We start from the raw sequence: 55609 nt of genomic DNA, 5'->3' as shown, positions 1-55609 counted from the left end.
ACGCATCGTCGAGATCGGAGCGACCACTGACGTCTTCAATACGCCGCGCCATCCCTATACGCGTTCGCTGCTCGCAGCCGCGCCCCGCATAGGCGGACCCCGCGTCACCGAGAACTTCACGCTCCAGGGCGAGCCGCCCGATCCCTCCAACGTTCCATCCGGCTGCCGCTTCCGCACCCGCTGCCCGCTCGCGATCCAGGCCTGCGCCGAGATCGAGCCGCAGGTCGAGCTCGAGGGCGGGCATGGCGTCGCCTGCCTGCGCTGGCGCGAGCAGGCCGCCTGACGCCGATGCCAGCCAGCAAGCCGGCGGACCACGAGTCTTCCTGGCTGACCGCACTCGTGACGATGGTGGCGGTGCAGATGGCGACCGCGTTCCTGTCGCGCATCCCGCCGACACTGGCGCCGGCGCTCGCCGCCGAACGCGGCTGGTCGGACGCGGTGGTCGGCTATCTCGCCAGCATGAACACGCTGGGGTCGATCCTGTTTCTTGCGCTCGGTGCGCCGTTCCTGCGCCGGCTCGGCTCCGTGCGCGCATTGCAGGCTGGTCTCCTGCTCGGCGTCTTCGGCGTGACATTGCTGCTGCCGCCCTTCTCGGCAACGGCCGCAATGGCATCTCTCCTGATCGGGCTCGGCTATGGCCCATCCTCGCCGGCCGGCAACGACGTTCTTCACAGAACGGCCCCGCCGCAGCGACGGGCCATGATCTTCTCGATCAAGCAGGCAGGCGTGCCCATGGGCGGCATCATCGCCGGGCTGGTCCTGCCCCCCATCGCCGCGGCCTTTGGCTGGCGGATCTCGCTGCTCGTGCCGGGACTGTTCGTTCTGGCGATCATCCTGGCCGTGCAGCCGATGCGTGCGGGTCTCGATGCCGGCCGCAAGCGGGACGAGGCCCTGACGTTGCGCGCGCTCTTTTCGCCCGCCAATATCGTCTCGTCACTGTCGGCCGTCATGGCATCGGCCTCGCTCATCCGGCTCGCAGCGGCGGGCGCATGCCTCGCGGTCGGACAGGGCATCTGGTTTGCCTATCTGATGACCTTCGCGGTTTCCGTCCTTAGTTACGATCTCAAAGCCGCCGGCGTCGCCTTCGCGATCATGCAGGCCACGAGTGTCATAGGCCGGATATTCCTCGGCTGGCTCGCCGACCGGTACGGCTCACCCCGACGGCTGCTCGGCCTGATCGGCCTTGCATCCGGGCTGACGTCGCTCGTCATGGCCTTCGTCGGACCAAGCTGGGCCTTTCCTGCTTTCTGCGCATTGACCGCGGTCGCCGGCATCAGCGTATCCAGCTGGAATGGCGTTCATCTCTCGGAGATTGCCCGCGCTTGCCCATCCCACCTCGTGCGGGAGGCATCTGCCGGGGCAACCCTGATCATCTTTCTCGGTTATGTCGTCGCGCCGGCAATGTTTGCCCTGCTGCTGACGCTGACGGGGCGCTTCGACATCGGATTTCTGGTCTGCGCCTGCTCCGGGGCCTTGTGTTTCGCGATCATGCAAGCTCCGAAGCACCAATCAGGCTAACGGCAGACCAGGTCGCGGCGCTTCGGCGCCGAAGCGCCGCGATTTTAACAGGATTTGGTGTGGATCAGCCCTGCGGCCTCCAATCAGCGGCCGGAATGACATTGATCATCCATGGAACACCGAACCTGTCGACGAGCGAGCCGAAGCCGGGCGACCAGAAGGTTTCCGCGAACGGCATGACCGCCTTGCCCCCTTCAGCCAGTTGATCGAACCAGCGCTGGCCCTGGGCCTGGTCCTTGGTGTGCAAGGTGACGTCGAAGCCGTTCTTGGGCTTGTCGATATTGGGGGCCCAGCCAACATCCATGTCGGCGCCCATCAGCGCCTGGTCGCCGGCTTCGAGCCAGCAATGCATCAGCCAGGTCTTGTACTTCTCGTCTGTGATCGGCATGCCGGGAGGCGCGTCGCCATAGGGTATCGCCGCGGTGATCTTTCCGCCCAGGACCCTGGCATAGAACTCGAACGCCTCGCGGCACTGGCCCCGGAAGCCCAAACTGGTCACAATCTTCATGGTCGTCTCCCTTCTGATCGAAGCTTCGATGCCCACCAGGCGAGATTGAGCTGCCAGGATACGCCGAAGCGGCTGGTAACCCAACCGAAGCGCTTTCGATGCCCTCAAAGGCAGGGTGGGAAGCCGACGCTGCAGTCTGTCCCGAAACCGGACATTACCGTCTCTATCGCGGAGCTTTTCGGCTCTTGCGCCCCCCACACTCTCAACATCGTCTTCGCCAGGTCGGCCAACGAGAATGGCTGTGCAGCGCGGCGGGCGCCGCGCATCGCGGCACCGGCGGCCGGTTTCTGCCATCGACCTTGCGTCCGGACGGCACGGGCCTTGCTCTGTTCAGGTGCGTCTGCGGCCGATAAGCCGGCGCGTTTCACTCCGCGACAACTCGAAGCGCAAATGGACCGGTTTTGATGGTTGTCGTGATCCAATATCTCCGCGGTCTGGCTGCACTGCTCGTCGTCTATGCCCATCTCGATACGCAAACCTCGAGGATATCCCCCGACCAGCACCTGCCTTATGCCTCCATTGGAATCTGGGGCGTCGACATATTCTTCGTCATCAGCGGCTTCATCATGTACGTCGCCGCCATCGAGATCGACGCCAAGCCGGGACATTTTCTGCTGAGGCGGGCGATCAGGATCGTTCCGCTCTACTGGTCGCTGACGGCGCTGATCGTCGCCGGGGCCTATGTCGCGCCCACCATGTTCGTCAGCACACGCCTGGACGCGAGCCACATCCTGGCGTCGTTCCTTTTCCTGCCGTGGTCCAATCCAGCCTATGAGGGCTTCTGGCCGGTGCTAATCCCTGGCTGGACGCTGAATTACGAGATGTATTTCTATGCCGCGGTGGCGATCGGTCTTTTCGCGCCTCGGCGGCTCCGGATCATCCTGACCTCGGCGATCGTCATCGGCGTCCTGGTCGCGGTCCAGACCTCGAAATCGACGGGGCCCGTCTCCTTCTATGGCAACGACATCGTCATCGAGTTCCTGTTCGGTCTGCTGGCGGGCTATATGTTCACGAGGGTGAGGCCGCTCGGCACGCCGCTGGGCCTGCTTCTGATCGGCCTGTCCTTCTGCCTGGTCATCTGGATGGCCGATATGGAATCGGTTCCGCGGTCGATCGCATATGGCATCCCCGCTATGATGGTCGTGCTCGGTAGCCTTCAGCTGGAAGGACTGGCCAGACATGCCCCTTTCCGGCCCGCCCTGCATCTCGGCGACATATCCTACTCCCTCTACCTGACGCATGTCGTCACGTTGCCGATGGCGACCGCCATCTTCGTTCGCCTCGGCGCGCAATACGGTTTTGGTGCTTGGCCATATCCGTTCGTCGCCACCCTGTGGGCTCTGCTTCTGGCGTCGCTCGTCTATCTTGCGATCGAAAAACCGTTGACGCGGACGCTTCGGGGGGCCACCGGAGAACGACGCGCGCCCCCGATGCCAGCGTTTGATCCACCAGCCCAGCGAGGATCGACGATCGTACCGGACGAGCCCTACCCTCGCCCTGCCGCCGAGGATGTGGCTGGCAGCACCCGAATCTGATCGTTAGCGATATTCATGACCTCTGCTGGAAAGGTCCGGGCCCCTGTGCGATCAAGCTCCGCGAACGGATCGCGAGACCGTATCGGAGCTATTGGAGGCGTCGCATGCCTGTAGTTGGGGAGGAGCCGACGACCACGATCGGTGGCTTACCCATCACGGCGTCGGATAGGCAAGCGTCCGCGCGCTTGCTGGTGGACACCGCTCTGCGGGCGCGAGGCCAAAAGCAGCGGCCGTTCTATTCAACCTCGGCGAACGGTCAGGTCATCGCGCTCGCGCGAAGCGATGCAGCGTTTCGCGACCTTCTCCTGGAAGCGGACCAGATCCATCCCGACGGGATGCCCATGGTCCTCCTGTCGTCCCTCGTGTCGCGAGTACCACTGCGGGAACGCGTCGCGACCACCGATCTCATACATGACGTCGCGGCCTTGGCGGAGGACGCTGGCGTCAGCTTTTATTTCTTCGGCGGGACGCCTGAGGTCAATCGCGCGGCTGTCCTGCAAATGACGAAGGCATATCCGAAGCTGACGATCATAGGCGCGCGGTCAGGATATTTCGAACCGGAGCAAGAGGCCGATATCGTCGAGGAAATCTCTTCCCTGCGGCCGGATATACTTTGGATCGGCCTGGGTGTGCCGCTCGAGCAGCGTTTCGTTTCCCGCAATATCGACCGGCTTCACGGGGTCGGCGTGATCAAAACGTCCGGCGGTCTGTTCGACTTTCTGTCGGGGCGGAATTCCCGTGCGCCGCGCTGGATGCAAGCCGCCGGGCTGGAATGGGTCTATCGCACCATATTGGAGCCACGTCGGCTCCTCGGTCGCTATCTCAGGACGAACGCTATCGCGGTGTGGCAGATCGTGATGCACTCGAAATGACAAGATTGTCCTAGCGAGGCGGTCCCGATGAGCGGTCGCCGTCAGGGGCAAATCGTCTTCCCAACCGTCCGCCAGACCTCATCGATTGCCGAGGCGAATTCCACGCGTTCAGGAGGAACGGCGGTCAAATTTTCGATGGCGTCCGCGACGGTGTCGGCATCGGCATCGGTCGGGACCAGACGGATGGCGCCAGCATCGATCAGCTTCCGATACAGAGCGTGGTGCTGCAGCGCATCTTTGCGGACGGGCGCGTTGACGACGACGGGCTTACCGAAAAGCGCTGCGGCGAGCACGCTGGCCCGGCGGGAGGTAAGGCCCTCCGAAAAAACGTAGCAGAAGACGTCGACCGGTTCGAAGATCGCGAAGAGCTCGCGGTCATCGTCGATATAGCCGGTCACGAGCACATGTTCCGCGAGCCCCAGCGTCTGCACGAGCCGAAAGAATTCCCGCTCGACGTCATCCGTTCCCTTGATGAACGAGCCGACGAAGACGACGAACACGTCTTGCCCGCGAGCGATCAGCCTCTCGGCGACCTGCAGCACCGCCGTCGATTGCTTTTTCGGATAGATCGACCCGAACTGCCCCAGGATCAGGCGACCCTGGCGACGCTGCTCGCGAAGGGCCTCGCTCACCGAAGATGCTCGCAGCTCCGGAGGCGCCAGCAGGTTGGGTGGAATCGGGATCAGCCTGCGATCGGCCGCCGCCGCCATCGACAGCTTGCTCCTGTCGAATTCCTCCGCGATCTCGGGCGCCGAGAATATGATCCTGGTGGCCAGCGCGATCACCGGCGCCAGCACGACCCTCCGTTTCCAGTCGAGCGCTTTCCACTCGTGCAGGACGACGACGACCTCTTTGCGTTTCAAGCGGGTCGCCGCAGCGACCAGCAGCGGCGAAACGAGTTTTTTCTTCCAGGCGACGATCGGGAAATTCAGCACGATCCCGTCGAAGTCACGGAGCCGCTCGGAGAACCGGGCTGCGCCGTCCCCCAAAACGCAAGTCCCGCTTCGACCGGGCAGCCGGAGCGCGAGCTGCCGTGCGAATTCCTCGACCCCGCAGGTCTGGGAGGCATCCGACAGGAGGATGAGATAGCGCTTCGACATTCTCGGAGAATTCTGGCGTCTTTCGATGGTGCAACGCCAAGTTAGGATTGTGACGTTAACGGATCACCCTGCGAACTGGATCGATGCGTTCCGCGCGGCTGCGGTTCGCCCTAGATCGCCGCGCGTCCACGTGGACGCGATAACGGCGATCTATGTATTTGTTATCGCATCGGATTCTTCCGGAAAGTGGATTCCACTTTTCGGTCCGATGCTATAGGGGACGGCGAATGATCGGTGATCTTTGCTTGGTGACGCCGAGCTACCACGGCGATTTCGAGCGCTGCAGGTTGCTATGCGAGTCGATGGACCGCTTTTGCAGCGGACATTCCCGGCATTGCATCGTCGTCGACGACGAGGACTACGTCTTGTTCTCGCAACTTGCCGGGCCGGGCCGCGACGTGATCGCCACCTCCGAGCTTCTTCCACCTTTCTGGACGGTCGGGTGGTGGCAGGGGCGTCGGTATCGATGGCGCCCCGGCATCGGCCTTCCCGTCTATGGGTGGCATCTCCAGCAATTGCGAAAGATCGCGATCACGCTCGCGCAACAGAGCGATCGCATCGTCTGCATCGATTCCGACACCTGCTTTTGCCGGCCAGCGGATCTCTCCGAGCTCGGCGCTTCGGCTCGCGTGCCCCTCTTCGTCCGCAGGGCAGCGATCACGCAGGGCCAGGTCAATCATGTGAGATGGCGGGAGAACGCCTATAAGGCCTTGGGCACCGCCCTGCCCCCCTTGCCGGGAGACGATTTCATCGGGTCGATGATCACATGGGAGCGCGCTACGGTCCGTGTCATGACCGAGCGTATCGAGGCGGTGAACGGTCGGCCTTGGTGGGAGGTTCTCGCCCGCCAGCGCGATTTTTCCGAGTATCTGGTTTATGGCGCGGCCGTCTCGAGCGATCCGGCCTTGTCGCAGCGACATGAGCTGGTCGAGACATCGCCTTGCCTGACCTATTGGTCCGGCCCCCCGCTCGACGAACATGGCGTCACGCAGCTCATCGATCAGCTGCGACCGGATCAATACGGATTGATGATCCAGTCGCATACGCAGACCCCCGTGAGCACCATCCGGTCGGCGATCATGCGCGGGTGATCCCGGCAGGGCTTGAGCACGCGCCGATCGGATTGCGCAGCAACCCGATCGGATCACGCGTTCTCTATCTAAGGCGGATTCACCGATCAGGTTGTTCCGACCTGATCGGATCCGGCTCTAGGATGACGATTTGTACGGCTTCGGCAGCAAGCCGAGGCTCGCGGCGATACGGCCGACCGACATCAGCAGCGGATGGCTCGCGAGCAGGGGTGAGCGGGTTCGCAACAGAACCCGCAGTCCGCGTAGGACGCCGAGAACGAGACTCGGCCCGTTTTTCAGAAGCGCGATCGCCAGCGGCTTATGCAGTCGATCGATCATATAGTTGATGCTGCCGGTTCTCACGGAGCGCTTCGCCAGGAACGACGCGGTGGTGCGATCGGGCGACACGAACTCATGCGCCACGGCTTGCGCACACCACCATGTCTTGAAGCCGGCCAGGCGGCAGCGCGCGAAGAATTCCATGTCACCCCCGCCGAGGAAGTTGAAGCGGGTATCAAAAGGGGGTGTCGGCAAAGTTTCGAAGACCCTTCGGCGGATCAGGCAATTCCCCGAGCCGTGCAGCTGATCTATCGGGCGGGTCTCGCCGTCGATCGAGGAAAAGAGTGGGTGCTGCATCACGGCGGCGTCCGGCTGGATCTCGAACTGGCGCAGCACGGGCCCTCCGACGAGATCGGCACTCACGTCGGAAGACAGGTCGACCATCGATTGCAGCCACCCCGGCAAGGCGATTTCGTCGTCGTCGATCATCAGGACGTATTGGGCGGCGGGATAAGTCTCGAGCGCCACTTCGAAGGCGCGATTGATGGCGTGACAATTGCCCTGGCTATGCTCGACGACCACACTGTGCGGCAATGTTGTCGCCGACAGGATCTCGTTCGCCAGGGCTGCGCCGATCGGATTTTGGGCGTCATTGTCGACGACGACGATCGCGAAACCGAAATCGCTGTGTTGCCCCGTCACTGAATGCAGCGTGCGACGCAGCCATTCCGGGCGCCGGAATGTGGGAATGCATATGACAGCCTCGACAGGCATGAGGCGCTGCTGCTGATCGGTCATGCGAGGCGGTTCAATTCGTCCATCCATTTTCGGATCAGGATGCGAGCTGGGTTCGTGTCAGGGCCTCTGGATAACCCGTCGCTTTCAAATTTCCGTATGCGAGCATGCGCAGACCGAACACGGCGATCAGCATGGTGAACCAAACGGGACCGTGATTGTCGAAAAACGGACTTTCGAGGCATGCCAGAAACAGCATGAAAAGCCAGCAGCGGACGAACAAGCGGGTCAGCTCGGGATGCTCGGCACGCCGGAACGCCAGGCCCGCGTGGCGGCAGGGCAGCCAAACCAGCCAGATCATGATGAGAAGAAGCAGCGGAAACCCACCGTTGATCGCCTGGTCGAGATATCCGTTATGCGCGTTGGCCGCCGTAACGGCCCAAGTCGAGTCTGCCTCTTCGCTATAGACGAGCGCATCCATTTGCCAGAACGTCTGAAAGCCATGCCCGACCCAGGGCCGCTCTGCGATGGCTCCCAGCGCCAGCTTCCAGACCGATGCCCTATCCGTGAAAGTCGGATCGATGCCGAACGAAATGAGCAGATCTTGAGCTTCGCGCGATATCGCGGCCGATAGCAGAACGTAGTTCATCAACGCCAGGCAGGAGACCAGAAACACGATCCTGAAGGGCCCGATCCGTTCGAAAAACCAGCTCGCGACGAGGATAGCCGGCAACATCGCCGCCGATGTCTTTCCTCCCGCATTCAACAGGAACACCGTGGAACAGCATACGATCAGGGCGCCCCACCAAAACGATCTGGTCTTCATGAAAAAAATGCCGAAGAACACGGCGAACACCATCGCGGCCGCCGCAACATTCTTGTGGCCGAAGTGACCCCGCCACGCACCTGCGAGTTGCTGCTCCAACGCGTCGGACCCTTGATGGATGGCGAGTTGGGGGAAGACGAGTACCCCCAGGAGAGACAGCAATACGGCCGTCAGCACGCATGTTCCGATCAATTTACCGAACTGGTCGCTGTCGCGAGGCAAGAGCAGAGCGCTGCTGGCACACAGGCAAACGAGCATCGCATAAACGATGCGGCGAAGAGCTGTCGCCGGAGCATCGGAAAATGCGGCCGTGAAGAGCAGCCAGCAGAATATGACTGCGAGCAGCCCATACGAGCGCAAGACGAGCCAGCGCGCCGGATGGTTGGCGAGCACCAACAAAACAAGCGCCGCCAGGGCGATGACGATGAGCTGGTTCATCAGGTTCGACGACATGCCGTACGCCGTCAGCAGTTCCGATGCATTCGGATCAGGAAATGGCGCGATGCCGATCCAGAAAAAACAGAAGACGACAACAAGCAGCAGCGGCGAGAACCAGCCGCCTTCGGCGTCGCGGACAGAACTCATATCTGACACGATCAGCCTCTCGTCATTCACGTCATATGCAGGCTTCCGGCGAGGTCGATCGCCGGAACGGTACGGTAAAGTAAGGGGAGAGCACCCAGTTGATCGCGATGATACCGCGTGCTCGATGACAACCTATATCGGTCCAACCAACCCATGATGGCGCTCTCGGCTTCCGCTATTGCCTAAGGTCAGATGGCAAAAGCCCTGTCCGGACCATCAGAGGACCATCGCGTTAAGTATGCCATAACAAGCGGCAGCCGCTCGCCAGCTCTACGTCGACCAGTGTGCTATTTCATGGATCGCGTCGTGCGGATCGAAATGGTTCGTCGAAAAGGAGATTGTCGTTGCACCGAAGGCAATTCGTCCTGGGAGCTTTGGGCGCGGGGCTGACCGCGGGATCGGCGCCGGCTTTCGCCCAAGCGGGTCCGAAGGAATGTACGCGCGCTGCGATACCATTCGGCGCCGCCATCAGGGTCGACCTGCTTCGGGACGATCAGGAGTACCGTCGGGCGGTCCTCGGCCACTGTCAGCTGGTGGTTGGCGAGGGAGGCCTGAAATGGTTCGACCTGCGGCCCGAAGCCGACAAATTCGTTTTCGACCAGCCCGACCGACTTCTCGCATTCGCAGATGCCAACGGCATGCGGATGCGCGGCCATACGCTTGCATGGTACGCCGCCATGCCGAAATGGACCGAGGCGATATCGACGAAAAAGGAAGCGGAGCGCGTGCTGTACGAGCACATCGACACGGTCGTCGGCCGCTATAAGGGGCGGATCCCGAGCTGGGATGTGGTGAACGAGGCGGTCAGCGAGGATCCGACCGCCGAGACTCCGATGCGGAAGTCGATCTGGCAGGATCTCATCGGCACGCAGCATGTCGAGCTGGCATTCCGCCGGACGGCGGCCGTCGATCCGAAAGCGCAATTGGTGCTCAACGACTTCGGCTTCGAAAACCCGACGGATCGCTGCCGAGCCAAGCGAGCGGCATTTCTTCGCTTGGTGCGGAACCTGAAGGATCGCGGCGTCCCGCTTCACGCCATAGGGTTGCAAGGCCACCTTCCGGGCGAGCAGGAGATCGACAAGGACGGCATATCGCGTCTGGTCGCCGAACTGCATGGCATGGGCCTGTCGATCCTGGTGACGGAACTCGACGTCATCGACGACAAGCTGCCGAGGGATCGCGCCATCCGCGACGAGATCGTGGCATCGCGAGCCCGAGCCTTCCTGCAGGCGATCGGCGACGTCTGCCGCCCGGAAGCGGTCGTGACATGGGGAATCACCGATCAGTTCACCTGGGTTCCGATCTGGTTCCGCCGAAAGGATGGCGACCCCAACAGGCCGCTTCCGCTCGACGCCAATTACCGGCCGAAACCGCTGATGCGGGCGATCCAGGAGTTCACGCGCGCCAAGGCCTGATCTCGAACGGCGCCCGCTACCTGACCTTGAGATACATATCCCAGCAGGCCGAGAGCGCGACGTGGCGTCGATCGGCGAGCGCGGCCGCGTAATGCCGGGCAAGAGCAACTCGGGCGGGTGTCTGGGGACATTTCGGCGACAGGATCGCATCGGTATCCGCAAGCGAGGCGAGCGTCCTCTCGGTCAACGTCGGAAGATTCCGGCCGGGCACGATTCCGATCGGGACATTGCGGGGTGGATCGCGATCGAGAAGCGCGTTGAATGGATCGACGAAGTCGAGGGTGAAGACGCCGTTCAGCCTGCGTTGCTCCCGCGCCTCCCAGCTGCGCAAGGCCAGCAGCCCTTGCCTGACCTCGAGCAGCCACGTCGCCTGATAGTCGATCTCGGCATACAGGATCGCGGACGGTTCCAACTCCTTGTCGGCCAATGCCCGGAACGTCTCGGCGTGCTTGGGATAGAGATCGAGCATAAAGGCGGCGCGCTCCGCCAATCCGCGTTTGACGGTGACGCGCGCCAGCGGCCCCAGCTCCGGCGCTGGCAAGGCGACGACATCGCCGGCCGCGCCGGCCAGTGCGCGCCCGCCGCGTTCGATGCAAAGCATGAGGCTGGGCAAAGCAACCGCCAGCGTCAAAGCCAACACGGCCGGCTTGATCCGATCGCTCCGCAGGCGCCATTGCGTCAACACCAGCAACAGCACCGGCCATAGCCCGATGAATTCGAGCGATCCGGTGTTTTGCGTTTCGAACAGGGCCAGGGCGAAGAGCGTCACCGCCAGCCAACCGGCCGGCCCGGCCAGCATGCGTCGCATCCTCTCCAGCAACGACCCCTTCCCTTCCCGCAGGTCGATCCAGAGCAGCAAGGCGACGAGAGCCGAAGCAGGAAGGACGACGCCGAATTTTGCGGACGCCACGGTCAGCAACCGCGGCAGCAGGGTTTCGGTGTTGAGGCCCAACAGGGTCAGGATGTCGCCGAGATAAGCCCGGACCAGGCCTGTCGGCCAGTCGAGCAGCACGAGCGCAAGGATGCACGCCACTGCCGCGGTCGAGGCTTCGATCAGCCGCAGACGACCGGACAGGCACGCATAGCCAACGATGATTGCGCCGGCGACAGCGCCCGTGATCTTGGTCAAGAACAGCGCCAGCATGAAAGCGGCGATAAGTATCGTTCGCGTCTTCGACGGCTGAACGAACAAGAGCGTCACGATCATCCAGTACAGCAGCAGCGAAGCGTGGCGATTGTAATTTCCGAATCCGTCGAACCCGGGCGCAGGATAGAATATAGAGAGATTGATCGGCAGGGCAGCGAAGATCAGAAACGGCAGAAGAAGCGCAAGAGAATACGGTCTTACTTCATGCTGCACCAATATTACGACCGCGAGCGGCAGGACTATTGGCAAAATCGCCCAGTTCACGACCAGCATGGGCTGCGCGTTCGGAAAAACATGATGCAGCAGCGCGCCTGAGTAGTAGCTCAAGGGCCCGACAGGGGCGAAAAAGTCGATGGCCGGTGCCTGGCCCATGCCTATCCGTTGAAAGGCATCCAGATAGACCGCGACGTCCCAATAAAATGCGCCCAGAGGAAGCCGAACCGGAAGCCACAACGCGACAAGCGCTCCTGCCGCAAACACAGCGACAATCAACAAGGATAAGAGCTGCGCTGTCGAACGGGAGGCGAATGGTGCCCTGAGATGATCAGCGCCCTGATTGATCGTCATCGCTTTTGCCGTCCCGTCGAGTCGGTCAATTCAAAGGCGCCTGAGCCACCGAAAACAGCGGTCGCCTCATCATCTCCCCTGTCTACGTCCTCATCGTTGCGAATACGTTGACTTTAGTGGAGCCCGCTCGCGCTAAATCTCAGTCGGCGCGTCCGCGAGCCTCGACCGGCCAGAGCGCCACGAGATCGGCGTTGCGCACGACGTGGAGCACATCGTGCAGGTTGATCGTCGGGTCGCAATGCGGGACCGTGCATTCGACGATTGTGCCGATCGGCAGCGCGCCCTGCCCTTCCGCAGGGAGGATGCGGCCGAACTCGTCGCCGCACCATTCGATCCGCCCCACCAACTCGCCGTCCAGGAAGACACGCGGCGGCGGGCCATCGAGCGCGAAGCTCTTGCTGCCGCCGTCGGTGATCGCAAAGCCGAGCGAGCTGTGGCCGATCACGGTGACGGCGATACGCAGCGCCGGGCGAAACTCCGGGCCGCCACGGCCGTGCATGTCGACGCTGTTATAGGCTTCGTCCATGAAGACGTAGGAGCCGGCCTGGATCTCGGTCAGCAGGCGATCCTCGCCGTCGAGCAGGTGGCTGCCGGTGCCGCCGCCCGAGACGATCTGCGGCGCCAGCCCGGCCTCGCGCAAGGCATCGAGCATCGACGCCAACAGCCGGCCCATCTCCTGGTTGGCGGCGCGGCGCGTGGCGAAATCATCGATATGCTGGACGCGGCCCTGATAGGCCTGGACACCGCGATAGCGCAGGCCTGCCAATCCCGAGACGAGTTTGGCCAGCGCGACCGCCTCGGCCGGGGTCGCGACGCCGCTGCGCTTCAGCCCGACATCGAGATCGACCAGCACGTCGAAGGCCGTGCCGTGCCGCTGCGCCGCCTCGGCATAGGCGGCCGCGAGACCGGCCCGGTCGACGACGACGCCGATGCGCCCACCAGCCGCCGCAGCGCGCGCCAGGGCGTCGATCTTTACAGGGCTCGCGATCGGCGCGCTGAGCAAGAGGTCGCGGACGCCGCCCTCGAACAGTGCCAGCAACTCGCCCGGCTTGGCGCAGCAGTTGCCGAGCGCCCCGGCTGCGATCTGCCGGCGTGCGATCTCGGCGCATTTGTGCGATTTCGCATGCGGCCGGACATGCAGCCCAGCCTTCCGGCAAGTCTCCGCCAAGAGCGCTATGTTGTGCTCGAACATGTCGAGATCGAGTACCGCGGCCGGTGTCTCCAGTCGCGCCCGACTACCCGGCTCGCCGACGAGCCTTTGATTGAGCGCAGCCGCTCCGAACAGGGCGTTGCTCATGCCCTTGCTCCCACAAGCTCGGCGCGCCGGCGGGTCGTCGCAGCCTGATCGACGGTCACGCCATCGGCAGAGAAGACCACGCCGTAATCGCGCGCTGCGCCCGCCACCGTGACCTTGCCTTCGCGCAGATCGTCCTCGACACGGAACGGATCGCGCTTCAGCGCATCCCCATACCCGCCGCCGCCTGCCCCGACGAGACGGAAGACGTCGCCGGTGCGAGCCGCGAAACTCTCCATCGGCATGGTCGGCAAGTCCCGCTCCGACCCGTCGGCGCGGATGAGGATGTGAGCGGAGGGCGCGCCAGGGCTGCCGCCTTCAAAACCGAAAGGCGGATGATCGCGCCGGTCGCCACGCAGCACGAAGCGGGTCGGCGCCAGGAAGCGGAACTCGCGGATGAAGGAAAGTCCTCCGCGGAACTCGCCTGGCCCGCCGCTATCGGGCACGAGGCCGTAACGCAGTACCTCGACCGGCATGTCGGCCTCGATCATCTCGACCGGCTGGTTGGAGAGGTTGGCGGCGGGGTTGGAGATGCCTTCGATGCCATCCTTGCCGGCGCGGGCGCCCCAGGTGCCGACCACCATCTCGTTGAGCACGAAGGGCCGCCCCTCATGCGTGCCGCCCGCGGCGAGCAAATAGGGCCCGCCCTCCGAGCCGCCGATGGCACGCTCCGGCACGATCTGCGCCAGTGCCTGCATGATCGCGTCGAAAACGCGATAGCCGACGACGCCGCGCGCGCCGCAGGCCGCCGGATAGCGCGGATTGACCAGGCAGCCCTCAGGCGCCCTGACCGTGATCGGCCGCAGATAGCCTTCGCAATTGGGAATGTCCTGCTGCGACAGGCAGCGGATCGCGCAGAAGGAGGCCGATTCCGGCAGCGAGATCGGGCAGTTGATCGAGGCCGCGACCTGGTCGGCGGTGCCGGTGAAATCGATGTCGATCGTGTCGTCGGCGACGGTGACGGTCGCGACGATCGGCAGCGGCTCCGGGTTCTCGCCGACGCCGTCGATATAGTCGGTGGCGCGATAGACGCCGTTCGGCAAGGCGCGGATCACGTCGCGCATCATCGCCTCGGCATGGTCGTGCAGCGCGTCGATATAGGCGTCGAGCTCGTTCGCCCCATAGCGGCCGATCAGCGTCTTCAGCCCCTCCTCGGCGACATTGCAGGCGGCGATCTGGGCGCGGATGTCGCCGAGGACCTCGACCGGGGAACGGGTGTTCGCCTCGAGGATGCGGAAGACGGCTTCGACCGGCTCGCCGGCGTCGTAGAGCTTGAGAAGCGGGATGCGCAGGCCTTCCTGCTGGATCTCGGTGGCGTAGATCGCGACCGAGCCGGGGACGATGCCGCCGAGATCGGTGTGATGCGCGACCGTCGCGGCAAAGCCCGAGAGGCGGTCCGCGACGAAGATCGGCTTGAGGATATAGATGTCGGGCAGATGCTGGCCGCCCGAGCCATAAGGGTCGTTCGCGATCAGGACGTCGCCGGCTTTGAGCCCGTCGCCATAGCGCTCGCGGACGAAGCCCATGATGCGCGGGAAGGAGCAAAGCTGGATCGGCAGGGTCAGCCCCTGCGCGATCACCCGGCCTTTCGCGTCGCAGAGTGCAGTCGAGTAATCCATGATGTCGCGCACCACCGGCGAATAGGCCGAGCGCATCACGATCAGCGCCATCTCGTCGGCCGTCGAGGCCAACGCGTTGCGGATCACCTCCAGCGTGATCGGGTCGATCTCGCGCATGCTCATGCGGCCTCCAGGGCGATGTCGATATTGCCGGCCTCGTCGAGTCTTGCGCTCTGGCCGGGGCCGATGACGCAGGTGCAGTCATATTCCTCGATGACGAAGGGGCCGCGCCGGGCGGCACCATCGAGATCGGCCCGGCCGATCACCGCGATCGAGGCCGAAGAACCACTGGCAGAGAACGAGACCGGTCGGTCGGCCCGGCGCATCGGCGCTTCGCCTGCGAATTGCTGGCGCGGCGCGACAAGCGGCAGGCGCACCGTCAGGCGGGCGTTGACGAGATGGACCGCGTCCTTCTGCGAGCGATGGCCATAGGTGCGCTCGTGCTCGCGATGGAACAGCTCGGCGAGCTCGGCGATGTCGAAGCGCTTGGCCGGCACGGTCAGTTCATAGGCCTGGCCGACATAGCGAAGATCGGCGGCATAGCGGAACTCGGCCTGCCGGAGATCATAGCCTTCGAGTGCGAGAATGCGGCGAGCGTCGCCATCGAGCTCGGCGAAGAGCTGCTCCAGGGCGGCATCGTCGAGCTCGCCAGCACGGCGCCGCGACGGCCGCACAAATTCCTGCTCGACATCCGAGCGCAGCAGGCCGAGCGCGCTGAAGACGCCGGCGGCGCGCGGGACGATGACGCGGCGGATGCCGAGCGCGCTCGCAACCTCGGCCGCGACCACCGGGCCATTGCCGCCGAAGGCGACCAAGGTCGCCTGGCGCGGATCGCGGCCGCGATAGGTCGAGACCGCCTTGACCGCCCGCGTCATCGTCGTGACCGCGAGCGTCAGCACGCCGCGGGCCGTCTGTGTCAGGTCTAGGCCGAGCGGGCGCGCGACCTGATCGTTCAACGCGGCGCGGCCGGCATCGGCCTTGAGCGGGAAGCTGCCGCCGGCGAGCGCGATGTCGTTGATGTAGCCGAGCGTCAGGAAGGCGTCGGTCAGCGTCGCCTGCTTGCCGCCAAGCCCATAGCAGACCGGACCGGGCCAGGCGCCGGCGCTCTGCGGGCCGACCGAGACCTGGTTCATCCTGTCGATGGCGACGATGCTGCCACCACCCGCCCCGATCTCGGAGACGTCGATGAACGGCATCTTGATCGGATAGCCGCCGCCCTTGACCAGCTTGCTCGACAGATTGATGCCGGCCCCGACCTCGTATTCGGTGGTTCGTGCCGGCTCGCCATGCTCGATCAGCGCCGCCTTGGCGGTGGTGCCGCCCATGTCGAAGGAGATGATGCTGGGTTCGTCGCTCCCCGAAACCAGCCGCGCGCAGGCGATGACGCCGGCGGCCGGGCCGGATTCGACCAGCGACGCCGCGCGCTTCACCGCCGAGCCCAACCGCATGATGCCGCCGCCGGAATGCATCATCTCGACCTGGCAGGCGACGCCGATCGAGGCGAGCCGCGCCGTCAGCGCGCTGGCGTAGTTGCGCACGACCGGGCCGATATAGGCGTTCACCACCACGGTCGAGGTGCGCTCGTATTCGCGGATCTCCGGCAGAATTTCCGAGCCACGGCAGATATAGACGCCCTCCCCCAGCTCGGCGCGCAGGATGGTCTCGGCCTCGATCTCGTGCTGCGGATTGGCATAGGCGTGCAGGAAGCTGATCGCGACCGCCTCGACGCCCTCCTCGCGGAAGCGCTGCGCCGCTGCGACGACATCCTCCCGCGACAGCGGCATGCGCACCGAGCCGTCGGGACCGAGCCGCTCGCGCGCCTCCAGCCGCAGATGCCGCGCCGCCAGCGGCTTTGGCTTGTCGTATTGCAGGTCGTAGAGCACCGGGATGCGCAGGCGGCGCATCTCGAGCACGTCGCGGAAGCCCTCGGTGGTCAGGAGGCCAGTACGGGCGCCCTTGTATTCGAGGATGGCGTTGGTCGCGACGGTGGTCGCATGGACGATGCCGGTGATCCGGTCGGGCGTGGTCTGGTAGTCCTCGACCAGCGCCTTCAGCGCCTGCGCGATGCCGCGGCTGTAATCGTCCGGCGTCGAGGGCACCTTGCGGGTCTCGATCAGCCCATCGTCGCGCGCGATCACGACATCGGTGAAGGTGCCGCCGATGTCGATGCCGATCCGGTAGCTATGCTGCGCCATGGATGTCTTCCCGAGTTTCTGGAACCGCCGCGCTGTCAACGGCTCGGACGGGCAGCTTCGTGCGCCGGCCGGCAAGGCCCTTCGGCACGGCGGCGATGAGAGCTTGGGTGTAGGGGTGCTGCGGCCGGTCGAGCACCTCGAGACACGGCCCCTCTTCGACGATCGCGCCCTTGCGCATCACGACGATGCGGCTGCACAGCGTACGTACCAGCGCCAGGTCATGGCTGATGAAGAGGAGCGTCAGGCCGAGCTCGCGGGTCAGCCGCGACAACAGGTTGATCACCTGCGCCTGCAGGGAGACGTCGAGCGCCGAGACCGGCTCGTCGGCGATCAGCACCTCCGGCTTCATCGCCAGCGCGCGCGCCAGGCCGATACGCTGGCGCTGGCCGCCGGAAAGCTCGTGCGGCAGGCGCGGCCCGATCTCGGGACCGAGCCCGACCAGCGTCAGCAGTTCGGCGATCTCGCTCTCGCGCTGCATCCTCGGCACGCCGCGCAGCGCCAGAGTCTCACCGAGGCAGCGATCGACGCTCTTGCGCGGGTTCAGCGCGCTACTCGAATCCTGAAAAACCATCTGCACGCGCCGACGCCACGACCCGGCATGGTCGCGCATCAGCTCCGACATCGGCGCGCCGTCGAGCAGGACCTCGCCGGAGGTCGGCTGCGCCAGCCCGACCGCGAGGCCGGCGAGTGTCGACTTGCCGGAGCCGCTCTCCCCGACGATGCCGACGACATCGCCGCGCATGACGTCGAGGCTGACATCGTCGAGTGCGACGAGCCGTCTGTCGCGACCGAGCAGACGGTCGAGCAGACCACCTTGCGGGAAGGATTTGGCGACGCCGCGCAGCGAGAGGATCGGGCCGGTCATCGCGGCCTCCAGCAGGCGACGCGATGCCCTGCCTCGGCGATGAGCGCCGGCATCTCGCTGGCGCAGGGCTCGATGGCATCGGGGCAGCGCGGCGAGAACGGGCAGCCGGGTGGCAGGCGGCCGAGCCGCGGCGGCGCGCCCTCGATCGCGGTGAGCGGGCCGACCGGGCCAGTCAGGCTCGGCACGCAGGCTTTCAGCAGACTGGTATAGGGGTGGCGGGCCGCGCGCTCGATCGCCTCGACCGGTCCGGCCTCGACGACCTTGCCGCCATACATCACGACGACGCGGTCGACGATCTCGGCGACGAGCTGGAGATTGTGCGAGATGAAGACCACGGCGAGGCCGAGCTCGCGGCGCAGTTCGGCGATCAGGTCGACGATTTGCGCCTGCACGGTGACGTCCAGCGCGGTGGTCGGCTCGTCGGCGATCAGGAGGCGCGGCCGGCAGGCGATCGCCATGGCGATCAACGCGCGCTGGCGCATGCCGCCGGAGAATTCATGCGGATAGGAGGCGAGGCGCCTGCCGGCGTCGCGGATGCCGACGCGCTCCAGCGACTCGGCCGCGATACGGCGCGCTTCCCCTGTCGAAACGCGCCGATGCGCCCGCACCACGTCGGTGATCTGGCGGCCGATGGTCAGCGCCGGATTGAGCGAGCTCTGCGGGTCCTGGAAGACCATGGCGATGTCACGCCCGCGCAGCGCCCGCATGCGCTTTTCATCGGCCGCGAGCAGATCCTCGCCGTCGAAGATCACGCGGCCGCCGGTTACGCGCGCCGGCGCGCCGAGCAGGCGCATCACGGCGAGCATCGTGAGGCTCTTGCCCGAGCCGGATTCGCCGACGATGCCGACGGCCTCGCCCGGTGCGACACTGAAATCGACGCCGCGGACGGCCTCGATCATGCCGCCATTAGCCGAGCGGAAGCCGACGCGCAGGCCCTCGACGCTGAGCAGGACGGAGCTCATGCGACCAGCGTCCTGGCTTCGCTGCGCGGATCGAACAGCTCGCGGATCGCATCGCCCAGCAGGTTGAAGCCGATCACGGTCAGCGAGATGGCGAGGCCCGGGAAGACCGGCAGCCACCACTCGCCGGAATAGATCGCGCTGCGGGCGTCGGAGAGCATCGTGCCCCAGCTCGGCTGCGGCGGCTGCACGCCGAGCCCGACAAAGCTGATCGAGGCCTCGATGACGATGCCGATCGCGACCAGCAGCGTGCCCTGCACGATGATCGGCGACAGGCAGTTGGGCAGCACGTCGCCAATGACGATCTGCCAGTGCGAGGCGCCCTGCAGGAAGCGGGCGCGGACATAGTCGGCCCCGGTGATGCGCTTGGCCACGGCATAGGTGACGCGGGCGAAGACCGGCGAGAACAGGCAGCCGACGAGGACGACGATCTTGACCTCGTTGGGCAGCAGCAGCGGGCCGAGCGGCAGCGGCCCGACGCCGAGGATACCGACGATCGCGATCGCCCAGACCAGCAGCGGGATCGAGGCGACGCCGTCGACGATGCGCATCACGATCTGCTCGCCGAGCCCGCCCTTGTAGGCAGCGTAGACGCCTGCCGAGACGCCGATCAGCGCACCGATCAGAACCGCGCCGATGCCGACCGAGAGCGAGGCGCGCGCGCCAAACAGGATGCGGCTGAGCACATCGCGGCCACCCTGGTCGGTGCCGAGCCAGTGCCTGGCATCGGGCGCCGCGAGCCTGTCCTCGATGTTGAGCGCGAGCGGATCATAGGGCGCGATCAGCGGCGCGAAGATCGCAGCGAGCACGATCAGCCCGACGATGCCGGCCCCGAGCCAGCCGCTCCAGTCGAGACCGCGCAGGGCTTTGCGCAGGCCGCTCATGCCGTCGCCCTCTGGCGCGGATCGAGCACGCGGTTGAGCAGATCGGCGCCGAGATTGGCGAAGACGAAGATCGCAGTGAACAGGAAGACGATGCCCTGCAACAGCAGGAAATCGCGCTGCGAGATCGCGTTCAAAAGCGCGCGCGACAGGCCGGGGATGTTGAAGACCTGCTCGATGATCAGCGCCCAACCGAACATGTAGCCGAAGGAGAGCGCCGCGAGATTGACCACCGGCGGCAGCGCGTTGACCAGCGCGTAGAACACCACCTGGCGGGACGAGAGGCCCATGGCGCGGGCGGTGCGGACATAGTCGCCGCGCAAGGTCTCCTGCAGGCTCGCCTGCGTCATTCGTGCGAGCACGGCGATGTAGTAAACTGCAAGTGAGAGCGAGGGCATCAGGATGCTCTGCAGGTGCAGCGACAGCCCGGCCGAAAGCGGAAAATAGCCGCCAGGGGGGAGCCAGCGCAGATCGACCGCAAGGAAGCGGATCAAGACGATGCCGAGCCAGAAGGCCGGAATCGACAGGCCGAGCACCGCGGCGAAGCGGCTGACCCGGTCGAAGGTCCCACCCGGCTTGAGCGCGGCCAGGACACCGATGCCGATGCCGCAGACGAGCGCGATGGCGAAGGCGAAGAGCACGATCGACAGCGTCACCGGCAGGGCGTTGGCGATCTCGGTCGCGACATCGCGACCGGTGACGAAGGACTTGCCGAAATCCCCGCGCGCCACATCGCCGAGCCAGGTGGCGTATTGCGAGAGGAAGGGCCGGTCGAGGCCGTGCGCCTGCTCGAACTGCGCGATCTGATCGCTCGTCGCATCGGCCCCGAGCACGATCCGGGCCGGAGAGCCCGGACCCGAGCGCGTCAGCGCGAAGAGCGCGAGGCCGACGAAGAGCAGCGTGCCGATCGAGGAGACGATGCGGCCTGCGACGAGGCGGAGCATGGTGGGTCCGTTCTCTCAGACCTTGATCTCACCGGGCGCGATGGTCAGGCCCTGGTTGACCTTCACATCCTGGAGCGCCTGCCGCCAGAGATTGGAGGCGTGGACATAGCCGAGCACGCCGAGCGGCGCGTCGCGGGCGGCGAGCGCCTGCAGCTTGCCATAGGCCTCCTTGAGCCTGATTTCCTCGGTCTCGGCGAAGGCGGTCGCGAGGGTCTGGTTGAACTCGGGATTGTTATAGCCCGTGCTCTTGGAGAGCACCTGCTCCGGCGTCAGGCAGACCTGCATGATGTAGCTCGGCTCGCCGGGCGACATAAAGACCTGCAACGCCGCCTGGTGCTCGCCGCGGATCGCCTGCTGGATCAGCACCGAGAACTCATAGACCTTGAGATTGACCTTGATGCCGATCTTGGCGAGCTGCGCCTGTAAAAAGATCGCCGCGTCCTTGGTGTCGAGCAGATAGGGCTCCGCCTGGATGCTGAGGTCGAACTCGGCGCCAGTCGCGTATTTCGACTTGGCCAGCAGCGCCTTCGCCTTGTCGAGGTCGAAGCCGAGCTCCTTGTCGGCCTCGGCGTTGAACCACCAGCCGCGTGCCGGTGCCGGCACCGCCGAGGGGTCGAGCAGCCCATAATAGACCTTCTCGCCGATGGTCTTGCGGTCGATCGCGCAGGAGACCGCCTTGCGGAAGTTCACGTCGTCGAAGGGCGGCTTGAGATTATTGGTGTACATCAGCAGCGCGCCGCCCAGCGTCGGGCGCGAGGCGCCGGTGATCCCGGGCATGGTCTTCAGCCGGTTGAACTCGCGCGGCGGCGGCGCGCTGATCAGGTCGACCTGGCCGGTCAGCAGATAGGCGACGCGGGTCGCGTCCTCCGGAATCATCTTGACGACGAGCCGGTCCCAATGCGGCAGGCCCTTGCGCCAGTAGTTCGGGTTCTTCCTGAAACTGATATAGTCGTTCGGCTTCCACTCCTCGAAGACGCCGAAGCCGGTGCCGACGCCGGCGGGGCGCGACTTGAAATAGTCGTCGCCATGCTCCTTGCGCGAGCCGGCCGGGTAGATGCCCATGTATTTGGTCAGGAAATAGAGCCAGGGGCCATAGGGCTCCGACAGCTCGAACTGGACCTTGAGCGGATCCAGCACCGTGACCTTGGTGATGCGGGTGAAGAGCGAGCGGCGCGCCGCCTTGTTGGCGGGATCGAGCAGGTAGTCGAAGGAGTATTTCACATCCTCCGCCGACATCTTCTTGCCGTTGTGGAAGGTGACATCGTCGCGCAGCTCGAAGGTGTAGGTCTTCTTGTCGGCCGAGATCACCGGCAGGGCCCTGGCGAGCTGCGGCTTCAGCACGCCGTCGACATCGTACTCGACCAGGTTCTCGAAGACGGTCTGGCCGAGGACCATGGCATCGTGATTGAGCTGGTTTATCGGATCGATGGTGATCGGATTGCTCGGCAGGACGATGGTCAGGGTCTTGCCATTGTTCGGCTGGGCATGGAGCAGGCTCGCGGGCAAGAGGCCACCAAGGGCGCCGCCTGCGGCAGCTGCGAGAAACGCACGGCGATTTGTCGGCACGGTCAGCATCGGAGTCCCCCTCATTTATGGCAATGCCTTGGCGGCGCCGGAGGCCGGCGCCGCGCCGAACGAGGGAAAGGTAGATCGCCGGGACGGCGAATAAAAATAAGAAGTCATTGCCGCTTGATTGTCTTTCGCTATCATCTTGAGCGATGCGCTATACCTTTGGTCAGGCCGAGGCGTTCTACTGGGTGGCCCGATTGGGCGGCTTCCGCGCCGCCGCCCTGCATCTCAACCTGTCGCAGCCGACGGTCAGCCTGCGCATCAAGGAGCTCGAGCGCATCCTGGGGGGCGAACTCTTCGACCGTTCGCTCTACCGGCCGGTGCCGACGACGCTCGGCAATGCGATCTATGCCGATGTCGAGCGGATGCTGGCCCATGCCGAGCAGGTGCAGCGCCATAGCAAGGACGGCTTGCGCGGCAGAAGCCTGCTGCGCATCGGCGCTGCCGATTCCTTCGCCGCTGCCATATTACCCGATCTGCTCGCCGCCCTCGCCCGCCGCCATGCCGAGTTGCAGGTCGACGTCACCGTCGACTTCAGCACCAAGCTCGAACAGCTGCTGCTCGACCGCTCGATCGACGTCGCCTTCCTCTCCCAGCCGCGCGCGCATGACGGGATCACGATCGCCCCACTCTGGCTGATCGACCTCGTCTGGGTGATTGGCGAAGGCCTGCCCTTCGCCGGAAACGTGGCGACGCCGGAGAACCTGGTCGACCTGCCGGTCTTCACGAACGGCCCGCCGTCCGGCCTGTTCACGACGATCCAGATGTGGTTCGGGGCACGCGGACTGAAGCCGCGCCGGCTCAACACCTGCAACCCGCTGACCGTGATCGCACGCCTCGCCAGCGCCGGCACCGGCGCAGCGATGATCCCGCGCGAGATGATCCATCTATCGGGCGAGAAGCTCGCGCTGCGCGTGCTGGACGCTGATCCACCGATCCCGGCCCACAATCTCTGCGCCATGTGGTGGAACAATGAATCCGCCGATGAATGCAGCTATCTCGCCAATCTCGCACGGCAGATCGCCATGAACTGACAGTCGCGCACGCCCCTGAACCGGAGACTGAGCATTGCTATGCCGGAAGGACGACCACCTTCGTCTTCACTGGCGTTCGTGAGTACAGGTGCATCATGTCCTGCGTGAGCAGGCCGACACAGCCGCTCGTGATGCCCGAGCCGATCGATTCTGCGTCGAGGGACGCGTAGATCGTGTAGAGCGTGTAGGCGCCGTTCTGGTAGAGATGGAGCGTGCGGGCGCCGAGCGGGTTGTCGAGGCCGCCGGGCATGCCGCGGGCGTATTTGGCCGCCTCGGGCTGGCGCTTGATCATCTCCTTGGGCGGTGTCCAGGTCGCCCATTCGGACTTGCGCCCGACATAGGCAGCACCGCTCCAGCGGAAGCCGTCGCGGCCGACATTGGCACCATAGCGGGTGGCGGATCCGTCGTCCTCGACGCGGTAGACGTAGTAATTGCCGGGATCGACGATGATCGTGCCGGGCGCTTCCTTGGTCTCGTAGCGAACTGTCCGGCGGAAATATTTCGGGTCGACCTTGCTGACATCGACCGCCGGGATCGGGAATTTCTCCTCGGGCACCGGCCCGTAGACCTTGGCCGCCTCGGCGAGGCTCATGCCGTCGGATGTCGCGCAACCACCCAGCCCCAGCGCGCCGAGACCGGCGACCGAGCCGACCAGAAACGACCGGCGGTCGAGCCCCGGCCCACGCCCGAGCAGAGCGATCTCGTCCATCTTGCCGGCCTCGGCATTCTTATCGTCGATGATCATGTTTCTGGACTTCCCATGTCCTACTGCCCGGCGAGAGAATACTCCGGCATACACCCGCTGAGCGTCTTAGAGCCGGATGACTTCAGTTGGAACCGCTTTGCGGTTCCAACTCTGAATCCGTCTCGCATCACTACGTTAGAGCAGGATCGATGCGAAAAACCGGTTCCTACTTTTTCGCATCCCGCTCTAGCCGGGCTGAGATTGCCGGCACACGGCTCGACTGGCAAGCTCGGACCTTCGCTGTGCAGGGTTTGCCATGCGCCAAAGTCGATAGCGTCCACGCCATCTCACTCGCGTTGGCTTCGAAGAAAACCTGCAAGTCACGGCATTGGTCGGGTCAGTGGCGCCTTGGCTCACTCACCCGGCATTCCGCAGGATTCTCGACAAAGGACCGCGGAGCATTCCAACGGCAGCTCGCCAGCCGGTCAAAAGGATGAAAGGACTTCGACGCGCAGCGAATGCTCGCCGCGCACCAGCAGCGGCGCAGGCCCCTGGTCCAGACGTCCGAGCCGGATCAGGCCGCGGGACCAGCGGTACGGGCGGTGAAACATCGCGAGATTGCCCCAGGGCGCGTAGTAGCAAAGATCGCCAACCGCCTCGTCGCCGAAGCTGCCACTGCCCTCCTCGGTGAGCTTGCGTGGCAGATAGGCGATCTTCTCGTTGGTCGAGTAGTCGCTGATCGTCAGCGCGAGCGGCGACATGGAGACCAGATCCCGCGCGGAGGGATTGTCCTCCAGCGTCGCCGTGAAATCCTGGTCCGCGAAGACAAATCTGAGGCGCATGGCGGCTCTCGTCCGATCCGGGGCTGTGTTCGGCTGCGCGCTGACCAAAGAGGGCAGCGCGAGGCCAGCGGCGGCCGCCAGCAGCGTGCGACGTGAAAGCGGCGCTGATCTGCTCGTCATCTCGACCTCCATATATTGCAAGGCGCGTGATGGGGCGGAGAGACCGCGGCGAGCCCAGATCTCGGCCCGTCGACCCTTCCGCCACGCGTCAGCGGTCGACGTCGCGGGCCGGGGCCTGCCCGGTGGTCGTGTCAGGGCTGTTCGTCGGCATCTGTGATCTCCTGCAAGCTTGGGGCGGGATTGAGAGTGGTCCTGCCGGTCATTCAGGCTTCAGGAGATGCCGACCATTGCCGATCAGCGCGGTTGCGATGCCGGCCAGAACCACGCTGCCGATGAAGGTCGCGGAGATCGTCATGCCGTCGAGCAGCATCCCACCGACCACGGCACCGAGCAGGATCGACGCCTGGATCGCCGCGACCATCAGGCTGCCGGCGGCTTCCGGCGCGTCGCCCGCATTCTGCGACATCCAGGTCATCCAGATCACCGACATCGTGGTATTCATCGCCCCCCAGAGCGCGAGGAACAGGCCCGCCGCGACCGCCGAGCCGCCCAGCAGCAGGAGCCCGAGCGTGCAGCCGCCCATCAGCAGCGCGGGCAGTCTCAGCAGAGGCGCGACGCTGCCGCTCAGGAAGCGGCCGGACGCCCATGTGCCGACGAAGCCGGCGCAACCCAGCACGAGCAGCAGGAGCGAGAGCGTGGTCACGTCCGCATCCGTCACCTGCTCCAGAAACGGACGCAGATAGGTGAACATGGTGAAGGCCGAGCCCCAGGACAGCATCGAGGCTGCAAGGCCGCGCAGAAAGTACGGACGCTTCAGAAGACCGAACATGGTCCGGAAATCCTGCCGCTGGCGCGCCGGCAGCGAGGGTAGCGCAACCATATGCCAGACGAGGTTGACGGCGACGATGGGCGTCAGCGCCCAGAACACCGCGCGCCAGCCGAACATGCCGCCCAGATAGCTGCCGATCGGCGCGGCGAAGGCCGCCGCGATGGCCTGCCCGCCATACATCAGGGCGAGCGCACGCGGCACGTCGCTTCCAGGGACCAGCCGCATGATGACGGCGGTCGCCAAAGCCCAGAAGCCGCCGACGCAGATGCCCAGCAAGGCGCGGCCGAGCATCAGCACGCCGAAATTCGGGGCCGCAGCGACCAGGACCAGTGACAACAGCATGACGGCCGTCATCGCGACCAGAACCCATTTACGGTTCAGCGTTCCAGCCGCAGTGGTGATGATCATGCTGGCGGCCACCGCGAAGAGCCCGCTGATCGAAATTGCCTGTCCGGTCTGCCCCTCGGTTGCGCGCAGCCCTTCGGCCATGGGCGTCAGCAGGCTGACCGGCATGAATTCCGAGGCGATCAGCAGCGCCACGCACAGCGCCATCGAGAGGACGGCGCCCCAGGCCGCGGGTTTGCGTCCTACGTCTGATGGGGTGGCCATCACCATTCGCTTGGCTCCTGCATGAATTGTTGCAGTGCCAAAGCTAGTGCCTTTGGCATAAACCAATTACCCGTTGAAATCGGTATTCACTTATCGATTGGATCGAATAATCTGCCGAAGATGACAGGCGAAGGACCATCATGGCCAGAACCGACCTCAACCAACTGACATGGTTTCAGGCCGTCGCCGAAGAGCGCAGCTTCACCAGGGCGGCGGCAAAGCTCGGCGTGGCGCAATCGACGCTCAGTCACACGATCAAGCAGCTCGAAGCCCGCATGGGCATACGGCTCCTGACCCGCACCACACGCAACGTCGCGACGACGACCGCGGGCGAACGGCTGCTGCAGACCATCACCCCGCGCATCGCGGAGATCGAGGATGAGATCGCGGCGCTGACGGCGCTCCGTGACAAGCCCTCTGGCTCCATCAGGCTGACGCTATCGGATCACGCGCTCGAAAGCGTGGTCTGGCCGAAGCTGAAGGCGGTCCTCAGCGCCTATCCCGACATCAGCGTCGAACTGATCCTGGACAGCACGTTCCGCAACATCGTCGAGGAGGGCTTCGATGCCGGCGTCCGGCTCGGCGAGAGCGTCGAGAAGGACATGATCGCGGTTCGGATCGGCCCGGACTGGCGCCTGGTGGCTGTCGCCTCACCGAAATATTTCATTGCGCACGGCGTACCTGAACACCCGCAGGAGCTGGTCCGGCACGTCTGCATCAACATGCGTCACGAAACCGCCGGCGGGCTTTACGCATGGGAGTTTGAGAAGGACGGGCAGGAACTGCGTGTCCGAGTGAACGGCCAACTGGCCTTCAACAATTCCTACGCCATGATCGATGCGGCCGTGAACGGCTACGGCATCGCCTATGTGCCCGAGAACATCGTGGAGCGGCAGATCGCGTCGGGCGAACTGGTACAGGTTCTCGACGATTGGTCGCCCTTCTTCGACGGCTATTTCCTCTACTATCCCAGCCGCCGCCAGAACCTTCCCGCGTTCAAGGTCATCATCGATGCGCTGAGGCATAGGGACAGGCCGTGATCATGATTTTTCTATTTACACCAAGGCCGTGGAACGAAATTCTCATACCGCGGCCTATTGATTGAGCGCTGCCGACACCTCGCGGATCAGGCGTGCCGCAAGCGCCTCCCGATCGGCGGCGTGAGCGAGCCTGGGGGCCAGAATCGCTACATTCACGGCCGCAATCGTCTGGGTCAGCGGGTCCCGGATGACAATTCCGAGACCTGCGACGCCCTCGATGAAATGGCCGGGATTGTAGCTGTAGCCGCAATCGCGGCAGGCCGTGACCATCCGGTCGATGTCCTCGACGGTCAGGTTGTGGCGCGCATAGGCGGCCGCGTGACGCTTCATGATGGTTCGCGCCCGCTGGGCCGGCTCTTGCGCCAGGAGAGCGATGCCTGCCGCGCCGATGCCGAGAGGACGCCGTTCCCCCACATCATAGGGCACGATCTGAATCGGTTGCCGACCCGTCGCGCGCTCGATGCAGAGCATTTCCGCGCCGAGCCTCACGGACAGGAAGACACTGCAGCCGAGGCTCTCCGCGGTCGCGCGCAGGACGGGTCCCAGTCGCTCCTGCAGGCTGGTTCGCCGCGACGCGTCGGCGATCTGAACAAAGCCGTTGCCGAGCCGGTAACTCCGGCCACCCGGGACCTGTTCGACCATGCCCTCGCGCATCAAGGCCTGGAGGATGCGGTGGGTGGTCGGAACCGGCAGGCCGAGATCGGAGGCGAGATCCGCCAGCCGCCGCCCCCGATCGGCCTCGGCGACGCTGCGCAAGACCTGGAAAGCGCGCCGTATCGCCTGGCTACCCGGAACGGAGTCAGGAGATTTATTCTTCAATTCGGCACCGGAAGAGAACGTCATTGCTGCGCAACACTCCATATCGTGGAGCTAATATGTTTATAGAATGAAATATATTGCACCGCGTCAACTGGCCGGGATAGGCTTCCCGAAAGGTATCCTGGATGACCGGAGGCTCTACTGTCGAACGCGGGGAACACGAGTGAGAGGCGCGTCTCGCTGGAGCTTGTCGGTGCCAGCCGCCGCTTCGGCCAGACCGTCGCGGTTCATCCTCTCGACCTGACGGTCAAGGGCGGCGAGATGCTCGCCCTGCTGGGTCCCTCGGGATGCGGCAAGACGACCACGCTGCGCATGGTTGCAGGCTTCGAGACGCCGGATGCCGGCAAGGTGCTGATCGGCGGCGAGGATGTGACGCGGCTCAGGCCGGCGCAGCGTCGCCTCGGCATGGTCTTCCAGAACTACAGCCTCTTTCCCCATATGACCGTCGCCGAGAACATCGCTTTCGGCCTAAGGATGCAGTCCGTCCAGCGCGCCGATCGCGAGGCGCAGGTGCGCCGCATGCTCGACATGGTCCAGCTCGCGGGCATGGAGGCCCGCTTTCCGGCGCAGCTTTCCGGCGGTCAGCAGCAGCGCGTGGCGCTGGCGCGCTCCCTCATCACCAACCCGCGGATCCTGCTGCTCGACGAGCCCCTCGGCGCGCTCGACAAGAACCTGCGCGAGAGCATGCAGTTCGAGCTGCGAGCCCTCCAGAACCGCTTCGCCATCACCAGCCTGATCGTCACCCACGACCAGGAGGAAGCGCTCTCCATGAGCGATCGGGTCGCCGTGATGCGAAGTGGGCGGATCGTTCAGGAAGGCGCTCCCGACCGGATCTACAACCAGCCCGCCACGCGGTTCGTGGCGACCTTCCTCGGCACGTCCAATCTCCTGGCCGGCAAGGCCGAGGGGGGCAAGCTGCATCTCGATACCGGCGCAGTCGTCGCCTTGCCCGGCCCGGTCGCGGCAGCGCGGGCAACCGTATCGGTGCGGCCTGAGCGGATGCATCTCGGCAGCGAGGCGGAGAGCTTGCCCAACCGATTTGCCGCCACGGTCCGCAACATCGCCTTCCGCGGCAGTGTCGTCGCCTATGAGCTCGACGCGCCGGCACTGGGTGGAACGCTCTATGCCTATCGGCAGCCGAAGGACGGGCCGTCCGAACGGGCTCTCGCGCGCGGCGCTGCGGTCACCGTCGGCTGGCGTGTCGGGGACGGCATCATCGTCGAGGACGATCAGTGAGCGGCGCAGAAACCAATCCGGCACCGACGGCGGCACGCATCGGCATCGATGTCGGCGGCACGTTCACCGATTTCGTCCTGTTCGAACCCGTGGCCTCGCGTCTCGTCCACCACAAGCAGCCGAGCACGCCCGACGATCCCTCGCGAGCCGTCGCGGAGGGTCTTGCTATTCTCCTCGCCAAGGCGGAGCTCTCGGCGGGCGATGTGGCGCTTCTGATGCACGGCACCACGATCGGCCTCAATGCCGTGATCCAGCGCAAGGGAGCCCGCGTCGCCCTGGTGGTGACGGAGGGCTTTCGCGACGTGCTGGAAATCGGCCGCAGCCGGATGCCGTCCTCGTTGAATTTCCACGCCCGCAAGGAAACGCCGCTGGTGCCGCGTGCGCAGGTCGTGGAGATCGCGGCGCGACTGAATGCGGCGGGTGAGCCGACGCGGCTTCCCGATGCCGCCGAGTACGATCGGGTGGCGGCCGCCTTGCGTGCGCTCGATCCCCATGCCGTCGCGCTGATGCTGATCAACGGCTATGCCGACCCCGCCGTGGAGGCGCCGATCGCGGAGGCTCTGGCGGCCCGCCTCCCCGGCATTCCGGTTTCGGCGGCGGCCGCGATCTGGCCGGAGATCCGCGAATACGAGCGCACGCTCGTCGCCTGCATGAACGCCTCGATCCAGCCGCTGATGCAGCGCTATTTCGACCGGCTGGAAGAGCGCATTTCGGCGCAGGGCGTCCGAGCCCCGATCTTCGTCACGGCCTCGAATGGCGGCTCGCTGAGCCTTGGTTCGGCCCGCGCCCGCCCGGTCGAAACGCTATTGTCCGGCCCGGCCTCCGGCGTGATGGCGGCGACCCGCCTTGCCGAGCAGTCCGGCACCGCACGCATCATCACCTTCGACATGGGCGGGACGAGCAGCGACATCGCCATCGCAGCGGAGGGCCAGCCCGAATTCGCCACCCGCACCGAGATCGGCGGCTTGCCGCTGGTCCTTCCGGTGGTGGCGGTCAGCGCGATCGGGGCCGGCGGCGGCTCGATCCTCAGCGTCGATGCCCATGGTGTGCTCAAGGTCGGGCCGGAGAGCGCCGGGGCCGATCCGGGCCCGGTGGCCTATGGCCATGGCGGCACGCGCCCGACCGTCACCGACTGCTATCTCGTCACCGGACTGATCGATCCGGCGCAGTTCCTCGGCGGCCGCCTCAAGCTGGATCGGCAGGCGGCGCGGGCGGCTCTGGCGATGATCGCCGAAGGCCTCGGCCTGACCGGCCCGGATGCGGCCGAGCGCGCCGCCTGGGGCGCGCTGCGGGTCGCCACGGCCGGGATGGTGACGGAGATGTTCAAGATCATGGCGAGCCGCGGCCTCGACCCGGCGGATTTCTCACTGATGCCGTTCGGCGGCGCCGGCCCGACCCACGCCAATCTTCTCGCGGCGGAGGCCGGTATCGGCGAGATCCTGGTGCCGCGGGCGGCCGCGACCTTTTGCGCGCTCGGCGCCGCAGCCGCGGATCTGCGGCGCGACTTCGCGCGCAGCCTGCGCCGGCGCCTCGATGCCGCGGGCGTCGCGCTGCTCGACCGTCGCCTCCACGCCATGGAGGAAGAGGCGCGCGACTGGCTCGCCGGCGAGGGCCGCATGGCCCGCGCGGTGACGTTCCGCCGTGCGGCCGACATGCGCTATATCGGCCAGGCCTATGAGCTGCGCGTGCCGCTCGACGATGTCGCCCTGACGCCGGAAGCCACGGCCGAAGCCTTCCACCGCGCCCACGAGCAGCTATACGGCTTCCGCGACACCGCCGCGGCCATCGATTGCGGCACGGCGCGCCTCGCCATCATCGGCGAGACCGATCCCATCCTGTTGCCGCCGCTCGCAGCCCGGAGCGAGGCGCCGGTTCCGCGGTCCCACCGGCGGGCATTCCTCGGCGAGGACTGGGTGGAGGCCAGCGTCTTCGCGCGGGACGAGCTGATGGCCGGCCAGCGCATCGCCGGCCCCGCCATCATCGAGCAGTCCGACACCACCACGCCGGTGCTCGCCGGCTGGACGGCGGCGGTCGACGCCCTCGGCAATCTCCGCCTCACCCGGGTACCGTCATGAAGCTCGATCCGGTCACCCTCGAGATCCTCGGCAACAAGCTCGCTGCCGCCACGGAGGAAATGTGCATCACGCTGCAGCGTGTCGGGCGCACCCTCTATGTGAAGGAGACCGCCGACTTCTGTTGTGCGCTGGCGGGTCTCGATGGGCGCTTCTTCGCCTATCCGCGCTCGATCGGCGTGTCAGGCTTCGTGGGGCTGGACTGCCTGCCGACGATCCGCGCGGCCGGGCCGCTGGAGCCCGGCGACGTCATCCTGACCAACGATCCCTATCGCTCGCAGGGCCTCGCCACCCACCTGCCCGACTTGCACGTCATCGCCCCCTGCTTCCACGACGGCCGGATCGTCGCCTATGCCTGGGCCTTCGTGCACTGCTCGGATGTCGGCGGCCGGGTGCCGAGCAGCATCTCGCCGACGAACAGCGAGATCTATCAGGAAGGCCTGCAGATTCCGCCGCTGAAGCTGGTGAAGCGCGGCGAGATCAATGCCGATATCGAGCTGCTGTTTCGCGCCAATACTCGCACGCCGGACGCCAATATGGGCGATATCCGCGCGATGCTGGCCGCTCTCGACGTTGGTCGCAAGCGCGTCGAGCGTGTCATCGCCCAGCACGGAGTCGATGCTTTCCTGACGGCGCAAAGCGACCTGTGCGACTATGTCGAGCTGCGGGCGCGGGCCGTGCTTGCCTCGCTTCCGGAGGGAAGCTGGCGCTTCGCCGACTATCTCGACAGCGATGTCGTATCCGACCTGCCGGTGCGCCTCGCGGTCAGCGTCACTCTTGCCGGTGGCGGCATCGAGATCGATTTTACCGGAACCGATCCGCAACTGGCTGCGGCGATGAACATCCCGAGCGCCGGGCTGGTCCATCCCTGGCTCACCCTGCGCGTCATGGCGCTGGTCGCGACGCTTGATCCGACCGTGCCGCTCAATGCCGGGCTTCAGCGTCCCATCGCCATGATCGCCCCCGAGGGTACGGTCGTGAACCCGATGCGCCCTGCGGCGGTCGGCGTGCGCCACGCGGCCTGCGTGCGCGTCAACGACGTGCTGAACGGGGCACTAGGCCAGGCTGCCCCGAAGGTCATGACCGCGGCGAACAGCGGCATGATCGTGCCCGTCGTCGTCGCGGAGCCGGACGGGCATGGCGGCCGCAACGTTCAGGTCGTCGAGCCGATGACCGGCGGTACCGGCGCGCGCTTCGGGCAGGACGGCACCGACGGGCGCGACCCCAGCATCTCCAACCTTGCGAACAATCCCGTGGAGACGGTCGAGGCCGAGCTGTCGGTCGAGATCGAGCGTTATGCGTTGCGCCCCGATTCCGGCGGGGCCGGACAATGGCGCGGCGGCTGTGGTCTCGACCTCACGTTCCGGATCGGCACCCATGCGAGCATGGTGCTGGCACGCGGCATGGAGCGCGCCGTGTTCCGTCCCTGGGGCATGGCGGGCGGCGCCTCGGGCGTGCCCGCCGAGCTCAACGTGCGGCGCCACGGCGAGGCGCCGGAGCATCTGCGCCGGATCGACATGCTCGAACTGAAGGCCGGCGACGTGGTCCAGCTTCTTACCGCGGGAGCCGGCGGCTATGGCGATCCGTTCGAGCGCGCCCCGGCGCTGGTGCTGCGCGATGTCCGACAGGGGCTCGTCTCGACGGAGGCGGCAAGGCGTGACTACGGCGTCGTGATGACCGGCGGCGAGATCGACCATGCCGCGACCGAGGCGTGCCGTACGAGGCGGGCAGTCGCCGACTCTGACGGGCCGGAGCGCCGGCGCTGGCACGCCGTCTTCGACCCGGCATCCCTCGACCGATTTTCCGCCATTCTGGCCGCCAGACCGCATGCGGAGCGACAGCCGGCGCGGCGCAGCCTTTACGCCGCGGTGCTGGCGGAATTGCCGGCGGGATTTCCGGCAAGCGCTGCAGACGAGGCTTCTCTGGCCGCGGCTCGGCGCCTATTTGCAGAGCAGATCATCCAATTGACGCCCGCAGAGGCTCAAACCACAGGGGATCGACCATGAACAACTGGACAAGGCGCGGTGTGCTTGGAGTGGGGGCCGGTCTCGGCTCGTTCGGCCTTTCGGCCGTGATGCCGCAAGGCGCGCGCGCTCAAGGCAAGAGCATCACGGTGACCGCCCTGGGCGGCATCTGGGAGGAAGCGGTGAAATCCTGCTTCGCGCAGCCCTACGAGCTGAAGACCGGCAACAAGGCCAATGTCCTGATCGGCAGCCCGCCGCAATGGCTGGCCCAGATCGAGGCCAATCCCGGCAAGCCGCCGATCGACGCCATGGTCACCATCCCCGATCTCGCCATCGCCGCGGTGAAGAAGGGGCTGATGGACAAGTTCACGGTCGAGAAGACGCCGAACCTGGTCGATACCCCGGCGCAGTTCATCGATCCGCTCGGCGGGCACGGCGTTCTGTTCGACTATGGCGTGGCCGGCTTCACCTTCCACCGCGATCGGGTCAAGCAGCCGCCGAAATCCTTCGCCGAATTCGTCGACCGCACCGCCAAGGGCGAATGGCAGGCCTCGCTGCCGGGCATCGGCTACGCGGTCACCCCGATCATGCTGATCTGGGCCATGGCCAAGGCGCTGGGCGGCAGCGTCGACAATGTCGACCCCTTCTTCGATGCGGTGAAGAAGATGGGCAAGAACGTTTCCTTCTGGAACAGCCCCACCGACTTCGAGAACGGGCTCTCGACCGGCGATGTCGACCTCGGCGTCTATTTCGACGGGCGGACATGGGCCTGGTTCGACAGCGGCGCGAAATTCGCCGGCTTCCTCAATCCATCGGAAGGCGGGTCGATCAACGCCATCGCCATCCAGAAGCCCAAGAACGCAAGCGAGGATGTCTGGCCCTATCTCGACATCATGCTCAGCGCCGAGGCGCAGCTCGCCTTCGCCAAGAAGCTCAACTACGGGGTGACCAACAGCAAGGTGGTCTATCCGCCCGAACTCGCCGAGCGCATCACGCCCTGGCAACAGGCGGCCTTCCCGCCCTATGAGCAGATCGCCGAGAAGCGCGCATCCTGGGTCGATCGCTGGAACCGCGAGATCCGCCGCTGATGCGCCGATGGCTGTCGCTCGCGCCGGCGGGGCTCTTCCTCGCCGGCTTCTTCCTGGCTCCGCTCTTCGACACGATCTGGCGAAGCGTGGAGACGGAGGCGGGCGGTTTCACGCTCGAGCGCTATGCGCGTCTCTTCGGCGACAGCTTCTATCTGCGCGCCATCACCGAGACCCTGGCGCTGTCGGCCGGCGTGACAGCCATCTGTGTCGTCGCGGGCTATCCGATCACCTATTACCTGGTGCGCCATGCCGGTCGCTGGCGCGGCTTCATCATATTCACGCTGATCGCGCCGCTGCTCACCTCCATCATCATGCGCACATTCGGGTGGCAGGTGCTGTTCGCCCGCCGCGGCGTGGTGAACCTGGCGCTGGTCGATTGGCTCGGGTTCGTCGACACGCCCATCCGCTTTACCGGCAGCCTGAGCATCACGATCGCGGCGCTCGTGCATGTGCTCCTGCCCTTCATGGTGCTGTCCATCGCTCCGGTGCTGCAGGGCATCGACCGGCGGCTGGAGGAATCGGCCGAACTCCTCGGCGCCAGCCGCTGGCGTTCCTTCCGGGAGGTGACGCTGCCGCTCTCGACCGACGGCATCGTCACCGGCTGCATCCTCGTCTTCATGGTCGCCAATGGCAGCTTCGTCACGCTTCTGCTGCTCGGCGGGGGGCTCCAGACCTTGCCCCTGCTCATCTATCAGCAGTTCAACACCACGCGCGATTTCGGCATGGTCGGCGCGATGAGCACGGTGCTGCTCGCGATGGCGCTGGCCTGCCTCTTCCTGCAATTGCGGCTGGTAGGCCGTGGAGCGGCGACATGAGCGGGCGCCGGGATCCCGTCATCTGGGCGCTGAGGGCGATGGTCGCCGTCTTCACGGTCTTCATGCTCGCGCCCATCCTGGTGGTCGTGGCGCTGTCCTTCACCTCGGCGGGTTTCGTGGCGTTCCCGATGCCCGGCCTGTCGCTGCGCTGGTTCGCGCGCATCGTCGAGTACGAGCCCTTCATGCAGGGCCTGCGCACCAGCCTTCAGGTCGCCATCGGCGCCACGCTGCTGTCATGCCTGCTGGGCGTGCCGGCAAGCCTGGCGCTGGCGCGCAGCAACCATGCCGCCGCCCATGCGATGATGGCCTTCCTGCTTTCGCCGCTGTCGATGCCGATGATCGTCCTGGGCTTCGCCTCGCTCTTCTTCCTGTCGCGGATCGGGCTCGGCCTGTCGCTGGCGGCGCTCCTCGTGGCGCATACCTGCGTGTGCCTGCCCTATGTGATCCGGATCACCGCCTCGGTCTACCGCACGCTGCCGCCGAGCCTGGAAGAAGCGGCGGAGATCCTCGGCGCCTCGCGGCTCGCGACGCTGTGGCACGTTGTCCTGCCGCTGCTGCGCCCGGCCATCGCCGCCGGAGCGCTGTTCTCCTTCCTGGCCTCGTTCGACAACCTCCCCCTCTCCTTCTTCTTCGGCAGCCCCACCACCAACACGCTGCCGGTGGTGATGCTGGCCTATGTCGAGCAGCAGTTCGATCCGTCCATCGCGGCGCTCAGCACGGTCCAGCTTGCCGCAGCCATCGTGATCCTGTTGCTCGTGGATCGCTTCTTCGGCCTGGACAAGCTCGTCGTCAGCACATGACGCGCACGGCGCGCGCCATGTGCTCAGCGCTGCGTTTCGACGCAGGCTAGGTGTCCGCCCGGAAATCGAAGCAGCGGAATGGCGCAATCGCTTCCGCATCGATCCGGGCGCCGATACCGGGATCGGTCGGTACAGCGAGGCGACCGTTCACGACCGCCTTTTCCGGCGGGTTGGCGAGGACCTGGACGTAGTCGTTCGCATCCGGGAAATACGGATAGGTCTCGAGCGGCATGCCGATCGCCGAGGCGGCCCAGACCTGAACGGTTGCAGCCGTGCAAAGCGAGCTGGCGCAGTTGTGCGGCGAGACGCGGACGTTGTAGCTCTCGGCCATCGCCGCGATCTGCACGGCTTCGAAGATGCCGCCGCAATTGCCGACATCCGGCATCACGATGTCCACGCCTCCGGTCTCGAGCAGGTTGCGGAAACCCTGCCTCGTATAGACGCGCTCGCCGGCTGCGATCGGGATCGACCAGCGGCCTGCCAGGTTCCGCAGCCCCTGCAGGTTGAAGGGGTCGACCGGCTCCTCGACCCAGGTCACGTCGAGTTCGCCGCAAACGTCCATGAAGCGGATCAGCTGGTCGTTGTTGAGGCCTCCACTCAGGTCGAACATCAGGCCGATATCGGGGCCGACGACCTTCCTGAGGTTGCGCACGCGATCGATCGCGCGCTTGAACGCTTCCGTGCTCAGGGCTCGGCGCTGGACATGCCGCAGCGTACCGCCCTCCTGGCGGGTCGCGAGCGGATAGCATTTCAGGATGGTGTAGCCGTCCTTCAGCGGACGCTCAGCGGCCTTGGCCCATTCCAGCGCGTCGTCATGCGCGCCGTTCCAGCCATTCGCATAAACTTCGAGCGAGGTTTCGAACTTCGCGCCGAACAGCTCGTAGACCGGAACCCCGAGCGATTGCGCCTTGATGTCCCACAGCGCCTGGTCGATGGCGCTGAGCGCCGCGAAAACGATCGCGCCGCCGCCCTTGGTCCAGAAGGAGTTGTCGTAGATCTCGTGCCAGATGTTGCGCGGGTAGGTCGCGTCCGTGCCGACGACCTTGTGGGCGAGGTCGCTGAGCATGCCTGCCGCCGCGTTCGCACCGAGGCCGTAGGCCACGGCGGCCTCGCCATAGCCGCGAAGCCCGTCCTTCGTCGAAAGCTCGACGAGCACGGGATGCAGCCCGCCGCCCCGGATGTTGAACACACGCATGTTGTCGATCGTGAGCAAGGAAATGTCCTTTCCGCTTGAGGCAAAGATTTCCCGACAGCGCCATCGCACATGGCACTGCTGGCCTTCCGCCGAATGTGAAACCGTCAGTGGGTGAGGATGCGTCTTAGGAACAGCGCGAGCCGCTCGGACGAGGGCGAATGGAAGAGTCGTTCAGGCGGTCCGACTTCCGCGATGGCGCCCTGATCCATGAACACCATCCGGTCGGCGACCTTTTGCGCAAATCCCATCTCGTGCGTCACGCAGACCATCGTCATGCCGGACGCGGCCAGTTCGATCATGGTGTCGAGCACTTCCGAGATCATCTCCGGGTCGAGCGCCGAGGTCGGCTCGTCGAACAGCATGATCCGCGGCTGCATGCACAGTGCGCGGGCGATCGCCGCGCGCTGCTGCTGACCTCCCGACAGCTGCGCCGGATATTTATGCGCATGCTCGGCGATGTGGACGCGCCGCAGATAATCCATGCTGCGCTCCTCGGCATCCTTTCTGGATAGTCCGCGCGCCTCCATCGGCGCGAGCATGCAGTTTTCCTTGATGATGAGGTGCGGAAACAGGTTGAACGACTGGAAGACCATGCCGACCTCTCGCCTGACCCGGGACAGGGTCTTCGGCCCGAGCTCGACGCCTTCGACGCTGATCTGCCCACCCTGGTGCCGTTCCAGCCCGTTGATGCAGCGGATCAGGGTCGACTTGCCGGAGCCGGAAGGGCCGCAGATCACGACCTTCTCGCCCTTGCCGACGGTGAGGGACACATCCTTGAGGACATGCACGGCGCCGAACCACTTGTTCAACCCGGCGAGCGCGATGACCGCTTCGCGTTCGGAAATCCCGGTTGCGGTTTCAGCCTCCATCGGTCGCCACCAATGCGAGCACGCGCTCGCCCTCACTCAAGATGTGGTGTTCGCTGTGACCAGCCGCTGCCTCGCCGTCGCCCGCGAGGATCGCGTCGACGATCGGCGAATGGTGGGCGATGGCGACCGACAGGTTCGGCGCAGAGGCATAGGTCGAGTTGATGAACAGCCGGATTTGCTGCTCGACCATCAGATACTGGTCGAGCAGCCGTCGATTGCCCGACAGCTCGACGATGGTCCGGTGCAGTGAAAAGTCATGATCGACGGCCGTTGCGACGTCGGCTCGCTCGCAAGCAGCGAAGAACACGTCCCGGACGCCGGCCAGCCGCGCCCGGCCATCATCGTTCATCCGCTCGGCTGCCAGCCGCGCGGCCAAGCGTTCCAGACTGCTCCGCAGCGTATAGATCTCCCAGAGATCCTGCCGGTCGATGGTGGCGACCGCCCAGCCCGTATAGGGCGTCAGAACCACGAGGCGGTCGCGGCTGAGCTGGTGCAGCGCGGTCCGGACCGTGCCGCGCGAGACGGCGAACTGGTCGGCCAGGGCCGCCTCGGTGAGCCGCTCGCCGGGCTTCAGCTCCCCGGCGAGAATGGACTCCTTCAGCGCCTCCGTCGCCAGTTGCTCGGCGGGCTGTCGCTTGAGTGCGGTCAGGCTCATGGTGTCCGTGCTTTCCTTGAATCCAAGCGAGCAGATCATGCCGCAGCCAGATCATAGAGGCCGCGCCGGCCCTTGGCGAAGCGGTGTTCCAGTGCGCGCTGGACGAAGCCGTATGCGATGGCGAGCAGCAGATACCAGATCGCGACGACGGCGATGACCTCGAAATACTTGAAATTCGCGCTGAACAGGTTGGTGCCGGTCGCGAAGATCTCGGGAATGGCGATCGTGAACAGAAGCGAGGTGTTCTTGATGAGGTTGACGGCCTGATTGCCCGTCGGCGGAATGGCGATGCGGAACGCCTGGGGCAGGATGACCTTCATCATCATGGAACGGTAGCTCAGGCTGAGCGCCTGCGAGGCCTCGCGCTGCCCCCGGTCGACGGACTGAATGCCCGACCGGACGATCTCGGTCATATAGGCGCCTTCGTTGACGCCGAGCGCGATGATGCCGGCCGCATAGGCGGAGAGGTTGATCGCGCCTCCGGTGAGGGCCGGCAGTCCGTTGTACCAGAAGACGATCTGAACCAGGACCGGCACGCCGCGTATCGTGGTGACGTAGAGCCGCACGAGCCTTTGCAGCAGCGGTACGGGCGAGTTCAGGACGATCCCGCCCACCATCCCGATCAGGACGCCGATCACCATGGCCGTCGCGGCCACGATGATCACGATGGCGGCCGGCTCGAAAAAGCGCGTCGAGAACAGCAAGCTCAGGAAATAATCGAGATCGAAGCGCATCCCAGCCTTCCTCGGTTCGGGGCGTTTCGCCTCAGTTCACCTTGCGGATATCGCCGTCGGCGAGATTCCAGCGCTTCAGGATGTCGTCATAGGCGCCCCCGCTCATCGCCGCCTTCACGGCCACGGCGACCGCGTCCTGCGTCGCGCGCTCGTTCTTGCGGATCACGATGCCGTTGCGGTTGCGCTCGGTGTTTGGCCCCTTCCCGCTGAGTACCGGGCTCGCTTCGACGAAATCCTTGGGACGCTGCTGGATCAGATAGGCCGCCACGGGCCAGTCGACATAGGCCACGTTGACCGTGCCCTTGTTCACTTCGTTCAGCGCTTCGCTCTGGTTCGTGAACACCTTGAGCGTCATCGGCTTGCCTGCAGGGCAGTCGCTTTTGACCCGTTCCAGCGCTGCCATCTGCGTGGAGCCGGCGACGATGCTCGCAGCGTGGCCGCAAACATCGCTCTCGGTCTGGAATTTGAGGCCGCTGTCCTTCTGCGTGACGAGGCGCAGACCGCCGACGAAGACGGGAATGAAATCGAACATCTCCTTGCGGGGATCGGTGATGCCGATCTGCGAGGCGATGACGTCGAACTTCTTCGCGATCAGCCCGGGAAACAGGCCCTGGAAGGTGACGTTCACGATCCTGGTCTTGAGGCACATCTTCTCGGCGACCGCCGTGATGAACTCGGGGTCGAAGCCGGAAGGCTTGTCATCGTTCATGAAGCCCATCGGCGGAGCCGTGAGCGAGGTCCCAACGGTCAGATAGCCGGCTTCGACGAGGCTGGGCGGCGCGGGCAGGCACTGGGCTTGTGACTGCGTGGCAGCGAAGCAAAAGACCGCGCCACAGGCGGCCAACATCGAATTCAGGAGGTTTGTGCGAGCCACGGGAATTCCCCTTTTGATTATGTCATGGTCGATTGCTGACAATCGACCATGACATAATGCGCCCGCCGCGCGACTTGTCAATCCAGCACAAACTGCTGGGCCCTCCGTCATGTCATGCTCGCCACCCTCGTCGCGGGAATATCGGACACGACGACCGGGACTTCGGCCAGACCTGCGAGCTGCCGTCAAAATGACCCGACTCTGAACCTATGGCGGCATTGAGAATTAAGGAGAGGAAGCCGCAACCGAGGATATGCCATCACCCCCGCCCATATCAGGCTCGTGACCTATAATGTCCGCCGCTGCCTCGGCACCGACGGCGTGCTTTCGCCCGAGCGGATCGCCAGGGTCATCGCCGAATGCGATGCCGACATCGTGGCGCTGCAGGAACTCGACGTGAGGCGCCTGCGCAGCGGCGGAGTCGACCAGGCAAGGGTCATCGGCGATTGCCTCGGCCTCGGTTCGGTCCATTTTCATCCGGCCCTGCAGATCGAGGACGAGCTTTATGGCGACGCGATCCTGACGCGAGCGCCCTCCCGGCTGCGGAAGTTCGGATTCCTCCCGGAGGGCGGCGTCTTACGTCGCTCCGAGCCACGCGGGGCACTTTGGGTCGAGCTCGAGCTCGACGGCGTTCCAATCCAGGTCGTCAACACCCATTTCGGACTGGGTCGGTGGGAACGGCGCGCCCAGGCCGCGGCCCTGCTCAGCGAGGATTGGCTCGGCCATCCCGATTGTCGGGCGCGGTGCATTTTCGCCGGCGATCTCAATTCGCTGCCGGGAGGCGGCGTCTATCGCCGCTTCGCGGCGCATATGCGCGATGCGCAGGCAAGAGCGGCCCGGCGCCCTGCCCCCACGTTTCCGTCATGGCGCCCCCTGCTGCGCATCGACCATGTCTTCGTCTCTGCCGATATCGGTATCCGCCAGGCCGGCGTCTGGCGCTCGCAGGAGGCGCGTGTCGCTTCGGATCACCTGCCGCTCGTCGCCGAACTCGAGCTCGATGGCTCGGCGGAAGCGGTGAGCAGCGACCGGCAAGCGGTGCCTGTCCTTTGAACGATGGATCGCACGACCGACGGCGCAGCCGGGGAATCCAACGCCGTCTCGCGCGGTTGAAACCGCTCCTGGCGATCGTCGTGATCGGGCTGGCGGCGTTCCTGCTCTATCGGACCTTGCGGGAATACAGCCTGGACGAGTTGGCGGCGCAAATCCGTTCGGCCGCAATTGGGTCCGTCGTCTTGGCGCTGATATTCGCCGCCGGGAGCTATGCCTGCCTGACCTCCTTCGACTTTCTCGCGTTGCGCTATGCGCAGAAACCCCTGCCCTATCCGCGATCGGCGCTGGCCTCCTTCGTCGCTTTATCGCTCGGCCATAATCTCGGATTCGCGGCGCTGAGCAGCGGGGCGATCCGCTATCGCTACTACTCACGCTGGGGGCTGAGCGCTGGTGACGTCGCCAAAGTCATCCTGTTCTGTGCAGCGACGGTCGGGATCGGACTCGCGGTTCTCGCTGCAGTCGCCTTGGTCGCCCGCCAGGATCTCGCCATGCGCGCCACCGGGCTGCCGCAGCCCGTCGTGCTGATGCTCGCGGCGACGATCGCGCTTTGCCTCGCCGGATATCTTGCCGTCTGCGTTTTCCTGCGCCGCGAGCTCCGGATCTGGGGCTGGAGCTTCCAGCTGCCGACGCCATCCCTCGCTGTCGCTCAAATGCTTGTCGGGCCGCTGAATTTCGCCCTGGTTGCTGCCTGTCTGCATCAATCATTGGCTGCGATCGCGAGCGTCTCTTATCCCGATGTCGCCTCCGCCTATGTTCTCGCAAACATTGCCGCACTGGTCTCGCATGTTCCCGGCGGCCTCGGCGTCATCGAGGCGGTGGTCACGCTCCTCCTGCCGGGCTCGCAGATCATCGGCGGTCTGATCATCTTCCGGTTCGTCTATTTTCTCGTGCCCCTGCTGATCGGCGGCATCATGCTGGCAGCCTCGGAATTATGGCTTCGACGAACGAAACGTGCGGGAACGCGATCTCAATGACCGGAACGAAAAGCGGAACGGCCTGCTCGGGTCGAGGACGAAGGTTCCCATGATGGGTCGCGTCGGACCCGAACCGGTCATGGCTGCGAACGGCCGCAGGCCACGCGCCTTGACGTTCAACCGGTCGATTGCAGCGATCAGGCCTCCCTCTGCCGCCTGCGCATCAGCGACGACTGCTTCGCTGCAATCGAGATGCTCCGCCAAGAGACGGTTACGGATCGCGTCGATGGCGCGCCGATCCGCCTGAGTCCGCGCCTCGATCGCCAGGTCGCATTCGGTGTCGAGGCCGATCGATCTGTTATTCAGGTTTGAAGAGCCGACACGAAGCAGCTTGTCGTCGATGATGATCAGCTTGGCATGCACGACGACCTGCGCTGCATTCGTCCCGCCGGGCACCACCGGATAGAGAACCCGCAGCCGCTTGAAGCGGTCGACCCGCGCCAGCCGGCGTATCAGACGATCGCGATTGCTCGACATCGCGAAGCGCTCGATCAACCCCTTCGACTTGCGCGTCATGATGACGACGATGTCGGGCCCGTCCGGTTCGGCCAGCTTCGCGGCCAAGGCGTCGCCGACCGTCGAGGCGGTCATGTACTGCGCCTCGATATAGATCGAGCGTCGAGCCGCAGCGATCATGTCGAGCGTCAGCGCGCCGGCCTCGCAGGCCTCGGCCCGCCCGGCATAGGCCGGCTCCGTCCGCGCAATCGCCACCTCGACATCACGGAAATCGGGCCGCAGATTCGGCGGCCAGACAGGCTCGGCGCCGCTTGCGGCGGTGTTCAGCGAAATACCGGTCGCCCGGAGCCAGCGGCCGGCAGCCATCTCGCACAGCGTCCGGGCAGCCTCGCCATCGACGGCGATCTGAATGTCATGCACCGGCGGATAGATCGCACCGTCGAGATCGATGCGGACAGGATCCGCTGGAGCATGATCCTTCCGATCCCAGCGACGCACCGTCAGATCGATGCCGCCGGCGAAGGCGAGACTGCCGTCGATGCAGACGATCTTCTGATGATGCGCAGCATAGAAGGGATGATGGGTATCCAGCTTCATATGGATCCGTGGATGGTCTTCCCATGGGCTGCCCAGCAAGGCCGGAGCGACAGCACTGGGACCATGCAGGACGGACACGCTCCAGACCAGGATATGGACCTGAAGTTCGGGATTCTGCTCGACCAGGTGTCGAAGCAGATATCCGAGCGGCGGCGAGGTATCGGCGTCCTGATCGAGCCGCAACCTGATCCGGCCGTCAAAATCCCATCCGAGGATAAAGATCGAGCGCCGGGCGCGCCGAAGCGCCGCCTCGAGATGACGAAAATACTCCGCGCCATCGATCAGGACGGAGGCGTGGGACGCGCCGACGACCGTGCAGCAATTGGTGCCGGGCGAGAACAGCGCCGCGGCCAATCCAGCTTGTGGCGCAACGCAGCCGCCCGATGCCGGAGGCTGCGCTCCGCCGTGCCCTCGGGAACTGGAGATCGAGGCCGCATCGCTCGCCATCTCTCCGTCCGCTCCGGAATGGCGCCCGGTCATTTCCGGCGCCACCGCGCGCGCAGGCGCGACCAGAGGCCGCATCGCTCGCCATCTCTCCGTCCGCTCCGGAATGGCGCCCGGTCATTTCCGGCGCCACCGCGCGCGCAGGCGCGACCAGAGATTGACGCTGGCAATCGCGAAGCGTGCCATCGGTTTGCGCAGAAAGGGGATGTCAGCCGCTATCAGCATCAGGCCGAGCGGAAGCATCCAGAGTCCGAGAAAGGGCAGGATCGAGAAGATGCCGCCGATGATGAGGAATATGCCCGCCGGGATCCTGACCCAGCGCGAAGACGGATGACGCAGCCAGCGCATCGCCGAGCCGACGCCCTCCGGCACCTCCTGCTCGATTCGCTTGAACGCCGATCGAAGAGCCCGTTTGCCCTCTGGCATTGTCTTGGTCACGCCTTCATTCGTCTGGACAAGCAACGCGCTCCGGCCGACTTCGTTCTCGCGGCGGCATGGATTTCCGGAACGCGCGCCGGGTCCGCCGGGCCGCCCATCCGCGCACCTACCGGCTGCTGCTTATCGTGCCGGCATGATCGATACTGACGGTCACCCGTTGGCCGTGATGCATCGCTTTACCCGTCCAGACGCCCTTGTCGTCATCCTTGAGCTCGTCGACGGATGTGTAGCCGCCGGCCTGCAAACGGGTTCTGGCCTCCCCCTCCGTCAGGGTGCCGACGCCGGGCAGAGGGGCGTTCTGATCGGAATCCGGGGCCGGTCTCGGCGTGGCCGTGGAACTTTGCGCCGCAGCGCCTCCGGCAATCATCGCAGAACATAACAAGGCGAAACACAGTGCCTTCATTGCCAAATCTCCGGACGCGCGGCAGCGCGATCGCGTGTTCGGGCCGGCGGGCATGCCTGCCGCCTCGCCGACTTAAGTCGCTAACGGCGCATGATCGGATTGGTTCCGCCGGATGCTGGCCCGAAACGCCGGTCGCCTGGCCAATCTGCTCAAGGAGCGGCCCTATGCGGGCTATTGAGAAAGGCCGGCCCGCTGCTGTCAGTTCACACGATGCGCTCTCAGGAATGGTTCCTTCGCTCGATCTCGATCCATGCGGGCGCATGATCGCTTGCTCCAGCTTCGCCGCGAACGCCGCGATCGACGCCCGCCCGGACAAGCCTGTCGGCGATCGCTGGGCTGAGCAGCAGATGATCGAGCCGCAGGCCGGCATTCCGCTCCCAGCGATGCCGCATGTAATGCCAGAAGGTATACATCGGCTCGTCCGGGTGCAGTGCGCGCAAGGCATCGGTCCAACCCTGATCGACAAGGCGGCGATAGGCAGCACGACTTTCCGGCTGCACCAGGGCATCGTCGTCCCATGACTTCGTCGGATAGATGTCGAACTCGGTCGGAACGACGTTGTAGTCGCCCGCGAGGATGACGGGCACGCCTGCCACGAGCAGGCCGGCGGCATGTGCGTGCAGCCTGTCGAACCAGGCGAGCTTGTAGTCGAACTTTGGACCGGGCTGCGGGTTGCCGTTCGGGAGATAGAGCGACGCGACCAGGACGCCGCTGACCGCGGCCTCGATGTAACGGGCCTGTTGGTCTTTCGGATCGCCAGGGAGCTCGGTCCGCGTCACCACCGGCTCGGCTTTTCTGGCGAGGATCGCCACGCCGTTCCAGGTCTTCTGGCCGCGCCAGACCGCGCCATAGCCGGCGGCCCTGATCTCGGCTTCCGGAAACTCGCGATGAGCGGTCTTCAGTTCCTGCAGGCAGACGACATCGGGCTTTGCCCGAGCGAGCCAGGACAGCAGGTTCGGCAGCCGGCGCCGGATGTTGTTGACGTTGAAGGTCGCGATCCGGAATGAACCTGCCCCGCCACGGCGCCGAGGCATCAGGCTCAGCTCGCCTTGCGCTGCGGCACGGCTGCCTTTCGCGCAGTCCTTTGCTTCGCCGGCTGGGCCCTGCTGGCGCTCGCTCGCAAGGCTTCCATCAGGTCGACGACCTTGGGCGCGGCGGGCGCCTTCCTGCGCTTGATCGGCTTGCCTTCGAGCTTGGCCTTGACCAGCTCGGTCACGGCCGCCTCGTAGCGGTCATCGAACGCGGCCGGATCGAACTCGCCGCGCTTGGTGTCGATGATGTGCTTGGCAAGATCGAGCATCTCGCCCTTGATCTTCAGCTTGTGAATGTCTTCGAAGGCCGTTGATGCGGCGCGCACCTCATAGTCGAAGTTCAGCGTATGGGCGACGAGCCCGAGCCCCTGCGCCCGGATCATCACGCCCCGGTAGCGGCGAAACAGCACCGCGTGCGCCAGCGCCGCCACCTTCATCTCGCGCATCGCCTCGCGAATGACCGCAAATGCGTCGTTCGCCATCGGCCCGGACGGCGCAAGGTAATAGGGCTTGTCGAAATAGAGCGTGTCGATCTCCGAACAGGCGACGAAAGCGCCGACCGCCAGGGTCTTGTTGCTCTCCGGGACGGCCTTGGCGACCTCCTCCGGCTCGAGCACCACATAGCGGTCCTCGTCGACCTCGTAACCCTTGACCTGATCCTCGCGATCGACGGGCTTTCCCGTACCAGGATCGATGAATTCCCGGCGGACGCGGTTGCCGGTCTCGCGATTGATCGTGTGGAACGAGATCCGCTCGGAGGTCGAGGCGCCGGTATAGAGCGCCACGGGGCAGCTCAGCTCGCCGATCTTCAGGTAGCCTCGCCAGTTCACCCGCGGCACCGCCATCACTCACACTCCAAGCAACTCGAACGGGACTCAACGCGTCGGGAACCGGAAGCGTTCCACCGCATTGAATCGGCAGTCCCGTCGGAGTTGCGTTGATGGCACCGCGTTCGTTCTGGAAGGGCTATCTCAAGCTCTCGCTCGTCACCTGCCCGGTCGCGATGATGCCGGCCACATCCGAGAGCGAGAAGGTCCGGTTCCACACGCTGAACCGAGCGACGGGCCACCGCGTCGTCAGCCGCTATGTCGATTCCGTCACGGGCAAACCCGTCGACGAGGGCGAAGAGGTCAAGGGCTATGAGCGCGGCGACGAGGACTACGTCCTGTTCGAGGATGAAGAGCTTCAGGACGTGGGGCTCGAGAGCAGCCGCACCATCGATATCGAGATGTTCGTCGCACGGGATTCGATTCCCTGGGTCTATCTCGACAGCCCGCATTTCCTCGTGCCGAACGACGAGGTCGGCGAAGAGGCGTTCTCGGTGATCCGCGACGCCATGGCGGCCAGCAAGATGGTCGGCATTTCGCGCGTCGTGCTCTATCGGCGCGAGCGGGCGGTAATGCTGGAGCCTCGGGAGCGGGGCATCATCGCCTGGACGCTGCGCTATGGCGACGAGGTGCGCGACCAGAAGGACTATGTCGCCGCGATCGACAAGGAAGAGCCGCCCTCCGACCTGCTGCAGCTTGCCAAGAAACTGATCGGGGAGCGGACCAGGCCGTGGTCACCCGACATGGTCAAGGATCCGGTCCAGGAGCACCTCCTGAAGCTCATCGCCTCGAAGAAGCGCCGGCGCGGCAGCCTCCGGCCCGATTTCAAGGACGGTGCCGAGCGGAAGGGCGACAACGTCGTCAACCTCTTCGATGCGCTGAAGAAGAGCCTGGCGGGCGAGAAGGCCGGCAAGGAGAAACGGTGAATGAGCATGCTCGCAGCCCCGAGCGACGGCGCCATCCTCATCGAATGCGAACTCGGCTGCCAGCGCGTGATCGAGCGGATCGACGAACTCGCCGGATGCCTCGAAGGCAGCGCGGAGGAGCGCGAGCTCGCGCTCCTCCCCGAGCAACTCGAATTGTGGGAAGAGCGTCGCTGGCTGCAGTGACAAATTGAGGGGCATCGCAATATGGCCGAGATCGAGAACCTCGATATCGAGGTCACCGACGTGAAGCAGATCGTGGTCAGCGCCGACCCCACCGAGGGCGCCATCGTCACCCTGACGACGAACTCCCGCCAGGACATCGATCTTCGCCTTTCCCCTTTCGCGCTCGCCAAGCTCGAAGCCTTCCTGGTCAGGGCCAACGCCGAGCAGATCAAGCATCAGACGATCCAATGAGGCCGGTCGGCTACGCTATGATTTGATTTTCCTGTCATATGTTGATGCGGTAGAACTGAATTGCTGGTTCAATGCGACCTCTTCAGGAGGGTGCGACATGCCTGAACTCCCTCACCCCGAAGCGCCGACGCTCAACATCACGTCGCATGCCGATTACCTCCGCGCCCGTCAGCGCCTCGACGAACTCCAGGGTTCCGCCCTGAGAACGGCCTATGGCCTCGAGCTGGCCAGCCTCAGCGCCGCCATCGCGGCCTATGAGAGCACCACCAAGGGCCCCGGTAGCCGCGGCTAGTTCCCGGGCTCGATAAAGTCTACGGTCGGAACCGCGGCGGGGCGACATCACGGATCGTACCCAGGCTGGTTCAGTTGCAGGAGTTCAACGTGTTTGCTGGAAAGGGCGAATTGATCACAAAGGCCGGCGGTCGCCTTCCCTTGACTTATCGGATGGTCGCGACACATGGCGTGGGCCGCGCGGGCAACCTTGTCTGTGATACGTCGACCATCGATCCCGCAGCATTTTTCGACCAGATGGAACTGATCTGCGATGATGGCGCCACCGTAACCATCGCCGTTACCTATCACAGCGAGCGCCATATCGGCTTTATCGGCCGCATTCGCCAACAGTAGAGCAGCCGGCCGGAGCCTGGGACGATAACGGAGTTCCAGCTCGGTTAGCTTACTTGGCCTTCTTCACCGGCCGGCCAGGATCGAGAACGCTTCTCGACCAGGACGGTTTGAGCTCGCCGCCCGTGGGCGCCGCATCTGTCGGCATCGCTTTGCGCGGGTTCTCGTCAGGCACGCCCGAGCCCGGCCTGGGCCTGCTGTCGCTTGCGCGGCGGGGGTTGCCCGGCAGGGCCGCGCTTGGGCTCGGTCATATCGGCTTCCTCACATTGTCCCGGCCCCATCCATTAGCCGGCTATCTCCGCGATGCGCGCCGGACAGGCGCGATCATCCCTGAAGCCACTGCCGCCTCGTGCTGGCTATGCTACCGCTTCTGGACGACGTGCCGACGCTGCGAGGACCGCCCATGCCCACCTCCGCCCACACCTATACGCCCCCTGCCCATGGCAGCGACTGGGAGAGCATCGCGCCGGCGAAAGCCGGGTTCGACGCCGCGCGCCTGGAGGCTGCCATCGCCTTCGCCAAGGCGCAGGAGAGCACCTGGCCGCGCAGCCTGCATTACGAGGACGGGCGCTATGTCGGGCTGGTCGAATGGAACGAGAGCGGGCCGTGGAGCGAGATCGCCGGCCCAGTCCGGGAGCGCGGCGGGCCGGCCGGCCTGATCCTGAAGGGCGGCCGGCTGGTCGCCGAATGGGGCGACACACGCCGCACCGACATGACCTTCTCGATCGCCAAGAGCTATATCGCGGTGCTCGCCGGCCTTGCCGTCGCTGACGGGCTGATCCGCGACCTCGACGAGCCTGTCGCAGCAAGCGTCGACGGCCCCTGGTTCGAGGGCGCCCATAATGGCGCGATCACCTGGCGCCACCTGCTGCAGCAATCCAGCGAGTGGGGCGGCGAGATTTTTGGCAAGTCCGACCAGGTCGACCATAACCGCCAGATCGGTCCCGGCGCCGATAACAGCCGCAAGGGGCAGCGCCGCTCGCTCCATCCGCCGGGCAGCTTCTACGAGTACAACGACGTGCGCGTGAATCTCTTGGCCTATTGCCTGCTGCGCCGCTTCCGGCGGCCGCTGCCCGAGGTGCTGCGCGAGCGGATCATGGACCCGATCGGCGCCTCGCACGACTGGGAGTGGCAGGGCTACCGCAATTCCTATGTCGAGATCGACGGCAAGCGCATGCAGTCCGTGCCGGGCGGCGGCCATTGGGGCGGCGGGCTCTTCATCGGCGCGCGCGACCATGCCAGGCTCGGCCTGCTCGTGGCGCAAGGCGGCGTCTGGGCTGGGCGCGAGCTCCTCTCGCCGCGCTGGATCGAGCAGATGCTGACCTCCTCGCCCACCCTGGCGAATTACGGCTTCCTCTGGTGGCTGAACCGCGGGCCGGAGCCCAAGCCCGGCGTGCCGTCGACCGCGGTCTATGCGCTCGGCGCCGGGGTCAACGCCATCTGGATCGACCCGGCGCAGGACCTCGTCGCGGTGCTGCGCTGGATCGACAAGACGGCGCTCGACGGCTTCGTCGAGCGCATGCTGGCGGCAAGAATCTAAAGGACGCCGCGTTCAACCTGAAGCAGCAAGGTCATCCCGGCCAAGCCGCATAGCGGCGCAGAGCTGGGATCCATGCCGGACCGCAGGCCTCGAAGACTCAGGCATGGATCCCGGGTCGGCCTTCGGCCGCCCGGGATGACACGCTCATAGCTGCAACGCGATCTCGCGCCGCCGTCAATCGACGACGCGCACGGCCCCCTTGGCGGCGCTCGTCGTCGTCGCCGCATAGGCCCTGAGCGCTGTCGTGATCTTGCGCTTGCGGGGGGCGGCCGGCTTCCAGCCGTCCTTGCCCTTCGCGTCCATCGCAACGCGGCGGCGCGCCAGTTCCTCGTCCGAGACCTGGAGCGAGATGCTGCGGTTGGGGATGTCGATCGCGATCACGTCGCCGCTCTCGACCAGCCCAATCGCGCCGCCCTCCGCCGCTTCCGGCGAGACATGGCCGATCGAGAGGCCGGACGAGCCGCCCGAGAAGCGCCCGTCTGTAACGAGCGCGCAAAGCTTTCCGAGGCCCTTCGACTTCAGATAGCTGGTCGGATAGAGCATTTCCTGCATGCCCGGCCCGCCGCGCGGCCCCTCATAGCGGATCAGGACGATCTCGCCGGCCTTGACCTTGTTGTTGAGAATGCCCTCGACCGCCGCATCCTGGCTCTCGAAGATCACGGCCTGGCCGGAGAAGGTCAGGATCGAGGCGTCGACGCCGGCCGTCTTCACGATGCAGCCGTCGAGCGCGATATTGCCGTAGAGCACGGCAAGCCCGCCATCCTGCGAATAGGCATGCGCCTTGTCGCGGATGACGCCGGTCTCGCGATCGAGGTCGAGCTCCTCGAAGCGCCGGTCCTGGCTGAAGGCGGTCTGCGTCGGCACACCGCCCGGCGCAGCGCTGTAGAAGGAGCGCACTGTCTCGCTTTGCGTCTGCTTGATGTCCCAGCGCTCCAGCGCCTCGCTCATGCTGGCGCTATGCACGGTCGGCAGCGAGGTGTCGATCAGCCCGGCGCGGTCGAGCTCGCCGAGGATCGCCATGATGCCGCCGGCACGATGGACGTCTTCCATATGGACGTTGGCAACGGCAGGGGCGACCTTGCACAGCACCGGCACGTTGCGCGACAGCCGGTCGATATCGGCCATGGTGAAATCGATCTCGGCCTCATGCGCGGCGGCCAGCAGATGCAGCACGGTGTTGGTCGAGCCGCCCATCGAGATGTCGAGCGTCATCGCGTTTTCGAAGGCCTTGAAGCTCGCGACATTCCGCGGCAGCACCGAGGCGTCGTCCTGCTCGTACCAGCGCCGGGCGATGTCGACGATCAGGTGCCCGGCCTCGACGAAGAGGCGCTTGCGGTCGGCATGGGTCGCGAGCGTCGAGCCGTTGCCCGGAAGCGCCAAGCCCAGAGCCTCGGTCAGGCAGTTCATCGAATTGGCGGTGAACATGCCCGAGCAGGAGCCGCAGGTCGGGCAGGCCGAGCGTTCGATCACGTCGACTTCGGAATCGGTGAGCTTGCTGTCGGCGGCCGCGACCATGGCGTCGACCAGGTCGACCTTCTTGAGCACGCCCTCGGCAATGTATTTGCCGGCCTCCATCGGCCCGCCCGAGACGAACACGACCGGGATGTTGAGCCGCATCGCCGCCATCAGCATGCCGGGCGTGATCTTGTCGCAGTTCGAGATGCAGACCATCGCGTCGGCGCAATGGGCATTGACCATGTACTCGACGCTGTCGGCGATGATCTCGCGGGACGGCAGGCTGTAGAGCATGCCGTCATGGCCCATGGCGATGCCGTCATCGACCGCGATGGTGTTGAATTCCTTGGCGACGCCACCGGCCTGCTCGATCTCGCGCGCGACGAGCTGGCCGAGATCCTTGAGATGGACATGGCCCGGCACGAACTGCGTGAAGGAGTTGACCACGGCGATGATCGGCTTGCCGAAATCTGAGTCCTTCATGCCGGTGGCGCGCCAGAGGCCGCGCGCGCCCGCCATGTTGCGGCCCTTGGTGGTCGTGTCGGATCTCAGTCTGGGCATTACGGGGTCTCTCAGCCGGAAATGTCGCTTCTATCAATTGGGGGCGAGGCTAGCGGCAGTTTCGAAGCAATCAAAATTGAATTCCTCGATTTCGAAGATCGGCGGCACCCATAGCCGGCGCTGGAGGCGGGTCGCAGGACTTGGCATAACGGTGCGTCGCCACTCGGCGGCAGGACTTGGAAAGACGCCCGCCCGTGCTCCGCAATATCGACATCGACCTCCTGCGCTGCTTCGTGACCATTGCCGAGATGCGCAGCTTCACGCGCGCGGCCTCGGCCCTGTTCCGCAGCCAGTCGACGATTTCGACGCAGATCCGCCGGCTGGAGGAGCTCGCCGGCCAGTCGCTGCTGCAGCGCTCGCCGCACCAGGTCGTCCTCACCCGCGCCGGCGAGGATTTCCTCGGCTATGCACGCCGCATCGTCGCGCTCCATGACGAGGCGCTCGACGTCGTCAATGCCCAGAGCGTGAGCGGCCCGGTGCGGCTCGCCGTGATGGACGACTACGCCACCATCGTGCTGCCCGAGGCGCTCGCCCGCTTCGTGCGCTCGCACCCGGACGTCGAGCTCGAAGTCACCACGGGCTTCACCCGCGACCTGATGAACAACCTTGGCGAGGAGTTCGACCTCGTCCTCGCGACACAGAAATCCGGCGACGGCCGCGGCGAGGTGCTGCGCACCGAGCGCACGGCCTGGGCCTGCTCAAACCACCGCGACGTCGATTTCGCCCTCGCGCAGCCGATTCCACTGGCGCTGCTGAAGGCGCCGAACATGTACCGGGAATGGGCGCTGGCGGCGCTGAGCGAGGCCGGCCTGAGCTGGCGCGTGCTGTTCAGCAGCTCCAGCATTGGCGCGGTCGAGGCGATGGCGGCCTCCGGCGCGGCCCTGACAGTGGTCAAGGCCGGCACGGCCCATCCGCAACTGCGCCTGCTCGGTCCGGCTGAGGGGCTCCCTGCCCTGCCCGCCTCCGAGATCGCGCTTCATTTGGCGCCCGGCCGTCAAAGCGCTGCGTCCCGCGCCCTGAGCGAGTTCCTGAGCGGTGCGCTGAGGCAGGACAGCGACACGGCGATAGGCTGAGACGCCGCCGCGCTACTTGCGGCAGGCAAAGGGCAGAAAGGTGCTGGCGGTGCCGGCATTCATCGCGGCGATGACCATGATGTTGGCGAGATCCAGCTCTTCCTTCGAGCGCGGGCAGACGTCGCCCTGCGCCAGGCAGCCGGAAGCGAGGAAGGCCTCGTGGCGTTGGAGAAACTCCTGCCCGATCCCGCGCGTGCCGCGCCGCTCGGTCGCTGTCGACCAGGCCTTCTTGTAGCGCTCGCACTTGACCTCGGACCAGCTCGGCGCCTCGCCCTGCTGGGCTGAAACGGGCGAGACGGAACCCGCGAACGACACGGCCAGCAGGGCCGCGCCTGCAGCCATGAACAGCGTTTGGTAGCCCATCTCCGTCCTCATTTTACCGATCGCGGCAGGAGGAAGCGCGACGGTTTTGGCGGCATCAAGGCGGCATTCGCCTCGGCGCCCAATCGTGCCATCCTGACAGGATCGCGACGCGCGGAGCAAAGGCCAGATGTCACACAGGATTCTCGTTATCTACGGCTCCTATCGCTCCGACCGCATGGGGATCCGGCTCGCCGACTACCTCGTCGAGCGATTGTCGGAACGGGGCGACGCGGCCGAGCTGATCGACGCCAAGGCGATCGGCCTACCGATGCTCGACCGCATGTACAAGGAATATCCGCGGGGCGAGGCGCCGCCGGCGATGGAGGCGCTGGCAGAGAAGATCCGCCAGGCCGACGCCTTCCTGTTCGTGACCGGCGAATATAACTGGGGCATCCAGCCCGGCCTGAAGAACCTCACCGACCATTTCCTCGAGGAATGGTTCTGGCGGCCCGCGGCAATCGCGAGCTATTCGGCCGGCCGCCTCTCGGGCGCGCGGTCCAACTCCGCCTGGCACGCGACCCTGTCGGAGATGGGGATGGTGGTGATCTCGAGCACGCTGACGGTCGGCCCGATCTCGGCGACGCTCGATGCCGAGGGCCAGCCCATCGGCGATGCCGGCAAGGCGCTGGAGCGGGCCTTCGGCCGCTTCGCCGACGACCTTGCCTGGTGGACCGAGGCGGCCAAGGCCCAACGCGCGCGCAAGTCGCCGCCCTACTGACTTCCCGCGCGACGGGTCGGCGCAAGTCGGCGAGCCGGCTCCTCGAAAGCCAGCCAACGCCCCTCGCGAGAGGATGCGACCGCGCGCTCGATGAAGCGCACGCCGCGCGCTCCATCCTCGACAGTCGGATAATCGGCGTCGAGCGGATCGGCCGCGCGGCCTGACGCCCTCGCCCGGATATCGGCGAAGACGCCGCGATAGATATTGGCGAAGGCCTCGATGAAGCCTTCGGGATGGCCGGCGGGGATGCGGCTTGCCCGTTGCGCCGAGGCGCTGAGCCAGGGCGAGCCGCGGGTCAGCACGAGCTTGGCGCCGTCGAGCCGGTAATGGACCAGCCGGCTCGGGCGCTCCTGCCGCCATTCCAGCGTGCCGAGGCTGCCCGAGACACGCAGGCGCAGATCGTTCTCGAGGCCCGCATTGACCTGCGAAGCGATGAGCACGCCGCGCGCGCCGCCCTGGAAGCGCAGCAGGATGCTGGCGTCGTCGTCGAGCGTGCGGCCGGGCACGAAGGCGTTGAGATCGGCCACCAGCTCGACGATCTCGAGGCCGGTGACGGCCGTGACCAGATTCTCGGCATGCGAGCCGATATCGCCGAGCGCCCCGGCGATGCCGCTGCGGGCCGGGTCCGTGCGCCAGCTCGCCTGCTTCTGGCCGTCCTGCTCCAGCGCGGTGGCGAGCCAGCCCTGGTTGTATTCGACGACGACCTTGCGCACCGCGCCGATGACGCCGTCGCGCACCATGTCGCGCGCCTGCCTGACCATCGGATAGCCGGTGTAGTTATAGGTGACGCCAAAAACCGTTTTGCCCGCGGCAACGGCGCGCACCAACGCGTCGGCCTGCTCCGCGCGCTGCACCAGCGGCTTGTCGCAGATGACGTTGAACCCGGCCTCGACGAAGGCCTGCGCGATCGGGAAATGCGTGTCGGTGGGCGTGACGATCGAGACGAAATCGACGCGCTCTTCGCGAGGGCGCCGCAGCTCGTCGTCGAGCAGCGCCTGCCAGTTGCCGTGAT

General features: G+C 65.5%; 54 protein-coding genes (1 of these 54 cut by a window edge). 24 read left to right on the top strand and 30 right to left on the bottom strand.

Features of this window, described 5'->3' with window-relative positions; translation table 11 throughout:
- A protein-coding gene (locus ACTIF2_RS17130; RefSeq protein ID WP_439498305.1) for an ABC transporter ATP-binding protein crosses the window boundary here: on the top strand, positions 1 to 283 show its 3' end. The gene continues 731 nt to the left of window position 1, outside the view; only the last 283 of its 1014 coding nucleotides appear in the window; the start codon falls outside the window, past its left edge; it ends in the stop codon at positions 281 to 283.
- 5 nt (positions 284 to 288) lie between these two features.
- A complete protein-coding gene (locus ACTIF2_RS17125; RefSeq protein ID WP_439498304.1) occupies positions 289 to 1518 on the top strand; it encodes an MFS transporter in 1230 nt (409 codons plus the stop codon).
- 64 nt (positions 1519 to 1582) lie between these two features.
- On the opposite strand, the gene ACTIF2_RS17120 is transcribed toward ACTIF2_RS17125, so the two are convergent.
- Positions 1583 to 2026, bottom strand: a complete 444-nt coding sequence (locus tag ACTIF2_RS17120) for a VOC family protein (RefSeq protein ID WP_439498303.1) — start codon at positions 2024 to 2026, stop codon at positions 1583 to 1585.
- Between the two features lie 404 nt (positions 2027 to 2430).
- On the opposite strand from ACTIF2_RS17120, the gene ACTIF2_RS17115 reads away from it, so the two are divergent.
- Both ACTIF2_RS17115 and ACTIF2_RS17110 read left to right on the top strand, forming a co-directional pair.
- Positions 2431 to 3561: an acyltransferase family protein gene (locus ACTIF2_RS17115; protein WP_439498302.1), complete on the top strand. Its 1131-nt coding sequence runs from the start codon at positions 2431 to 2433 to the stop codon at positions 3559 to 3561.
- 191 nt (positions 3562 to 3752) lie between these two features.
- Entirely contained in the window at positions 3753 to 4433 is a 681-nt protein-coding gene (locus tag ACTIF2_RS17110) for a WecB/TagA/CpsF family glycosyltransferase (protein WP_439498416.1), read from the top strand.
- Between the two features lie 41 nt (positions 4434 to 4474).
- Here ACTIF2_RS17110 and ACTIF2_RS17105 read toward each other — a convergent pair whose 3' ends face one another.
- Positions 4475 to 5533, bottom strand: a complete 1059-nt coding sequence (locus ACTIF2_RS17105) for a glycosyltransferase (protein WP_439498301.1) — start codon at positions 5531 to 5533, stop codon at positions 4475 to 4477.
- 227 nt (positions 5534 to 5760) lie between these two features.
- Between ACTIF2_RS17105 and ACTIF2_RS17100 the strand changes: the two genes are divergently transcribed.
- Positions 5761 to 6624: a DUF6492 family protein gene (locus ACTIF2_RS17100; protein ID WP_439498300.1), complete on the top strand. Its 864-nt coding sequence runs from the start codon at positions 5761 to 5763 to the stop codon at positions 6622 to 6624.
- 117 nt (positions 6625 to 6741) lie between these two features.
- Here ACTIF2_RS17100 and ACTIF2_RS17095 read toward each other — a convergent pair whose 3' ends face one another.
- The gene (locus tag ACTIF2_RS17095; protein ID WP_439498299.1) at positions 6742 to 7680 is read right to left on the bottom strand and encodes a glycosyltransferase family 2 protein; all 939 of its coding nucleotides are present in this window, start codon (positions 7678 to 7680) and stop codon (positions 6742 to 6744) included.
- Positions 7681 to 7714: 34 nt separating this feature from the next.
- Positions 7715 to 9058 carry an O-antigen ligase family protein gene (locus ACTIF2_RS17090; RefSeq protein WP_439498298.1) on the bottom strand — a complete coding sequence of 448 codons (1344 nt, stop codon included), beginning with the start codon at positions 9056 to 9058 and terminating at the stop codon, positions 7715 to 7717.
- Positions 9059 to 9372: 314 nt separating this feature from the next.
- On the opposite strand from ACTIF2_RS17090, the gene ACTIF2_RS17085 reads away from it, so the two are divergent.
- Complete coding sequence (locus ACTIF2_RS17085) at positions 9373 to 10443, top strand: endo-1,4-beta-xylanase (protein WP_439498297.1); 1071 nt, start codon at positions 9373 to 9375, stop codon at positions 10441 to 10443.
- A 16-nt stretch (positions 10444 to 10459) separates the two neighbouring features.
- On the opposite strand, the gene ACTIF2_RS17080 is transcribed toward ACTIF2_RS17085, so the two are convergent.
- From ACTIF2_RS17080 to ACTIF2_RS17040, 9 genes are all read right to left on the bottom strand, one after another.
- Complete coding sequence (locus tag ACTIF2_RS17080) at positions 10460 to 12157, bottom strand: hypothetical protein (protein WP_439498296.1); 1698 nt, start codon at positions 12155 to 12157, stop codon at positions 10460 to 10462.
- Positions 12158 to 12296: 139 nt separating this feature from the next.
- Positions 12297 to 13454 (bottom strand): DSD1 family PLP-dependent enzyme, encoded by a 1158-nt coding sequence (locus ACTIF2_RS17075; protein WP_439498295.1) that lies wholly within the window; start codon positions 13452 to 13454, stop codon positions 12297 to 12299.
- Positions 13451 to 15193, bottom strand: coding sequence for a hydantoinase B/oxoprolinase family protein (locus ACTIF2_RS17070; RefSeq protein ID WP_439498294.1), 1743 nt, complete (start codon positions 15191 to 15193; stop codon positions 13451 to 13453). Before ACTIF2_RS17070 ends, ACTIF2_RS17075 begins: the two co-directional genes overlap by 4 nt.
- Positions 15190 to 17265 (bottom strand): hydantoinase/oxoprolinase family protein, encoded by a 2076-nt coding sequence (locus ACTIF2_RS17065; protein WP_439498293.1) that lies wholly within the window; start codon positions 17263 to 17265, stop codon positions 15190 to 15192. The genes ACTIF2_RS17070 and ACTIF2_RS17065 overlap by 4 nt, the downstream gene beginning before the upstream one ends.
- On the bottom strand, positions 17252 to 18130 hold the full coding sequence (locus ACTIF2_RS17060) for an ATP-binding cassette domain-containing protein (protein WP_439498292.1): 879 nt from the start codon (positions 18128 to 18130) through the stop codon (positions 17252 to 17254). The genes ACTIF2_RS17065 and ACTIF2_RS17060 overlap by 14 nt, the downstream gene beginning before the upstream one ends.
- The gene (locus tag ACTIF2_RS17055) at positions 18127 to 19092 is read right to left on the bottom strand and encodes an ABC transporter ATP-binding protein (RefSeq protein WP_439498291.1); all 966 of its coding nucleotides are present in this window, start codon (positions 19090 to 19092) and stop codon (positions 18127 to 18129) included. Before ACTIF2_RS17055 ends, ACTIF2_RS17060 begins: the two co-directional genes overlap by 4 nt.
- Positions 19089 to 19973 (bottom strand): ABC transporter permease, encoded by an 885-nt coding sequence (locus ACTIF2_RS17050; RefSeq protein ID WP_439498290.1) that lies wholly within the window; start codon positions 19971 to 19973, stop codon positions 19089 to 19091. Before ACTIF2_RS17050 ends, ACTIF2_RS17055 begins: the two co-directional genes overlap by 4 nt.
- Positions 19970 to 20914 carry an ABC transporter permease gene (locus ACTIF2_RS17045; RefSeq protein WP_439498289.1) on the bottom strand — a complete coding sequence of 315 codons (945 nt, stop codon included), beginning with the start codon at positions 20912 to 20914 and terminating at the stop codon, positions 19970 to 19972. The genes ACTIF2_RS17050 and ACTIF2_RS17045 overlap by 4 nt, the downstream gene beginning before the upstream one ends.
- A gap of 15 nt (positions 20915 to 20929) precedes the next feature.
- Positions 20930 to 22420: an ABC transporter substrate-binding protein gene (locus ACTIF2_RS17040; RefSeq protein WP_439498288.1), complete on the bottom strand. Its 1491-nt coding sequence runs from the start codon at positions 22418 to 22420 to the stop codon at positions 20930 to 20932.
- Between the two features lie 212 nt (positions 22421 to 22632).
- Between ACTIF2_RS17040 and ACTIF2_RS17035 the strand changes: the two genes are divergently transcribed.
- Positions 22633 to 23517 (top strand): LysR family transcriptional regulator, encoded by an 885-nt coding sequence (locus tag ACTIF2_RS17035; RefSeq protein ID WP_439498287.1) that lies wholly within the window; start codon positions 22633 to 22635, stop codon positions 23515 to 23517.
- A gap of 37 nt (positions 23518 to 23554) precedes the next feature.
- Here the strand turns inward: ACTIF2_RS17035 and ACTIF2_RS17030 are convergent, their stop codons facing one another.
- The 3 genes from ACTIF2_RS17030 to ACTIF2_RS17020 all read right to left on the bottom strand — a co-directional run bounded on the left by ACTIF2_RS17030 (position 23555) and on the right by ACTIF2_RS17020 (position 26542).
- A complete protein-coding gene (locus tag ACTIF2_RS17030; protein ID WP_439498286.1) occupies positions 23555 to 24262 on the bottom strand; it encodes a L,D-transpeptidase in 708 nt (235 codons plus the stop codon).
- A 425-nt stretch (positions 24263 to 24687) separates the two neighbouring features.
- Positions 24688 to 25164 carry a cyclophilin-like fold protein gene (locus ACTIF2_RS17025; protein WP_439498415.1) on the bottom strand — a complete coding sequence of 159 codons (477 nt, stop codon included), beginning with the start codon at positions 25162 to 25164 and terminating at the stop codon, positions 24688 to 24690.
- 199 nt (positions 25165 to 25363) lie between these two features.
- On the bottom strand, positions 25364 to 26542 hold the full coding sequence (locus tag ACTIF2_RS17020) for an MFS transporter (protein WP_439498285.1): 1179 nt from the start codon (positions 26540 to 26542) through the stop codon (positions 25364 to 25366).
- Positions 26543 to 26682: 140 nt separating this feature from the next.
- Between ACTIF2_RS17020 and ACTIF2_RS17015 the strand changes: the two genes are divergently transcribed.
- A complete protein-coding gene (locus ACTIF2_RS17015) occupies positions 26683 to 27582 on the top strand; it encodes a LysR family transcriptional regulator (protein WP_439498284.1) in 900 nt (299 codons plus the stop codon).
- 54 nt (positions 27583 to 27636) lie between these two features.
- Here the strand turns inward: ACTIF2_RS17015 and ACTIF2_RS17010 are convergent, their stop codons facing one another.
- A complete protein-coding gene (locus ACTIF2_RS17010; protein WP_439498283.1) occupies positions 27637 to 28425 on the bottom strand; it encodes an IclR family transcriptional regulator in 789 nt (262 codons plus the stop codon).
- A 117-nt stretch (positions 28426 to 28542) separates the two neighbouring features.
- On the opposite strand from ACTIF2_RS17010, the gene ACTIF2_RS17005 reads away from it, so the two are divergent.
- The 6 genes from ACTIF2_RS17005 to ACTIF2_RS16980 are packed head-to-tail and all read left to right on the top strand — an operon-like array spanning position 28543 to position 36376.
- Positions 28543 to 29637 carry an ABC transporter ATP-binding protein gene (locus tag ACTIF2_RS17005; protein WP_439498414.1) on the top strand — a complete coding sequence of 365 codons (1095 nt, stop codon included), beginning with the start codon at positions 28543 to 28545 and terminating at the stop codon, positions 29635 to 29637.
- Positions 29634 to 31712, top strand: a complete 2079-nt coding sequence (locus ACTIF2_RS17000) for a hydantoinase/oxoprolinase family protein (RefSeq protein ID WP_439498282.1) — start codon at positions 29634 to 29636, stop codon at positions 31710 to 31712. Before ACTIF2_RS17005 ends, ACTIF2_RS17000 begins: the two co-directional genes overlap by 4 nt.
- Positions 31709 to 33715 (top strand): hydantoinase B/oxoprolinase family protein, encoded by a 2007-nt coding sequence (locus ACTIF2_RS16995; RefSeq protein ID WP_439498281.1) that lies wholly within the window; start codon positions 31709 to 31711, stop codon positions 33713 to 33715. Before ACTIF2_RS17000 ends, ACTIF2_RS16995 begins: the two co-directional genes overlap by 4 nt.
- Complete coding sequence (locus ACTIF2_RS16990) at positions 33712 to 34761, top strand: extracellular solute-binding protein (protein ID WP_439498280.1); 1050 nt, start codon at positions 33712 to 33714, stop codon at positions 34759 to 34761. The genes ACTIF2_RS16995 and ACTIF2_RS16990 overlap by 4 nt, the downstream gene beginning before the upstream one ends.
- A complete protein-coding gene (locus ACTIF2_RS16985; RefSeq protein ID WP_439498279.1) occupies positions 34761 to 35576 on the top strand; it encodes an ABC transporter permease in 816 nt (271 codons plus the stop codon). The genes ACTIF2_RS16990 and ACTIF2_RS16985 overlap by 1 nt, the downstream gene beginning before the upstream one ends.
- A complete protein-coding gene (locus ACTIF2_RS16980; protein ID WP_439498278.1) occupies positions 35573 to 36376 on the top strand; it encodes an ABC transporter permease in 804 nt (267 codons plus the stop codon). The genes ACTIF2_RS16985 and ACTIF2_RS16980 overlap by 4 nt, the downstream gene beginning before the upstream one ends.
- Before the next feature lie 46 nt (positions 36377 to 36422).
- Here the strand turns inward: ACTIF2_RS16980 and ACTIF2_RS16975 are convergent, their stop codons facing one another.
- From ACTIF2_RS16975 to ACTIF2_RS16955, 5 genes are all read right to left on the bottom strand, one after another.
- On the bottom strand, positions 36423 to 37589 hold the full coding sequence (locus ACTIF2_RS16975) for a mandelate racemase/muconate lactonizing enzyme family protein (protein ID WP_439498277.1): 1167 nt from the start codon (positions 37587 to 37589) through the stop codon (positions 36423 to 36425).
- 86 nt (positions 37590 to 37675) lie between these two features.
- The gene (locus ACTIF2_RS16970) at positions 37676 to 38440 is read right to left on the bottom strand and encodes an amino acid ABC transporter ATP-binding protein (protein WP_439498276.1); all 765 of its coding nucleotides are present in this window, start codon (positions 38438 to 38440) and stop codon (positions 37676 to 37678) included.
- Positions 38430 to 39095 (bottom strand): GntR family transcriptional regulator, encoded by a 666-nt coding sequence (locus ACTIF2_RS16965; RefSeq protein ID WP_439498275.1) that lies wholly within the window; start codon positions 39093 to 39095, stop codon positions 38430 to 38432. The genes ACTIF2_RS16970 and ACTIF2_RS16965 overlap by 11 nt, the downstream gene beginning before the upstream one ends.
- Positions 39096 to 39130: 35 nt before the next feature.
- Positions 39131 to 39829, bottom strand: coding sequence for an amino acid ABC transporter permease (locus tag ACTIF2_RS16960; RefSeq protein ID WP_439498274.1), 699 nt, complete (start codon positions 39827 to 39829; stop codon positions 39131 to 39133).
- A gap of 31 nt (positions 39830 to 39860) precedes the next feature.
- Complete coding sequence (locus tag ACTIF2_RS16955) at positions 39861 to 40814, bottom strand: transporter substrate-binding domain-containing protein (protein WP_439498273.1); 954 nt, start codon at positions 40812 to 40814, stop codon at positions 39861 to 39863.
- A 171-nt stretch (positions 40815 to 40985) separates the two neighbouring features.
- Between ACTIF2_RS16955 and ACTIF2_RS16950 the strand changes: the two genes are divergently transcribed.
- Both ACTIF2_RS16950 and ACTIF2_RS16945 read left to right on the top strand, forming a co-directional pair.
- Positions 40986 to 41753 (top strand): endonuclease/exonuclease/phosphatase family protein, encoded by a 768-nt coding sequence (locus tag ACTIF2_RS16950; protein ID WP_439498272.1) that lies wholly within the window; start codon positions 40986 to 40988, stop codon positions 41751 to 41753.
- A gap of 56 nt (positions 41754 to 41809) precedes the next feature.
- A complete protein-coding gene (locus ACTIF2_RS16945; RefSeq protein ID WP_439498271.1) occupies positions 41810 to 42727 on the top strand; it encodes a lysylphosphatidylglycerol synthase domain-containing protein in 918 nt (305 codons plus the stop codon).
- On the opposite strand, the gene ACTIF2_RS16940 is transcribed toward ACTIF2_RS16945, so the two are convergent.
- The 5 genes from ACTIF2_RS16940 to ku (ACTIF2_RS16920) form a co-directional block, all read right to left on the bottom strand.
- The gene (locus tag ACTIF2_RS16940) at positions 42683 to 44302 is read right to left on the bottom strand and encodes a phospholipase D-like domain-containing protein (RefSeq protein ID WP_439498270.1); all 1620 of its coding nucleotides are present in this window, start codon (positions 44300 to 44302) and stop codon (positions 42683 to 42685) included. The genes ACTIF2_RS16945 and ACTIF2_RS16940 overlap by 45 nt on opposite strands.
- A gap of 39 nt (positions 44303 to 44341) precedes the next feature.
- Positions 44342 to 44686, bottom strand: coding sequence for a hypothetical protein (locus ACTIF2_RS16935; protein ID WP_439498269.1), 345 nt, complete (start codon positions 44684 to 44686; stop codon positions 44342 to 44344).
- A gap of 82 nt (positions 44687 to 44768) precedes the next feature.
- Positions 44769 to 45119: a PepSY domain-containing protein gene (locus ACTIF2_RS16930; protein ID WP_439498268.1), complete on the bottom strand. Its 351-nt coding sequence runs from the start codon at positions 45117 to 45119 to the stop codon at positions 44769 to 44771.
- A gap of 164 nt (positions 45120 to 45283) precedes the next feature.
- Positions 45284 to 46099 (bottom strand): exodeoxyribonuclease III, encoded by an 816-nt coding sequence (locus ACTIF2_RS16925; RefSeq protein WP_439498267.1) that lies wholly within the window; start codon positions 46097 to 46099, stop codon positions 45284 to 45286.
- Positions 46100 to 46104: 5 nt separating this feature from the next.
- Positions 46105 to 46941: a non-homologous end joining protein Ku gene (gene ku, locus ACTIF2_RS16920; RefSeq protein WP_439498266.1), complete on the bottom strand. Its 837-nt coding sequence runs from the start codon at positions 46939 to 46941 to the stop codon at positions 46105 to 46107.
- Positions 46942 to 47036: 95 nt separating this feature from the next.
- Between ku (ACTIF2_RS16920) and ku (ACTIF2_RS16915) the strand changes: the two genes are divergently transcribed.
- The 6 genes from ku (ACTIF2_RS16915) to ACTIF2_RS16890 all read left to right on the top strand — a co-directional run bounded on the left by ku (ACTIF2_RS16915) (position 47037) and on the right by ACTIF2_RS16890 (position 50427).
- Positions 47037 to 47849 (top strand): non-homologous end joining protein Ku, encoded by an 813-nt coding sequence (gene ku / locus ACTIF2_RS16915; protein ID WP_439498265.1) that lies wholly within the window; start codon positions 47037 to 47039, stop codon positions 47847 to 47849.
- A gap of 6 nt (positions 47850 to 47855) precedes the next feature.
- Positions 47856 to 48032, top strand: coding sequence for a hypothetical protein (locus ACTIF2_RS16910; RefSeq protein ID WP_439498264.1), 177 nt, complete (start codon positions 47856 to 47858; stop codon positions 48030 to 48032).
- A gap of 21 nt (positions 48033 to 48053) precedes the next feature.
- Entirely contained in the window at positions 48054 to 48263 is a 210-nt protein-coding gene (locus ACTIF2_RS16905) for a hypothetical protein (RefSeq protein WP_439498263.1), read from the top strand.
- A 97-nt stretch (positions 48264 to 48360) separates the two neighbouring features.
- Positions 48361 to 48555 (top strand): hypothetical protein, encoded by a 195-nt coding sequence (locus ACTIF2_RS16900; protein WP_439498262.1) that lies wholly within the window; start codon positions 48361 to 48363, stop codon positions 48553 to 48555.
- Positions 48556 to 48629: 74 nt separating this feature from the next.
- Entirely contained in the window at positions 48630 to 48890 is a 261-nt protein-coding gene (locus tag ACTIF2_RS16895; protein WP_439498261.1) for a hypothetical protein, read from the top strand.
- A 400-nt stretch (positions 48891 to 49290) separates the two neighbouring features.
- Positions 49291 to 50427 carry a serine hydrolase domain-containing protein gene (locus tag ACTIF2_RS16890; protein WP_439498260.1) on the top strand — a complete coding sequence of 379 codons (1137 nt, stop codon included), beginning with the start codon at positions 49291 to 49293 and terminating at the stop codon, positions 50425 to 50427.
- Between the two features lie 174 nt (positions 50428 to 50601).
- Here the strand turns inward: ACTIF2_RS16890 and ilvD are convergent, their stop codons facing one another.
- Positions 50602 to 52443 carry a dihydroxy-acid dehydratase gene (ilvD, locus tag ACTIF2_RS16885; protein WP_439498259.1) on the bottom strand — a complete coding sequence of 614 codons (1842 nt, stop codon included), beginning with the start codon at positions 52441 to 52443 and terminating at the stop codon, positions 50602 to 50604.
- 194 nt (positions 52444 to 52637) lie between these two features.
- Between ilvD and ACTIF2_RS16880 the strand changes: the two genes are divergently transcribed.
- On the top strand, positions 52638 to 53516 hold the full coding sequence (locus ACTIF2_RS16880; RefSeq protein ID WP_439498258.1) for a LysR substrate-binding domain-containing protein: 879 nt from the start codon (positions 52638 to 52640) through the stop codon (positions 53514 to 53516).
- Between the two features lie 12 nt (positions 53517 to 53528).
- Here ACTIF2_RS16880 and ACTIF2_RS16875 read toward each other — a convergent pair whose 3' ends face one another.
- Positions 53529 to 53879, bottom strand: coding sequence for a hypothetical protein (locus tag ACTIF2_RS16875; protein WP_439498257.1), 351 nt, complete (start codon positions 53877 to 53879; stop codon positions 53529 to 53531).
- 127 nt (positions 53880 to 54006) lie between these two features.
- On the opposite strand from ACTIF2_RS16875, the gene ACTIF2_RS16870 reads away from it, so the two are divergent.
- Positions 54007 to 54597: an NADPH-dependent FMN reductase gene (locus ACTIF2_RS16870; protein WP_439498256.1), complete on the top strand. Its 591-nt coding sequence runs from the start codon at positions 54007 to 54009 to the stop codon at positions 54595 to 54597.
- On the opposite strand, the gene ACTIF2_RS16865 is transcribed toward ACTIF2_RS16870, so the two are convergent.
- Positions 54591 to 55609: Gfo/Idh/MocA family protein (locus tag ACTIF2_RS16865; protein WP_439498255.1), on the bottom strand; the 1019-nt coding region annotated here is incomplete at its 5' end. The genes ACTIF2_RS16870 and ACTIF2_RS16865 overlap by 7 nt on opposite strands.

Origin of the sequence: Allobosea sp. (genome assembly GCF_051860145.1) — a bacterium.
Classification (GTDB): Bacteria; Pseudomonadota; Alphaproteobacteria; order Rhizobiales; family Beijerinckiaceae; genus Allobosea.
The sequence above is the reverse complement of the archived record's forward strand: the minus strand, read 5'-3'. Positions and strand labels throughout refer to the sequence as shown.

Excerpts from the sequence above, each read along its gene's own strand:
- ACTIF2_RS17125 (WP_439498304.1), top strand. The coding sequence starts at position 289 with ATGCCAGCCAGCAAGCCGGCGGACCACGAGTCTTCCTGGCTGACCGCA.
- ACTIF2_RS17120 (WP_439498303.1), bottom strand. The coding sequence starts at position 2,026 with ATGAAGATTGTGACCAGTTTGGGCTTCCGGGGCCAGTGCCGCGAGGCG.
- ACTIF2_RS17115 (WP_439498302.1), top strand. The coding sequence starts at position 2,431 with ATGGTTGTCGTGATCCAATATCTCCGCGGTCTGGCTGCACTGCTCGTC.
- ACTIF2_RS17105 (WP_439498301.1), bottom strand. The coding sequence starts at position 5,533 with ATGTCGAAGCGCTATCTCATCCTCCTGTCGGATGCCTCCCAGACCTGC.
- ACTIF2_RS17100 (WP_439498300.1), top strand. The coding sequence starts at position 5,761 with ATGATCGGTGATCTTTGCTTGGTGACGCCGAGCTACCACGGCGATTTC.
- ACTIF2_RS17095 (WP_439498299.1), bottom strand. The coding sequence starts at position 7,680 with ATGACCGATCAGCAGCAGCGCCTCATGCCTGTCGAGGCTGTCATATGC.
- ACTIF2_RS17080 (WP_439498296.1), bottom strand. The coding sequence starts at position 12,157 with ATGACGATCAATCAGGGCGCTGATCATCTCAGGGCACCATTCGCCTCC.
- ACTIF2_RS17075 (WP_439498295.1), bottom strand. The coding sequence starts at position 13,454 with ATGAGCAACGCCCTGTTCGGAGCGGCTGCGCTCAATCAAAGGCTCGTC.
- ACTIF2_RS17070 (WP_439498294.1), bottom strand. The coding sequence starts at position 15,193 with ATGAGCATGCGCGAGATCGACCCGATCACGCTGGAGGTGATCCGCAAC.
- ACTIF2_RS17065 (WP_439498293.1), bottom strand. The coding sequence starts at position 17,265 with ATGGCGCAGCATAGCTACCGGATCGGCATCGACATCGGCGGCACCTTC.
- ACTIF2_RS17060 (WP_439498292.1), bottom strand. The coding sequence starts at position 18,130 with ATGACCGGCCCGATCCTCTCGCTGCGCGGCGTCGCCAAATCCTTCCCG.
- ACTIF2_RS17055 (WP_439498291.1), bottom strand. The coding sequence starts at position 19,092 with ATGAGCTCCGTCCTGCTCAGCGTCGAGGGCCTGCGCGTCGGCTTCCGC.
- ACTIF2_RS17050 (WP_439498290.1), bottom strand. The coding sequence starts at position 19,973 with ATGAGCGGCCTGCGCAAAGCCCTGCGCGGTCTCGACTGGAGCGGCTGG.
- ACTIF2_RS17045 (WP_439498289.1), bottom strand. The coding sequence starts at position 20,914 with ATGCTCCGCCTCGTCGCAGGCCGCATCGTCTCCTCGATCGGCACGCTG.
- ACTIF2_RS17035 (WP_439498287.1), top strand. The coding sequence starts at position 22,633 with ATGCGCTATACCTTTGGTCAGGCCGAGGCGTTCTACTGGGTGGCCCGA.
- ACTIF2_RS17030 (WP_439498286.1), bottom strand. The coding sequence starts at position 24,262 with ATGATCATCGACGATAAGAATGCCGAGGCCGGCAAGATGGACGAGATC.
- ACTIF2_RS17025 (WP_439498415.1), bottom strand. The coding sequence starts at position 25,164 with ATGACGAGCAGATCAGCGCCGCTTTCACGTCGCACGCTGCTGGCGGCC.
- ACTIF2_RS17020 (WP_439498285.1), bottom strand. The coding sequence starts at position 26,542 with ATGGCCACCCCATCAGACGTAGGACGCAAACCCGCGGCCTGGGGCGCC.
- ACTIF2_RS17015 (WP_439498284.1), top strand. The coding sequence starts at position 26,683 with ATGGCCAGAACCGACCTCAACCAACTGACATGGTTTCAGGCCGTCGCC.
- ACTIF2_RS17010 (WP_439498283.1), bottom strand. The coding sequence starts at position 28,425 with ATGACGTTCTCTTCCGGTGCCGAATTGAAGAATAAATCTCCTGACTCC.
- ACTIF2_RS16995 (WP_439498281.1), top strand. The coding sequence starts at position 31,709 with ATGAAGCTCGATCCGGTCACCCTCGAGATCCTCGGCAACAAGCTCGCT.
- ACTIF2_RS16990 (WP_439498280.1), top strand. The coding sequence starts at position 33,712 with ATGAACAACTGGACAAGGCGCGGTGTGCTTGGAGTGGGGGCCGGTCTC.
- ACTIF2_RS16985 (WP_439498279.1), top strand. The coding sequence starts at position 34,761 with ATGCGCCGATGGCTGTCGCTCGCGCCGGCGGGGCTCTTCCTCGCCGGC.
- ACTIF2_RS16980 (WP_439498278.1), top strand. The coding sequence starts at position 35,573 with ATGAGCGGGCGCCGGGATCCCGTCATCTGGGCGCTGAGGGCGATGGTC.
- ACTIF2_RS16970 (WP_439498276.1), bottom strand. The coding sequence starts at position 38,440 with ATGGAGGCTGAAACCGCAACCGGGATTTCCGAACGCGAAGCGGTCATC.
- ACTIF2_RS16965 (WP_439498275.1), bottom strand. The coding sequence starts at position 39,095 with ATGAGCCTGACCGCACTCAAGCGACAGCCCGCCGAGCAACTGGCGACG.
- ACTIF2_RS16960 (WP_439498274.1), bottom strand. The coding sequence starts at position 39,829 with ATGCGCTTCGATCTCGATTATTTCCTGAGCTTGCTGTTCTCGACGCGC.
- ACTIF2_RS16955 (WP_439498273.1), bottom strand. The coding sequence starts at position 40,814 with ATGACGGAGGGCCCAGCAGTTTGTGCTGGATTGACAAGTCGCGCGGCG.
- ACTIF2_RS16940 (WP_439498270.1), bottom strand. The coding sequence starts at position 44,302 with ATGCGGCCTCTGGTCGCGCCTGCGCGCGCGGTGGCGCCGGAAATGACC.
- ACTIF2_RS16930 (WP_439498268.1), bottom strand. The coding sequence starts at position 45,119 with ATGCCCGCCGGCCCGAACACGCGATCGCGCTGCCGCGCGTCCGGAGAT.
- ACTIF2_RS16925 (WP_439498267.1), bottom strand. The coding sequence starts at position 46,099 with ATGCCTCGGCGCCGTGGCGGGGCAGGTTCATTCCGGATCGCGACCTTC.
- ku (WP_439498266.1), bottom strand. The coding sequence starts at position 46,941 with ATGGCGGTGCCGCGGGTGAACTGGCGAGGCTACCTGAAGATCGGCGAG.
- ku (WP_439498265.1), top strand. The coding sequence starts at position 47,037 with ATGGCACCGCGTTCGTTCTGGAAGGGCTATCTCAAGCTCTCGCTCGTC.
- ACTIF2_RS16910 (WP_439498264.1), top strand. The coding sequence starts at position 47,856 with ATGCTCGCAGCCCCGAGCGACGGCGCCATCCTCATCGAATGCGAACTC.
- ACTIF2_RS16905 (WP_439498263.1), top strand. The coding sequence starts at position 48,054 with ATGGCCGAGATCGAGAACCTCGATATCGAGGTCACCGACGTGAAGCAG.
- ACTIF2_RS16900 (WP_439498262.1), top strand. The coding sequence starts at position 48,361 with ATGCCTGAACTCCCTCACCCCGAAGCGCCGACGCTCAACATCACGTCG.
- ACTIF2_RS16890 (WP_439498260.1), top strand. The coding sequence starts at position 49,291 with ATGCCCACCTCCGCCCACACCTATACGCCCCCTGCCCATGGCAGCGAC.
- ilvD (WP_439498259.1), bottom strand. The coding sequence starts at position 52,443 with ATGCCCAGACTGAGATCCGACACGACCACCAAGGGCCGCAACATGGCG.
- ACTIF2_RS16875 (WP_439498257.1), bottom strand. The coding sequence starts at position 53,879 with ATGGGCTACCAAACGCTGTTCATGGCTGCAGGCGCGGCCCTGCTGGCC.
- ACTIF2_RS16870 (WP_439498256.1), top strand. The coding sequence starts at position 54,007 with ATGTCACACAGGATTCTCGTTATCTACGGCTCCTATCGCTCCGACCGC.